The organism is Curtobacterium sp. 179-B 9B NHS (assembly GCF_045370965.1).
In the GTDB taxonomy this organism is placed as follows: Bacteria; Actinomycetota; Actinomycetes; order Actinomycetales; family Microbacteriaceae; genus Curtobacterium.
Genome location: NZ_JBIQDQ010000020.1, coordinates 1 through 50,184, shown reverse-complemented (window position 1 = coordinate 50,184; position 50,184 = coordinate 1). Strand labels below are relative to the sequence as shown.

At 73.0% G+C, this 50,184-nt stretch carries 46 protein-coding genes, 1 tRNA gene and 1 pseudogene; 24 read left to right on the top strand and 24 right to left on the bottom strand.

Annotation, left to right across the window (positions count from 1 at the left end; genetic code table 11):
* Positions 1-484: 484 nt before the first annotated feature.
* From ACH0A8_RS14465 to ACH0A8_RS14445, 5 genes are all read right to left on the bottom strand, one after another.
* Positions 485-2,185 (bottom strand): cell wall metabolism sensor histidine kinase WalK, encoded by a 1,701-nt coding sequence (locus tag ACH0A8_RS14465; protein WP_271826091.1) that lies wholly within the window; start codon positions 2,183-2,185, stop codon positions 485-487.
* 61 nt (positions 2,186-2,246) lie between these two features.
* Complete coding sequence (locus ACH0A8_RS14460) at positions 2,247-2,942, bottom strand: response regulator transcription factor (RefSeq protein ID WP_056120555.1); 696 nt, start codon at positions 2,940-2,942, stop codon at positions 2,247-2,249.
* A 55-nt stretch (positions 2,943-2,997) separates the two neighbouring features.
* Positions 2,998-4,692: a DNA repair helicase XPB gene (locus ACH0A8_RS14455; protein WP_066656535.1), complete on the bottom strand. Its 1,695-nt coding sequence runs from the start codon at positions 4,690-4,692 to the stop codon at positions 2,998-3,000.
* A 98-nt stretch (positions 4,693-4,790) separates the two neighbouring features.
* The gene (locus ACH0A8_RS14450; RefSeq protein WP_251155743.1) at positions 4,791-6,557 is read right to left on the bottom strand and encodes a helicase-associated domain-containing protein; all 1,767 of its coding nucleotides are present in this window, start codon (positions 6,555-6,557) and stop codon (positions 4,791-4,793) included.
* Positions 6,558-6,585: 28 nt separating this feature from the next.
* On the bottom strand, positions 6,586-6,885 hold the full coding sequence (locus tag ACH0A8_RS14445; RefSeq protein WP_066656531.1) for a hypothetical protein: 300 nt from the start codon (positions 6,883-6,885) through the stop codon (positions 6,586-6,588).
* 55 nt (positions 6,886-6,940) lie between these two features.
* On the opposite strand from ACH0A8_RS14445, the gene ACH0A8_RS14440 reads away from it, so the two are divergent.
* Together ACH0A8_RS14440 and ACH0A8_RS14435 are read left to right on the top strand one after the other, a co-directional pair.
* Entirely contained in the window at positions 6,941-7,318 is a 378-nt protein-coding gene (locus ACH0A8_RS14440) for a cold-shock protein (RefSeq protein WP_066656529.1), read from the top strand.
* Positions 7,318-7,632: pseudogene (locus ACH0A8_RS14435) on the top strand (DUF3027 domain-containing protein); the annotation flags it as partial. The gene ACH0A8_RS14440 and the pseudogene ACH0A8_RS14435, both read left to right, overlap by 1 nt.
* Positions 7,633-7,974: 342 nt before the next feature.
* Here ACH0A8_RS14435 and serC read toward each other — a convergent pair.
* The gene (gene serC, locus ACH0A8_RS14430; RefSeq protein ID WP_066656526.1) at positions 7,975-9,093 is read right to left on the bottom strand and encodes a phosphoserine transaminase; all 1,119 of its coding nucleotides are present in this window, start codon (positions 9,091-9,093) and stop codon (positions 7,975-7,977) included.
* Positions 9,094-9,258: 165 nt separating this feature from the next.
* Between serC and ACH0A8_RS14425 the strand changes: the two genes are divergently transcribed.
* The 7 genes from ACH0A8_RS14425 to argG all read left to right on the top strand — a co-directional run bounded on the left by ACH0A8_RS14425 (position 9,259) and on the right by argG (position 15,919).
* Positions 9,259-9,954 carry a metal-dependent transcriptional regulator gene (locus tag ACH0A8_RS14425; protein ID WP_066656523.1) on the top strand — a complete coding sequence of 232 codons (696 nt, stop codon included), beginning with the start codon at positions 9,259-9,261 and terminating at the stop codon, positions 9,952-9,954.
* Between the two features lie 290 nt (positions 9,955-10,244).
* On the top strand, positions 10,245-11,192 hold the full coding sequence (locus ACH0A8_RS14420; RefSeq protein WP_066656519.1) for a C40 family peptidase: 948 nt from the start codon (positions 10,245-10,247) through the stop codon (positions 11,190-11,192).
* A 377-nt stretch (positions 11,193-11,569) separates the two neighbouring features.
* Positions 11,570-12,064, top strand: coding sequence for an HNH endonuclease (locus ACH0A8_RS14415; protein ID WP_066656516.1), 495 nt, complete (start codon positions 11,570-11,572; stop codon positions 12,062-12,064).
* A gap of 216 nt (positions 12,065-12,280) precedes the next feature.
* Positions 12,281-13,117, top strand: coding sequence for a pentapeptide repeat-containing protein (locus ACH0A8_RS14410; protein WP_406907425.1), 837 nt, complete (start codon positions 12,281-12,283; stop codon positions 13,115-13,117).
* A 10-nt stretch (positions 13,118-13,127) separates the two neighbouring features.
* A complete protein-coding gene (locus ACH0A8_RS14405; RefSeq protein WP_406907424.1) occupies positions 13,128-14,231 on the top strand; it encodes an epoxide hydrolase family protein in 1,104 nt (367 codons plus the stop codon).
* 13 nt (positions 14,232-14,244) lie between these two features.
* Positions 14,245-14,319 (top strand) — tRNA-Arg (locus ACH0A8_RS14400).
* A gap of 160 nt (positions 14,320-14,479) precedes the next feature.
* Positions 14,480-15,919: an argininosuccinate synthase gene (gene argG, locus ACH0A8_RS14395; RefSeq protein WP_209685453.1), complete on the top strand. Its 1,440-nt coding sequence runs from the start codon at positions 14,480-14,482 to the stop codon at positions 15,917-15,919.
* Positions 15,920-16,399: 480 nt separating this feature from the next.
* On the opposite strand, the gene ACH0A8_RS14390 is transcribed toward argG, so the two are convergent.
* Positions 16,400-17,536, bottom strand: coding sequence for an AI-2E family transporter (locus ACH0A8_RS14390; RefSeq protein WP_209685455.1), 1,137 nt, complete (start codon positions 17,534-17,536; stop codon positions 16,400-16,402).
* Positions 17,537-17,990: 454 nt separating this feature from the next.
* Between ACH0A8_RS14390 and ACH0A8_RS14385 the strand changes: the two genes are divergently transcribed.
* The 3 genes from ACH0A8_RS14385 to nadE all read left to right on the top strand — a co-directional run bounded on the left by ACH0A8_RS14385 (position 17,991) and on the right by nadE (position 19,305).
* Positions 17,991-18,119, top strand: coding sequence for a hypothetical protein (locus ACH0A8_RS14385; RefSeq protein ID WP_268746754.1), 129 nt, complete (start codon positions 17,991-17,993; stop codon positions 18,117-18,119).
* 114 nt (positions 18,120-18,233) lie between these two features.
* Positions 18,234-18,401, top strand: coding sequence for a hypothetical protein (locus tag ACH0A8_RS14380; RefSeq protein WP_158407773.1), 168 nt, complete (start codon positions 18,234-18,236; stop codon positions 18,399-18,401).
* A 76-nt stretch (positions 18,402-18,477) separates the two neighbouring features.
* The gene (nadE, locus tag ACH0A8_RS14375) at positions 18,478-19,305 is read left to right on the top strand and encodes an ammonia-dependent NAD(+) synthetase (RefSeq protein WP_406907423.1); all 828 of its coding nucleotides are present in this window, start codon (positions 18,478-18,480) and stop codon (positions 19,303-19,305) included.
* Positions 19,306-19,397: 92 nt separating this feature from the next.
* Here nadE and ACH0A8_RS14370 read toward each other — a convergent pair whose 3' ends face one another.
* Positions 19,398-20,273 (bottom strand): LysE/ArgO family amino acid transporter, encoded by an 876-nt coding sequence (locus tag ACH0A8_RS14370; protein ID WP_406907422.1) that lies wholly within the window; start codon positions 20,271-20,273, stop codon positions 19,398-19,400.
* A gap of 70 nt (positions 20,274-20,343) precedes the next feature.
* On the opposite strand from ACH0A8_RS14370, the gene ACH0A8_RS14365 reads away from it, so the two are divergent.
* Positions 20,344-21,264 (top strand): LysR family transcriptional regulator ArgP, encoded by a 921-nt coding sequence (locus ACH0A8_RS14365; protein WP_406907421.1) that lies wholly within the window; start codon positions 20,344-20,346, stop codon positions 21,262-21,264.
* Positions 21,265-21,320: 56 nt separating this feature from the next.
* Here ACH0A8_RS14365 and ACH0A8_RS14360 read toward each other — a convergent pair whose 3' ends face one another.
* A complete protein-coding gene (locus ACH0A8_RS14360; protein ID WP_406907420.1) occupies positions 21,321-21,866 on the bottom strand; it encodes a TetR/AcrR family transcriptional regulator in 546 nt (181 codons plus the stop codon).
* Between the two features lie 133 nt (positions 21,867-21,999).
* Between ACH0A8_RS14360 and ACH0A8_RS14355 the strand changes: the two genes are divergently transcribed.
* The 5 genes from ACH0A8_RS14355 to ACH0A8_RS14335 all read left to right on the top strand — a co-directional run bounded on the left by ACH0A8_RS14355 (position 22,000) and on the right by ACH0A8_RS14335 (position 28,928).
* Positions 22,000-23,034, top strand: coding sequence for an aldo/keto reductase (locus tag ACH0A8_RS14355; protein WP_251155178.1), 1,035 nt, complete (start codon positions 22,000-22,002; stop codon positions 23,032-23,034).
* A 490-nt stretch (positions 23,035-23,524) separates the two neighbouring features.
* Entirely contained in the window at positions 23,525-25,495 is a 1,971-nt protein-coding gene (locus tag ACH0A8_RS14350; protein WP_406907419.1) for a glycosyltransferase family 2 protein, read from the top strand.
* Complete coding sequence (locus ACH0A8_RS14345) at positions 25,492-26,232, top strand: HlyD family efflux transporter periplasmic adaptor subunit (RefSeq protein ID WP_066657136.1); 741 nt, start codon at positions 25,492-25,494, stop codon at positions 26,230-26,232. The genes ACH0A8_RS14350 and ACH0A8_RS14345 overlap by 4 nt, the downstream gene beginning before the upstream one ends.
* 84 nt (positions 26,233-26,316) lie before the next feature.
* A complete protein-coding gene (locus tag ACH0A8_RS14340) occupies positions 26,317-28,308 on the top strand; it encodes a glycosyl hydrolase (RefSeq protein WP_400428734.1) in 1,992 nt (663 codons plus the stop codon).
* Between the two features lie 122 nt (positions 28,309-28,430).
* Positions 28,431-28,928 (top strand): hypothetical protein, encoded by a 498-nt coding sequence (locus tag ACH0A8_RS14335; protein ID WP_066657132.1) that lies wholly within the window; start codon positions 28,431-28,433, stop codon positions 28,926-28,928.
* 13 nt (positions 28,929-28,941) lie between these two features.
* Here ACH0A8_RS14335 and ACH0A8_RS14330 read toward each other — a convergent pair whose 3' ends face one another.
* Together ACH0A8_RS14330 and ACH0A8_RS14325 are read right to left on the bottom strand one after the other, a co-directional pair.
* Complete coding sequence (locus ACH0A8_RS14330) at positions 28,942-29,721, bottom strand: Fpg/Nei family DNA glycosylase (protein ID WP_209684886.1); 780 nt, start codon at positions 29,719-29,721, stop codon at positions 28,942-28,944.
* Positions 29,722-29,801: 80 nt separating this feature from the next.
* Positions 29,802-34,613: an ATP-dependent helicase gene (locus ACH0A8_RS14325; protein ID WP_251155182.1), complete on the bottom strand. Its 4,812-nt coding sequence runs from the start codon at positions 34,611-34,613 to the stop codon at positions 29,802-29,804.
* Between the two features lie 151 nt (positions 34,614-34,764).
* Between ACH0A8_RS14325 and ACH0A8_RS14320 the strand changes: the two genes are divergently transcribed.
* The gene (locus ACH0A8_RS14320) at positions 34,765-35,445 is read left to right on the top strand and encodes a PadR family transcriptional regulator (RefSeq protein ID WP_066657116.1); all 681 of its coding nucleotides are present in this window, start codon (positions 34,765-34,767) and stop codon (positions 35,443-35,445) included.
* 100 nt (positions 35,446-35,545) lie between these two features.
* Here the strand turns inward: ACH0A8_RS14320 and ACH0A8_RS14315 are convergent, their stop codons facing one another.
* A complete protein-coding gene (locus tag ACH0A8_RS14315; RefSeq protein ID WP_251155183.1) occupies positions 35,546-36,166 on the bottom strand; it encodes a prolyl oligopeptidase family serine peptidase in 621 nt (206 codons plus the stop codon).
* Between the two features lie 73 nt (positions 36,167-36,239).
* Here ACH0A8_RS14315 and ACH0A8_RS14310 point away from each other — a divergent pair, with 73 nt between their 5' ends.
* Positions 36,240-36,782 (top strand): NUDIX hydrolase family protein, encoded by a 543-nt coding sequence (locus tag ACH0A8_RS14310; protein ID WP_066657112.1) that lies wholly within the window; start codon positions 36,240-36,242, stop codon positions 36,780-36,782.
* A gap of 214 nt (positions 36,783-36,996) precedes the next feature.
* On the opposite strand, the gene ACH0A8_RS14305 is transcribed toward ACH0A8_RS14310, so the two are convergent.
* Both ACH0A8_RS14305 and ACH0A8_RS14300 read right to left on the bottom strand, forming a co-directional pair.
* Positions 36,997-37,197, bottom strand: coding sequence for a CsbD family protein (locus ACH0A8_RS14305; protein WP_066657109.1), 201 nt, complete (start codon positions 37,195-37,197; stop codon positions 36,997-36,999).
* A gap of 142 nt (positions 37,198-37,339) precedes the next feature.
* Positions 37,340-39,019: a DEAD/DEAH box helicase gene (locus tag ACH0A8_RS14300; protein WP_326495863.1), complete on the bottom strand. Its 1,680-nt coding sequence runs from the start codon at positions 39,017-39,019 to the stop codon at positions 37,340-37,342.
* A gap of 294 nt (positions 39,020-39,313) precedes the next feature.
* Between ACH0A8_RS14300 and ACH0A8_RS14295 the strand changes: the two genes are divergently transcribed.
* A complete protein-coding gene (locus tag ACH0A8_RS14295; protein ID WP_209684890.1) occupies positions 39,314-40,153 on the top strand; it encodes an endo alpha-1,4 polygalactosaminidase in 840 nt (279 codons plus the stop codon).
* 174 nt (positions 40,154-40,327) lie between these two features.
* On the opposite strand, the gene ACH0A8_RS14290 is transcribed toward ACH0A8_RS14295, so the two are convergent.
* Together ACH0A8_RS14290 and ACH0A8_RS14285 are read right to left on the bottom strand one after the other, a co-directional pair.
* Positions 40,328-40,687: a GntR family transcriptional regulator gene (locus ACH0A8_RS14290; RefSeq protein ID WP_066657105.1), complete on the bottom strand. Its 360-nt coding sequence runs from the start codon at positions 40,685-40,687 to the stop codon at positions 40,328-40,330.
* A 46-nt stretch (positions 40,688-40,733) separates the two neighbouring features.
* Positions 40,734-41,303 (bottom strand): DUF1684 domain-containing protein, encoded by a 570-nt coding sequence (locus tag ACH0A8_RS14285; RefSeq protein ID WP_066658792.1) that lies wholly within the window; start codon positions 41,301-41,303, stop codon positions 40,734-40,736.
* Positions 41,304-41,575: 272 nt separating this feature from the next.
* Here ACH0A8_RS14285 and ACH0A8_RS14280 point away from each other — a divergent pair, with 272 nt between their 5' ends.
* Positions 41,576-41,902: a hypothetical protein gene (locus ACH0A8_RS14280; RefSeq protein WP_251155185.1), complete on the top strand. Its 327-nt coding sequence runs from the start codon at positions 41,576-41,578 to the stop codon at positions 41,900-41,902.
* Between the two features lie 13 nt (positions 41,903-41,915).
* On the opposite strand, the gene ACH0A8_RS14275 is transcribed toward ACH0A8_RS14280, so the two are convergent.
* Complete coding sequence (locus ACH0A8_RS14275; RefSeq protein ID WP_251155186.1) at positions 41,916-42,398, bottom strand: hypothetical protein; 483 nt, start codon at positions 42,396-42,398, stop codon at positions 41,916-41,918.
* Between the two features lie 74 nt (positions 42,399-42,472).
* Positions 42,473-43,105, bottom strand: coding sequence for a GNAT family N-acetyltransferase (locus ACH0A8_RS14270; protein WP_066657099.1), 633 nt, complete (start codon positions 43,103-43,105; stop codon positions 42,473-42,475).
* 139 nt (positions 43,106-43,244) lie between these two features.
* Between ACH0A8_RS14270 and ACH0A8_RS14265 the strand changes: the two genes are divergently transcribed.
* Positions 43,245-43,850, top strand: a complete 606-nt coding sequence (locus tag ACH0A8_RS14265) for a hypothetical protein (RefSeq protein WP_406907418.1) — start codon at positions 43,245-43,247, stop codon at positions 43,848-43,850.
* Between the two features lie 55 nt (positions 43,851-43,905).
* A complete protein-coding gene (locus ACH0A8_RS14260; RefSeq protein WP_066657097.1) occupies positions 43,906-44,208 on the top strand; it encodes a DUF427 domain-containing protein in 303 nt (100 codons plus the stop codon).
* A gap of 35 nt (positions 44,209-44,243) precedes the next feature.
* Here ACH0A8_RS14260 and ACH0A8_RS14255 read toward each other — a convergent pair whose 3' ends face one another.
* From ACH0A8_RS14255 to ACH0A8_RS14230, 6 genes are all read right to left on the bottom strand, one after another.
* On the bottom strand, positions 44,244-45,545 hold the full coding sequence (locus ACH0A8_RS14255) for an Nramp family divalent metal transporter (RefSeq protein WP_406907417.1): 1,302 nt from the start codon (positions 45,543-45,545) through the stop codon (positions 44,244-44,246).
* Between the two features lie 74 nt (positions 45,546-45,619).
* The gene (locus ACH0A8_RS14250) at positions 45,620-46,321 is read right to left on the bottom strand and encodes a CGNR zinc finger domain-containing protein (protein WP_400428743.1); all 702 of its coding nucleotides are present in this window, start codon (positions 46,319-46,321) and stop codon (positions 45,620-45,622) included.
* Positions 46,322-46,368: 47 nt separating this feature from the next.
* Positions 46,369-46,863, bottom strand: a complete 495-nt coding sequence (locus tag ACH0A8_RS14245) for a SprT-like domain-containing protein (RefSeq protein ID WP_400428745.1) — start codon at positions 46,861-46,863, stop codon at positions 46,369-46,371.
* Positions 46,860-47,726 carry a hypothetical protein gene (locus ACH0A8_RS14240; RefSeq protein WP_406907416.1) on the bottom strand — a complete coding sequence of 289 codons (867 nt, stop codon included), beginning with the start codon at positions 47,724-47,726 and terminating at the stop codon, positions 46,860-46,862. Before ACH0A8_RS14240 ends, ACH0A8_RS14245 begins: the two co-directional genes overlap by 4 nt.
* 135 nt (positions 47,727-47,861) lie before the next feature.
* Positions 47,862-48,695 carry a DUF4064 domain-containing protein gene (locus ACH0A8_RS14235; protein ID WP_406907415.1) on the bottom strand — a complete coding sequence of 278 codons (834 nt, stop codon included), beginning with the start codon at positions 48,693-48,695 and terminating at the stop codon, positions 47,862-47,864.
* Positions 48,696-48,875: 180 nt separating this feature from the next.
* On the bottom strand, positions 48,876-49,718 hold the full coding sequence (locus ACH0A8_RS14230; RefSeq protein WP_066657081.1) for a spermidine synthase: 843 nt from the start codon (positions 49,716-49,718) through the stop codon (positions 48,876-48,878).
* Positions 49,719-50,184 lie beyond the last annotated feature (466 nt).

Here is a 50,184-nt window from a genome sequence, read left to right as displayed (position 1 = left end):
ATGTCGCTCGCTCCCACAGGTCCGCGCCGTGCTCCGGTCGCACGCCCTGCCGCCTGCGACCGTTCGAGTCGCACGACATGCCGCGTCGGCCGGAGTTGAGCGGCAAGCCGTGCGACCGCGAGCGCGACGTCTTCCGACACGATCAGCGCCGAGGCAACGGGTTCGCTGTCAACGGGTGGATCGTGGTGCACGCGACGGCTGCCGACGCGGCTCGACCTGCGGTGCTGTTCGAGCGACTCCGTCAAGCGTTCGCCGCCCGTTCCTGAGCCGGTCCGGCAGCTCTGATGTCGCTCGCTCCCACAGGTCCGCGCCGTGCTCCGGTCGCACGCCCTGCCGCCTGCGACCGTTCGAGTCGCACGACCTGCCGCCTGCGACCGTTCGAGTCGCACGACATGCCGCGTCGGCCGGAGTTGAGCGGCAAGCCGTGCGACCAGAACGGGCGGCGACGGCGGGCCGCCGGGCGGCGACGGCCGGGGCCGGCGCGTCAGGCGGCGGGGGACTTCGGGGTGGGGGTGTAGTCGCGGGGGAGCAGGGGGAGCCAGACGCGGAAGGTCGCGCCGCCGCCCTCGGTGTCGAACACCTCGACGGAGCCGTTGTGCGCGTGCACGATGCCCGACACGATCGCGAGACCGAGGCCGGAGCCGCCGGTGTCCCGCGCGCGCGAGGTGTCCGCCCGCCAGAAGCGCTGGAAGATCTTCTCGCGCAGCTGCGGCGGGATGCCCTCGCCGTGGTCGATGACGTCGATGTGGGCCATGCCGAGGTCGTCGTCCACGCCGATGCCGATCTCGATCGGGTCGTCGTGCTCGGTGAACCGCATGGCGTTGCCCATCAGGTTCGTCACGACCTGGCGGATCTTGTTCTCCTCGGCCAGGACGATCGGCGGACGGGCCGGCAGCACGACGGTCGGCAGGGGCGTGGTCTCGTCGGTCGGTACACCGCCCTCGACGCCCATGGCGCGGTTGCGGCGGGCACGGAGGCGCGCGATCGTCTGCCGCGAGAACGCGATCGGGCCGGTCGAGTTCGCCGACGGCGGGGAGACGGGCGTCTCGCCGGTGTCGATCTGGCCGAACGCACCCGGACGGACGGCCTGCGGCACGCTGACGCCCGTCACGGCGTCCTCGACGAGGACCTGGATCTCGCGGTCGGGGTTCGATGCCATGGTGTCGAGCGCCGAGTCGCGCGCGATGGCGACGAGGTCGACCGGGCCGAGCTCGAGCGGCTTCGACTCGTCGATGCGGGCGAGCTGGAGCAGGTCCTGCACGAGCAGGCCCATCCGCTGCGCTTCCTTCTCGATGCGGTCCATCGCCTGGGCGACGTCCTCCTCCTTGCGGAGCGCCCCCATCCGGTAGAGCTCGGCGTAGCCGCGGAGCGACACCAGCGGCGTGCGGAGCTCGTGGGAGGCGTCACCGACGAAGCGGCGCATCTGATCGATCGTCCGCTCGCGGTCCTCGAACGCGGAGTCGATCCGCTCGAGCATCGCGTTGAGCGAGCGGTTGAGACGACCGACCTCGGTGTTCGGGGTGTCGGCCTCGAGCCGCTGGTTGAAGTCACCGGCGGCGAACCGGGCGGCCGTGTCCTCCACGTCGCGCAGCGGGTCGAACGTGGCCGTCACGAGGAGCCGTGTCAGCATCGCGCCGAGCAGGATCACCGAGATGCCGAAGCCCAGGAAGATGATCGTGAAGCGGCCGATGGTCTTGTCGGTGTCGGCGCTCGACACGGCGACGAGCACGTACCCGGTCTCCGATGTGCCGCTCGACTGGTTCTGCAGCGACGCCGGGATGATCTGCGCGCGCCACTCGTGGTCGTGCTGGCTGTCGTACAGCGAGAACCGCTGCGAGCTCTGCGCCGCGGCGGAGAAGTCGAGCGAGCGGATGTCCGGCCGGCTGGAGGCACGGGTCTGGCAGATCTTGTCCCCGCGGGAGTCGTAGGCCGCGACGTAGGCGCTCTGCGACAGGACGATCGACAGCGTGCAGTACTGCTGGCCGTCGCTGATGTTCTGGCCCTCGAGCTGCTCGGACGTCTGCTTGACCGTGTTGTCGAGCTGCTGCATGAGGTACGTCGAGAGCACCGTCATGGTGCCGAGCCCCGCGACGAGCAGCCCGAGCGCGACGAGCAGCACCGTGATGCCGGTGATCTTGGTGCGGAGGGAGATCCCGTCCCACCAGTGGCTCATTCGCGTGTGCATGCTGCCCCAACGATAAGCGGCGACCGCCCGGTGAAACCGGACGGTCGCCGTGTGCCCGGCGTCAGGACGCCTTGGACGCCTTCAGCATGTAGCCGAACCCGCGCTTCGTCTGGATGATCGGCTCGGTCGAGTACTGGTCGAGCTTGCGGCGGAGGTACGAGATGTACGACTCGACGATGCCCGCGTCGCCGTTGAAGTCGTACTCCCACACGTGGTCGAGGATCTGCGCCTTCGACAGCACGCGGTTCGGGTTGAGCATCAGGTAGCGCAGGAGCTTGAACTCGGTCGGGGACAGCTCGATCTGCGCGTCGCCGATCGTGACCTCGTGCGTGTCCTGGTCCATCGTGAGCTCGCCGGCGCGGATGATCGCGTCCTCTTCGTCGTTCATGGTGCGACGGAGGATCGCCTTGATGCGCGCCACGATCTCGTCGAGCGAGAACGGCTTGGTGACGTAGTCGTCGCCGCCGACGGTGAGCCCGGTGATCTTGTCCTCGGTGTCGTCCTTCGCGGTGAGGAAGAGGATCGGCGACGTGTACCCGGACGAGCGGAGGCGCTTGGTGACGCCGAAGCCGTTCATGTCCGGGAGCATCACGTCGAGGATGATCAGGTCGGGCTCCTCCTCGAGCACGGCGGAGATCGCCTGGGCCCCGTTGCCGACCGCACGGACGGCGAACCCGGCGAAGCGCAACGAGGTCGTGAGGAGGTCGCGGATGTTCGGCTCGTCGTCGACGATCAGGATCTTGGGGCCATCGGTCATGGTCCCATCCTCTGACCGTTCCCTAGAGGTTTCCTGGGAGCGGGTCGTGTGGTGGCTACGCGGCCGCCAGCACCTGGTCGGCGTCGAGGATCGTGTACGCGTACCCCTGCTCGGCGAGGAAGCGCTGCCGGTTCTGCGCGAAGTCCTGGTCGACCGTGTCCCGCGTCACGAGCGTGTAGAACGACGCCGGCAGGCCGTCCTTGTTCGGGCGGAGCAACCGGCCGAGACGCTGCGCTTCCTCCTGTCGGGAGCCGAACGACCCGGACACCTGGATCGCCACGGTGGCGTCGGGGAGGTCCACCGAGAAGTTCGCGACCTTCGACACCACGAGCACGTCGATCGAGCCCTCGCGGAACGCCTGGAACAGCCGCTCTCGCTCGTCGACCGGTGTCGACCCGGTGATCTCGGCGGCGTCGAGTGACGCGGCGAGGTCGTCGAGCTGGTCGATGTACTGCCCGATCACCAGGATCTGCTCGCCGTGGTGCTTCTCGATGAGCTCGCGCACCACCGGGGTCTTCGCCGGCGAGGTCGCCGCCATGCGGTAGCGCTCGTCGTCACCCGACGCCGCGTACTCCAGGCGGTCCTGGTGGGGGAGGTCGATCCGCACCTCGTAGCAGGCCGCCGGGGAGATGTAGCCCTGCGCTTCGATCTCCTTCCACGGGGCGTCGTAGCGCTTCGGCCCGATGAGCGAGAACACGTCGCTCTCGCGGCCGTCTTCGCGCACCAGGGTGGCCGTGAGCCCGAGCCGCCGCCGTGCCTGCAGGTCGGCGGTGAGCTTGAACACCGGCGCGGGGAGCAGGTGGACCTCGTCGTAGACGATCAGGCCCCAGTCGAGGGCGTCGAGGAGCGACAGGTGCGTGTACTCGCCCTTCCGCCGAGCGGTCAGGATCTGGTACGTCGCGATCGTGACGGGACGGATCTCCTTCGTGGTGCCGGAGTACTCGCCGATGTCCTCGGGGGACAGGGTCGTCCGGCGCAGGAGTTCGTCACGCCACTGCCGAGCGGACACGGTGTTCGTCACGAGGATGAGCGTCGTCGCCTTGACGGTCGCCATCGCCCCGGCGCCGACGAGCGTCTTGCCGGCACCACACGGCAGCACGACCACGCCGGAGCCCTGCGCGAAGAAGGTGTCGACGGCCTGCTCCTGGTACGGCCGCATGTGCCAGGACGCCGTGTCGAGGTCGATCGGGTGCGGCTGTCCCGGCGTGTAGCCCGCGAGGTCCTCCGCCGGCCACCCGAGCTTGACGAGCTCCTGCTTGACCTGCCCGCGTGCCCAGGGCTGCAGCTCGATCTCCGAGGGGGAGCGCTGGTCGCCGAGCAGGGGCTTGATGCGCTTCGACCGGGTGACCTCGGCCAGGACCGACGGGTCCTCGGCGGTGAGGAGCAGGAGCGGCTGGCGCTCGAGCTCCTCGCTCGGGGAGTTCGCGATCGCCGGGGCGTCCTCGCGCTCCTCGCGCCGGATGACGAGCCGCCCGTACCGCGAGACGGTGTCGCGGATGTCGACCGTGACGCTCTGCGGGACCGGGAACTTCGCGAACCGCTCGAGCGTGCCGATCATCGACTCGGCGTCGTGCCCGGCCGCGCGGGCGTTCCAGAGCCCGAGGCGCGTGATCCGGTAGGTGTGCACGTGCTCCGGGGCGCGTTCGAGCTCGGCGAAGGCCGCGAGCTCGTGCCGGGCGTCCTCGGCCTGGGGGTGGGCGACCTCGAGGAGCACGGTGCGGTCACTCTGCACGATCAGCGGTCCGTTCATGACGGATCAGCCTAGGCGGCGCGGCTGCGAGCCGCCGCCCCCGGTGCGCAACGGTGGAGAAACGGCTCGCGGGGCGCGGCTGTGCAGGGACGCGCGGCTCAGGCCTCGCTCTCGACCGCGACGACGAGCGACAGCGGCAGCGTCCGCTCCACGTCGACCGCGGTGTCACGGCCGCGGACCCGCCCGGCGGCGACCGACGTCGGCACGATCGAGATCGGTCGCTCCGACCCGTCCGGCATGCGGACGGTCAGCCGGATCGGCGTCTTCCCGCGCACCGCCAGGTCGATCTGCCGCCCGAGCCACTCCTGCTCCGGCTCCGCGTCGCCGCGCTCCGTCGTCAGGCGCAGGCGTTCCACGAGCGCGTGGGCGGCCTGTTCCGGCGTCCGACCGGCGCCACCACGCCGACGGCCGGGAGGCGCGTCCGAGGCCACGGGACGGGCGGCGGCCGTCAGCACGGCCGGGTACCGCTGCTCCTCGAGCGCCGCGTGGACCACGTGCGGCGGGTGCGGGGCGGTGAGCGTCGTCAGGTCGGCGCGTTCCCAGGTGAGCTGGCGCAGCTCGGCGTCGACCCCGACCAGGTCGAGCTGGTCCGGCGTCCCGTGCACGACCGCCCCGCGACCGTCCGGCGCGACGTCGACCACGAGGCCGCCGTCCCGCGACGCCACCTGGTCGACGAGGTAGGTGAGGGGCTGCGGCACGTCGGTCGCCGAGAGTCGGTCCAGCAGCGCGAGCAGGTCCTCACGCGTGCTGCCGGCCCGGACCGCCCGCCGCACGGAGTCCTCGGAGACGCGGTACCGGGCGGCCAACCCCGGTGCCTCGAGGTCGGCGACGCTCCGGAGTGCGTCGTCGTCGGCGGGAGTGAGCGGCCCCGGGGCGATGACCGTCAGGTCGTGCTGCAGGTAGACGCCGTCGACGGTCGGCGGCAGGTCGTCGGCTGCGGCGTCGGCATCGCCGTCGAGGACCGCTCGGCCCGTCGCCGTCACCGTGCCGTCGACCGCGAGCCCGAGGACCTCGGCGGTGCCGGCGACGTCGAGCAGGACGGCGTCGAGCCACCGGGCGCCCGCCGGGAAGGCCCAGCGTCCGACGGCGACCAGGTCGTGCAGGTCGTCGTCGGCCGCCCGGAGCACGTCGTGCACGGCCGGGTCGAGCGAGCGCCACCACCGTCCGGCCAGGTCCACCCAGCGGTCCGGCCAGGCCGCGACGAGCCAGGTGCGCCCCTCGGACGACACGGCCCAGCGCCCCTCGCCGGGGTGCGCGAGGCCGGTGCGGTCCAGCAGCGTGAGCCGGTCCGGCACGACGTCCGGGTCGGTGCCGACGCGCTCGCCGAGGGTCCGGGCGAGCGGCGTGCCGATGCCGCCCTTGACGAGTTCGCGGACCTCGCCGGCGTCGACCGCGCGGAGCAGCTCGGCGAGCACCGTCATCGTCGTGAACGCACGCTCCGCGCCGGTCGCGCGGGCGCGCTCCTGGTCGGCCACCTGCTCGTCGGGCGCGGCGGGGCGGACCGGCGCCGTGCCTCCCGGCCGGAGGTCGGCGACCTCGGCGTGGGCAGCCAGTCGTCCGGCGACGGCGTCGTCCACCGAGCCCGCGTCGTCGGCGAGGCCCAGCGCGACCGCCGGGGCGAGCGCGTCGGCGTCAGCCGACCCGTCGCGGAGGGCGAGGAGGGTCGCCCGGGGCAGGTGCTCGAGCGCTGCGTCGACGGCGTCGTCGGTGCGCAGCGCCTCGGCGAGGTCGAAGAAGTCGGCCGCGTGCTGCGGGCCGGACTCGGCGAGGACGGCCGCGGGCAGACGGCGGGCGACCACGAGCCGTTCCAGCTCGTCGTCGGACATCCCCCGCAGCCGGGCGGCGAGGTCGGCGGTGGTCGTCATCGTCCGCCGCTCCGGTCCGCGCGGGTCCTCAGCGGTCCGACCGGTTCTCGCGGGCGCGCTTGGTCCAGGTCAGTCCGAGCAGGACGAGGACCAGCACCATGCCGATGGGCAGACCGATCAGCGGGACCGCCATGATCACCGGCCAGGGCATCGATCCGTTGGCGCTCGGGACGGTCAGCCACATCACGACCATCGCGATGATGCAGAGGAGACCGGCGATGAAGATGCCGCCGATCATGAACCCGAGGACGCGTTCGGTACGATTGAACGTCACCGGGGTGTCCGCGGGTTCGCGCGTGTTCCCGGTGGATCGGGTCGGCTTGGCCATCGGCCCAGGATATCCGACGCACCACGGCCGTTCCACGACCACGAGGAGTCCACGCATGCCCACCGGCAAGGTCAAGTTCTACGACGACCAGAAGGGGTTCGGGTTCATCACCGGCGACGACGGTGAGCCGGTCTTCCTGCACGCGTCCTCGCTGCCGGACGGCGTCACCTCGGTCAAGGCCGGCACCCGCCTCGAGTACGGCGTCGTGCAGGGCAAGAAGGGCTCGCAGGCGCTGTCCGTGCGGCTGCTCGAGCCGGCGCCCTCGCTCGCGAAGATGTCCCGCCGCTCCGCCGACGACATGGCGGTGATCGTCGAGGACCTGGTGAAGGAGCTCGACCGGGTCAGCGGCGACCTGCGCCACGGGCGCTACCCGAAGAACGGCGAACGCCTCGCCGCGATCCTGCGCCACGTCGCAGACCAGTTGGACGCCTGATGGTCGACCACACGGAGCTCGCGCGGAAGGCGCTGCTCGAGGTCACGCCGGAGTCGACGGTCGGCCAGCCGGTCGGCACCGTGGACGAGGGTGACGGCGTCGTCTCGGTCCTGTTCTCGAACCGGATGCCCGGTTACCCCGGGTGGCGCTGGACGGTCTCGATCGCGCAGGTCGAGGGCGACGAGCCCACCGTGCTCGAGGTCGAGCTGATGCCCGGCGACGGCTCGCTGGTCGCTCCGGACTGGGTGCCGTGGGCGGACCGGATGGCGGAGTACCGCGCCGGCCAGGCGGACGAGGACGACGACGACGAGTCGGACGACGAGGACGACGACGAGGACGACGACCTCGACGACGCCGAGGAGTCCGACTACGACGACCCGGACGACGACGAGGCAGACGACGACGCCTCGGACGACGACGACGAGTTCGAGGACGACGAGGACGACCTCGCGGAGTCGGACGACGACGAGCTCGACGGCGTCGACGTCGACGCGGCGGACGACGACTCCGATGACGACGCGGCGGACGACGTCGCCGAGGACCCCGCTCCGGTGCGCTCCCGCGGCTCGCGTCGTCGGGCGTCCCGCGTCCGGCCGACCGACCCCGACCAGGACCTCGAGCTCGACCGGCTCGACCCGTCCGTCCGTGCTGGCGTCTCAGCCGCGCAGCTCGCCGATGACGAAGTCGATCGCCCGCACGAGCTTCGCCACGTCGTCCGGGTCGATCGCGGTGAACGTGGCGACACGGAGCTGGTTGCGGCCGAGCTTCCGGTACGGCTCGGTGTCGACGATGCCGTTCGCGCGGAGCGTCGCGGCGACGGCCTTCGCGTCGATCGACTCGTCGAGGTCGATCGTCGCCACGACCTGCGACCGGTGGGCGGGGTCGGTGACGAACGGGGTGGCGTGGTCGGAGGCCTCGGCCCAGTCGTAGATCGTCGACGACGACGTCTTCGTGCGGGTGTCGGCCCACGCCAGACCACCGGACTGGTTGATCCAGTCGACCTGGTCGTCGAGCAGCAGCAGGGTCGCGAGCGCCGGGGTGTTCAGCGTCTGGTCGAGCCGCGAGTTGTCGACGGCGTTCTGCAGGGAGAGGAACTCCGGGATGTAGCGGTCCGAGGCGGCGATGCGCTCGACGCGCTCGATCGCGGCGGGGGAGAACAGGGCGAGCCACAGCCCTCCGTCCGAGGCGAAGTTCTTCTGGGGCGCGAAGTAGTAGACGTCGGTCGCGGCGACGTCGAACGCGGCACCACCGGCGGCGCTCGTGGCGTCGACGACGGTCAGCGCGCCGTCGTCACCCGCAGCGCGGACGACGGGCGCCATGACGCCGGTCGAGGTCTCGTTGTGCGGGTAGGCGTAGACGTCGACGCCCTCGACGGGCTCGAGCGCGGCGAGCGAGCCGCCGGGTGCCTCGACGACGTGCGGGGTCTCGAGCCACGGGGTGTCCGTGGCCTTGGCGAACTTCGAGCCGAACTCGCCGAAGGACAGGTTCTCGGCACGACGTTCGACCAGCCCGAAGGCGGCGGCGTCCCAGAACGCGGTCGAGCCGCCGTTGCCGAGGACGACCTCGTAGCCGTCCGGGAGCTGGAAGAGGTCGGCGAGGCCGCGGCGGACGCTGCCGACGAGGTCCTTCACGGGCTTCTGGCGGTGGGACGTCCCGAGGATCGTCGCCCCGCGGGTCACGAGTGACTCGAGCTGCGCGCCGCGGATCTTGGACGGGCCGCAGCCGAAGCGTCCGTCGGTCGGGAGGAGTTCGGCGGGGATGACGATGTCTGCCATGCGCCGATCCTAGCGAGCGGTATCCCACCGTCACCGACCCTGGACCGGCCGGACGGGGCGGACCCGACCCGCGCCTCCAGGCCGTGGAGCGCGCCCGTCGGTGCGGTCTTGTCGCACTGCTCAAGTAGGGTGGATCGGGCTGGGCCCAGACATGAGAGGCGGACCGTGACCGATCTCGTCGACACCACGGAGATGTACCTGCGGACGATCCTCGACCTCGAGGAAGAGGGGATCGTGCCGCTGCGCGCGCGCATCTCCGAGCGTCTCGGACACTCCGGTCCCACCGTCTCCCAGACGATCGCGCGGATGGAGCGCGACGGTCTGGTCGTCGTCTCCGGTGACCGCCACCTCGAGCTCACGGGCGAGGGTCGCTCGCGGGCGACGCACGTGATGCGCAAGCACCGGCTGGCCGAACGGCTCCTCGCCGACGTGATCGGACTCGACTGGGCCTTCGTGCACGACGAGGCCTGCCGCTGGGAGCACGTGATGAGCGAGCAGGTCGAGGTCCGACTGCTCGAGATGCTCGGCAACCCCACGGAGTCGCCCTACGGCAACCCGATCCCCGGGCTCGCCGAGATCGGTGGACCGACGGCGGGGCAGTTCCTCGACGGTGTGCAGAACATCGTCGCGGCGACCGACGGCACGGACGCCGTCGCGGTCGGCGTCGTGCGTCGCCTGGGCGAACCGGTGCAGTTCGAGCCCGAGCTGCTGCACCAGCTGCGCACCGCCGGCGTCATGCCCGGCCGTGTCGCCCGGGTGCAGCGCGCCGGTGCGTACGTCGCGGTCCGGGTGGACGGCGAGGACGCCGGCATCGAGCTGCCGACCGAGGTCGCGCAGCACGTCTACATCGAGCGGGACTGACCGTCGGTGCTCCGTCCGAGCCTGAGAATCGGCACAAGGTCACGAGGCTCGGTCGCTGCTGATCAGGGGTTCGTGATCGTTCCGTTACCGAACCGTCGTTTCATCTCGACAAGGTAACGGCCCCCACGTACACTCGTCGAGTCCCCGGGCCGCCCACGAGGCCCAGGACCCGTGGCAGGACGTCTCGAACCCGTCTCCTGCCTCGATCGGAAACGATGACGAACGGATGGGGTCCGCCCCTCCGCCCTGACCCAGGCGGAGACGGTGACGAGACGCCGGAGACACCACCCTTGACGCAGACCGGTTCCGCCGCGGACGACCAGACGCCCGCCAACCCGACGAACACCGCGAACGACGCCCCGCTCACCCGGCGGGCCGCGCGCCAGACCGAAGCCCCCGCCCGTCGCATCACCCCCGTCCGCGACGCACCGCTCCCCGGCGGCCGTCGCGCTGCGCAGGCCGCCCGCGCCGCCGAGACCGCCAAGGCGAGCAGCTCGGCCCGCAAGCGCCGGTTCCTCGCCCCCGTCGTGCTGACGGTCGCCGCCGGCATGTTCGGCACCGTGGCCGTCGCCCCGGCCTTCGCCGCGACGCAGCAGACCGGTTCGACCGCCGCCGACGCGCAGCGCCAGGTCCGCACGACCCAGGCACAGCAGTTCTCGGTGTCCGACGCCGTGGCCCTCGCCGGGACGTCGCGTGACGGCTACGGCGCGACCGCGCAGTCCACCCTCGACGCCGAGGCCGCGCAGAAGGCCGCCGCCGAGCAGGCCGCGGCTGCGCAGGCCCAGGCCGCAGCGACCCAGGCGGCGCGCGCGCAGACCGCGAAGCAGTACTCGTCGTACAGCGGCCCGTCCGCGAACGAGATCGCCACCACGGCGGCCGCCGCGAACACCCCGTTCTCGCTGCCGGCCGTCGTCGCCACCGCGAAGCAGTACATCGGCACCCCGTACGTCTTCGGCGGCGCGGACCCGTCCGGCTTCGACTGCTCGGGCTACATCATGTACGTCTACGCGCAGTACGGCATCAGCCTGCCGCACTCGGTCCCGCTGCAGGACGCCGCGGGCACCACGATCCCCGAGTCCCAGGCGCAGCCGGGCGACGTCGTCATCTTCAACGACGGTTCGCACGACGGCTTCTACATGGGCAACGGCATGATCATGGACGCGCCGAAGCCCGGTGGCTCCGTCTCGATCCGCCCGATCTGGACGAGCAGCTACCACATCGTGCGCTTCGGCATCTGACCCGAGCACCCGCACGACGGTGACGACCCTGGTGTCGTTCCCGTGAACACTCCCGGAAACCGGTCCGCACACCCTCGTGTCGGGCCGGTTTCCGACGTACCCTGGTGCTGCACCGGTCCGATCCGGCCCGAACACGGGAGACCTCATGTCAGCGTTCCGCACGACCCGCACCACGGGTCGGCGCGCGCTCGTGGACATACGGTCGACCGCCCCCTGCGTGCACCATCACGCCCCTGTCTGACGAGAGCACTGCCCATCCGGGTGGTGCTCTTCGTGGTTCAGGGCGTGGTCACAGGTCGCGGTCCCCTGTCGACGTCGATCGACCCGACGCACCCGCAGCGCCTGGAAGCCGTCCAGGCACCGTCGGAAGGGAACCCATGCGCACTCTCGTCCTCAACGCCGGTTACGAGCCCCTCGCGGTGATCTCGGACCGACGGGCCCTCGTGCTGGTCATGAACCAGAAGGCCGCCGTCATCGCCGCCGACCTCGACCACCCGGTCTCGGGGTCCTCCGCGAGCTTCGATCGTCCGTCCGTCATCATCCTGACCCGCTACGTGCGGATCCCGCACGCGAGACTCGTGCCGGTCTCGCGACGCGGGGTCCTGCGGCGTGACGCCAATCGCTGTGCCTACTGCGACCGGCACGCCACCACGATCGACCACGTGCAGCCCCGGTCGCGCGGCGGCCAGGACTCGTGGGAGAACCTCGTCGCCTGCTGCCTGGCCTGCAACAACACGAAGGGCGACCGCACCCCGCAGGAGATGGGGTGGCGGCTGCGCTTCCGGCCGAAGGCGCCGCACGGTGCGTCCTGGGTGGTGCGGGGGATCGAGCGCCCGCAGTCGGAGTGGGACGAGTACCTGGTGGCCGCGTAGCGCCGGCCCGGCGTCGCGACGGACGGGAGGCGCGTGGCGGGGCCGCCCCGTGCCTCCCGTCCGTCGCGTAGTCTGGCCGCAGTGATCCGCTCATCGCTGTGACCCAGCTGCTTCGTCGCCTCGTCCAGGAGGCGGTGGTCGCGTGTGCCCTGCGGGTGGACTCCTCGGGAGTCCCCGCCGTCGCCACCTCCACCTCGACACACTGGACGACCACCGATGACCTCTTCCTCGTTCCCCGGACCCGACCGCGCCGACCTGCGCGCCGACTGCGGGTCATGCGCGGCCCTCTGCTGCGCCGCGTTCGGCTTCACGCGGTCCGCTGACTTCCCCGTCGACAAGGCGCCGGGCGACCCGTGCCGGAACCTCGCCGACGACTTCTCGTGCACCGTCCACGAGTCACTCCGGCCACGCGGGTACCGCGGCTGCACCGTCTTCGACTGCGCCGGTGCCGGACAGCGCGTCACCGGACAGCTCTACGGTGGCGTGGACCGGCACCAGCGCCAGGACGTGCGGGTCGAGATGTTCGCCGTCTTCCGTGTCGTCCGACAGCTCCACGACCTCCTCTGGTACCTGGCCGAGGGCGCGGTCCGCAGGTTCCAGCCCGAGGCGTCGGCAGTGTTGGTGGAGCGGATCGAGGACGCGATCGGGCAGGGGCCGACCGCGGTCCTCGGGCTCGACCTGGTCGGGCTGCACGAGGAGGTCCGCGCGGTCCTGGTCGAGGTGAGCGCCGAGGTGCGGGGCGGGTACGCGACGGTCCTGCCCACGGTCCTGTCGCCCGGGGCCGACCTGATTGGTCGGCGCTTCCACGGCGTCAGCCTGTGCGGGGCGGACCTCCGCGGCGCGTACCTGATCGGCGCTGACCTCTCGGGGGCCGACCTCGGCGGAGTCGACCTGCTCGGCGCAGACCTGCGTGGTGCGCGCGTGCACGGGGCGGACCTCTCGGGCTCCCTCTTCCTGACCCAGATGCAGGTCAACGCGGCGCAGGGCGACGAGCGCACGCGGCTCCCAGTTGACGTCGTCCGCCCGTCGCACTGGGGCAGCGGCGGCGCGTAGCGTGCGAGCCATGAGCGAGACGCCCGTGATCGACGACGCCACGATCGGGGACCTCCGTGTCCGACTCCGCGCCACCCGCTGGCCGGACGCGCCCGCCGGCACCGGGTGGTCGCTCGGCGTCGACGTGGACGAGCTCCGGCCGCTGGGCGAGTACTGGGCCGACGGGTTCGACTTCGACGGGCACCGGGAGCAGCTCGCCGCGCTGCCGTCCGAGCGGCACGTCGTCGACGGCGTCCGAGTGCACGTGCTTGATGCGCGATCCGGCCGTCCCGACGCCCTCCCGCTGCTGCTCGCCCACGGGTGGCCGGACTCCGGGTGGCGGTACCGCAAGGTCCTGCCGATGCTCGTCGAGGCCGGGTTCGACGTCGTCGTGCCGGACATGCCCGGGTACGGGTTCTCGGACGCGCCACCGCGCGTGCTCGATGCCCGCGAGGTGGCGGGCATGTGGGCGACACTGATGACGGACCTCGGGTACGACCGGTTCGCTGCGTCCGGCGGGGACATCGGGACGCACGTCGTCCGGTACCTCGCACTCGACCACCCCGACCGTGTGGTCGCCGTGCACCGGATCGACGGCGGGCTGGCGTGGCCCGGGATCGACACCACGGAGCTGTCCCCGGCGGAGCGGGCCTTCGTGCAGGCGACCGAGCGGTGGCGGACCGCCGAGGGCGCCTACGCGATGATGCACCGCACGAAGCCCCAGACCGCCGCCGTCGGGCTGACCGACTCACCCGCGGGTCTCGCTGCGTGGATCGTCGAGAAGCTCCGGTCGTGGAGCGACTGCGGCGGCGACCTGTGGTCGGTGTACACGCGGGACGAGGTCCTGGCGCTGCTGACCGAGTACTGGGCGACGGCGACGATCGGGTCCTCCATGCGGATGTACCACGCGAACGCGGCGATCCCCGCTTCGCAACTGCGTCGACGGGTGGAGGTGCCGTCGGGGTTCTCGGTGTTCCCGGGCGACATCGTGCGGGCTCCGCGGGAGTGGCTCGAGCGCACGACGAACCTCGTGCACCACCACGAACTCGACCGGGGCGGGCACTTCGCGCCGTTCGAGCAGCCGGAGCTGTTCGTGGACGAGGTCTGCGCGTTCCTGGAGCCGTACCGCCGCTAGAGTGGACGGGCCAGCCTCTGTAGCTCAATGGAAGAGCAGTTCCGTCCTAAGGAAACGGTTGGGGGTTCGAGTCCCTCCAGGGGCACCACGTCGTCCGGGGGCACCGCGTCGAGCGCGGGTTCGCGTCCCTGCGGTGCTCGTCCAGGGGCACCGATCGTTGCACCAGCCGTCGTCTGGGCCGGAACGGGTTCTCCACAACCGTCGCCCTGGACGGTAGCCCGGGCCCAGCGCCCCGTACGATTGACCCCGTGTCCAAGGTCCTGAGCAGTCTCCCCGTCGGCGAACGAGTCGGCATCGCGTTCTCCGGAGGTCTCGACACCTCCTGCGCGGTCGCCTGGATGCGCGAGAAGGGAGCGGTGCCCTGCACGTACACGGCCGACATCGGCCAGTACGACGAGCCGGACATCGACGCCGTCCCGGGTCGCGCGAAGGAGTACGGCGCCGAGATCGCCCGCATCGTCGACGCGAAGAGCGCCCTGGTCGAAGAGGGCCTCGTCGCCCTGCAGACCGGTGCCTTCCACATCCGCTCCGGCGGCAAGACCTACTTCAACACGACGCCGCTCGGCCGCGCGGTGACGGGCACGATGCTCGTCCGCGCCATGAAGGAGGACGGGGTCGACATCTGGGGCGACGGCTCCACCTACAAGGGCAACGACATCGAGCGGTTCTACCGCTACGGCCTGATGGCCAACCCGCGGCTGCGCGTCTACAAGCCGTGGCTCGACACCGAGTTCGTCGAGGAGCTCGGCGGTCGCAAGGAGATGAGCGAGTGGCTCGTCGCCCGTGGGTTCCCGTACCGCGACTCCACCGAGAAGGCCTACTCGACCGACGCGAACATCTGGGGAGCAACGCACGAGGCGAAGAGCCTCGAGGAGCTCTCGAGCGGTCTGGACATCGTCGAGCCGATCATGGGCGTCGCCGCCTGGCGTGACGACGTCGAGGTAGCCACCGAAGAGGTCTCGGTCCGCTTCGAGGCCGGCCGCCCGGTCGCCATCAACGGCGTCGAGTACGCCGACGCCGTCGCGCTCGTGTACGAGGCGAACGCCATCGGTGGTCGCCACGGCCTCGGCGCGAGCGACCAGATCGAGAACCGCATCATCGAGGCCAAGAGCCGCGGCATCTACGAGGCGCCGGGCATGGCCCTGCTGCACATCGCCTACGAGCGTCTGCTCAACGCGATCCACAACGAGGACACCGTCGCGGCGTACCACAACGAGGGTCGTCGTCTCGGACGTCTGATGTACGAGGGCCGGTGGCTCGACCCGCAGTCCCTCATGCTGCGCGAGTCGCTGCAGCGCTGGGTCGCCTCCGCCGTCACCGGTGAGGTCACGCTGCGCCTGCGGCGTGGTGACGACTACACGATCCTCGACACCACGGGTCCGGCGCTGTCGTACCACCCGGACAAGCTCTCGATGGAGCGTGTCGGCGACGCAGCGTTCGGTCCGGACGACCGCATCGGGCAGCTCACGATGCGCAACCTCGACATCGCGGACTCGCGCTCGCGCCTCGAGCAGTACGCGGCGGCCGGGCTGATCGGCGGCGCGACGGGCGAACTCGTCGGCGAGCTGCAGTCGGGCGAGGCCGAGGAGATCCTCGGCGGAGCCGTCGTGTCCAGCGAGGACGAGGCACTCGGTCGCGCGACGGACGCCGCGTCCGAGGGCGCCGCCTTCGACTCCGGTACCGACTGACACACACCGCACCGACACGAACGGGAGCCCCTGCCGCGCGCAGGGGCTCCCGTTCGTCGTCCGTGGCGTGCGTCGGGAGAGGGCGTGTGGCTCTTCCGAGCGGCGTGCACACGCGCACTTCGACGTTGCGCGCGTCGAACGACGTGCGCGGTGTCGTCCTGTGCGCCTGCATCGGTCGCGGGTGCATCGGCCGACATTGCGCGGGTCGATCGACAGGTGCTTCGGCGCGGGACGTCCCTCGCGTCGGGAGTGGGGGTCGGGCCGTGCGACATCACCGTCGTCGTGCGACAGCGGCGGTGTCGTTTCGGCCGATCCGGCACGAGCGAGGTCGGTTCGTGCGACATCACCGTCGTCGTGCGACAGCGGCCGCGTCGTACGACAGCGCCGCGCTGCCGCGACCAGCCGCCGACGCGCCCACACGACGGACGGGAGGCGCGGTACCGACCGGCACCGCGCCTCCCGTCCGTCCCGTGGGACCCGCTACCGCCGCTCGGCGGTCTCCGGCCGCTTCTGGCGCCACGGCTCCGCCGGCCGGTCCGGACCGCCCCACACCTGCACGGCGCCCCAGGCCGCCGCGAGGAGCGGCACCGAGATGATCGCGCCGGTGATGCCCGCGAGCACGGTGCCCGCGGTCAGGCCGATCAGGATCACCAGGCCGTGCAGCTTGAGCGTCTTGCCCATCAGCACCGGCTGCAGCAGGTTGCCCTCGAGCTGGTTGACGAGCACCACGATGCCCACGACGATCAGCGCGGCCACGGGGCCGTTCGCGACGAGGGCGACGAGCGCGGCGAGGATGCCCGCGGCGGTGGCGCCGACGATCGGGATGAACGCGGTGATGAACACGACGACGGCGAGGGGGAGCGCGAGCGGCACCCCGACGATCGCCAGCCCGACGCCGATGCCGATCGCGTCGACCGCCGCGACGCTCGCCGTGCCGCGGACGTAGCCGCCGAGGGTCTGCACGACGCGGTCACCGACGCGGCGTGCACGCTCGTACCGGGCGCCGGTGAACGGACGGAGCAGGAACTCCCAGATCGCCGGCCCGTCCTTGAGGAAGAAGAACAGCACGACGATCATCAGCACCAGGCCGGTCAGGAAGTTCGCGGTGGCCGACGCCCCGGCCAGGGCGCCCGACCCGAACTGCGAGCTGGTCAGGAAGTCCTGGACGCCGTTCACCACCTGGTCGACCTGCTGGTCGGAGATCGAGAACGGCAGGTGCGCGACGGTGTCCTGCAGCTGCTGGAAACCGCTGATCGCCGACTTCTGCAGGTCGGGCCACTGCGAGATGACCGCGACGACGATCAGCCAACCGACGAGGCCGAGCACGACGAGGACGCCGAGCAGGACCGCGAGGGTCGCGAGCACCGAGGGCACCTTGTGCCGTCGGAGCCAGGACACGACCGGGTGCATGGCGGACGCGATGATCAGGGCGAGGAGCACCGGGATCGTCACGACGCTCAGGGTCGCGGCGGCGTACACGATGCCGATCGCGATCACGAGCACGACGATCACCTGCAGGCACCGGGTCGCGAGACTGCCGAACCCGTCGGTCCACTTGCGGGCGAGTGGTCCCGGTGTCGCGTCGGACGTGGTGGGGTGGTTGCCGAACAGGGGCATGAGGCTCCTCGGTGGTGGTGCGGAGCCTCCCACGCTACCGACGCAGCCGACCCGCGGTCCCGACGCAGCCGACCCGCGGTCCCGACGCAGCCGACCCGCGGTCCCGACGCAGCCGACCCGCGGCCGGGGACGTCCGGCGACGCCGCTAAGCGCATCGACCTGGACGCGCTCCTGTCCCGCTTCTACGCTGGGGCCACCGGGTTCACTCACAGGGTCCCGTCGTCACGATGCCCTCGCGGTCCGCGGGGTCTGGCACAGCGGGACGGCCCGGTCGGATCCGGGGTGAGCAACACCTCGATGAAGGGCTGGTCCTCATGACCGCCACGTACCCGTGCTGCACGCACCTCGACTTCCCGGCGGGGCACACCCGCACCCCCGTCTCCACCTTCGCCGCCACGACCCTGCAGGTGCTCTCGTGACGCCCCGTCCCGTCGAGGACTGGCACCGTCACGGCATGCGCTCACCCGAGGAGGTCGCCGAGCTGATCGCCGACCGCGTCGGCGGCACCTCGGACGCCTCCGTGCCCGCCGGTCCCGAGCACGACGAACCCTCGTACGCGGACTTCCTCGGCGAGCAGGTCTGACGCGGCCCCCGGACGGGGGCTCGCGCCGTCCTGCCTGCGCGCGGATGATCCTCGGCAGGGGCCGTGTGGCCCGTCCCGTCTCACCAGCGGGACCCGGATCAGGGAGGACCCGACGTGCACGACCACGACACCCATCCGTTCGACCGTCACGTCGGTCCGCCGCACGTCGAACGCTTCCGGCTCACCCGGACCGACGAGATGCTCCGCGTGGTCTGCACGTGCGCGATCGGTGCCGACCACGACAACACCATCCGGCACCCCGCCGCCCCGACGGTCGCCTGAGTCGAACGGGTGAACACCAGCCGCGTGCCTCCGGTGAATCCGGTCGTGCGCGACGGTGCGGCGGGATACTGGTCGGGTGCGTGAACTCCAAGCCACCATCGCTGCGGACCTCGACGTCCAGCCGACCATCGACCCCGAGCAGGAGGTCGCCCGCCGTGTCGCGTTCCTGCGTGACTACCTGACCACGACCGGCGCGAAGGGATTCGTCCTCGCCGTCAGCGGCGGGCAGGACTCCACGCTCGCGGGGCGGCTCACCCAGCTCGCCGTCGAGTCCCTCCGCGCCGAGGGACGCGAGGCCGAGTTCGTCACCGTCCGCATGCCGTACCGGGTGCAGGCCGACGAGGACGACGCGCAGCTCGCGCTGCAGTTCATCGCCGCCGACCCCGGCATCGTGGTGAACATCGAGCACGGCGTCGACGGCGTGGTGCAGGACACCGCGGCGTCCGGCGTCGCGCTCAGCGACTTCGTGAAGGGCAACGTCAAGGCGCGCATGCGCATGGTCGCCCAGTACGCCGTGGCCGGGCAGCGCGGACTGCTGGTCGTCGGCACGGACCACGCGGCCGAGGCCGTGACGGGCTTCTTCACGAAGTACGGCGACGGCGGCGTCGACCTCACCCCGCTGACCGGGCTGACGAAGAGCCAGGGGCGGCAGCTCCTCGAGCACCTGGGGGCGCCGGCTCGCCTGTACGAGAAGGCGCCGACCGCGGACCTGCTCGACGACCTGCCCGGGCAGACCGACGAGGCCAACCTCGGCCTGACCTACGTCGAGATCGACGCGTACCTGCAGGGGCACGACGTCCCCGAGGAGGTCGCCGAGGCGATCGAGTCGCGCTACCGAGCGACCGAGCACAAGCGTCGCGTGCCCGCGACGCCCTTCGACAGCTGGTGGCAGCAGGGCGCGTAGCGCCACAGCGCTGGACCGGACGGGAGGCGGGGGGGGGGGGCGGCCCCCCCCCCGCCCCCCGGCCCCGCGCCGCGCGCCCCGCGCCGCCGCGGCTACGCCCCGACGGCGAGCGCGACGCCGAACGACAGCATCACGACGGCGACGAGCCCGTCGAAGACCCGCCAGGTGAGCGGCTTCGCGAACAGCGGTCGGAGCAGTCGTCCCCCGAACCCGAGTGCGCCGAACCAGAGGCAGCTCGCGGCGACCGCGCCGACGGTCCACCACCAGCGGTCGTCGACACCCTGCTGGTTCGCCACCGAACCGAGGAACACGAGGGTGTCGAGGTACACGTGCGGGTTCGCCCACGTGAACACGAGCATCGTCGCGACCGCCGCACCGAGGGTCGGGACGGCGCGTGCTGCGGAGGCGGTCCGCGTCGCGACCGCGGGTGTCGTGGTCCGGCCGGGAGGCTCCTCCGCACTCCGTCCCGCAGCCCCGCCCCCGCCGTCGGGAACGACGGTGTCGGCGGCCCGCCGCGCGGCTCGGCCCGCGGCCGGTCCGGGGTCACCAGCCGCCTGCGCGGCCGTCTCGGACGAGGCCGTCGCAGGCGCCGCGACCGCCGTGGGCGCGACCGTCATCGGCGCCACCACGCCGTCGTCCGCCGCCTCCTGCTCGACGGCCATGGCCTCCCCGGTGGGACGGAACGCCCGGCGGGCCGCGAACACCCCGTACACCACGAGGAACGCCGCGCCCACGAACCGCACCCCCACGAGCGCGACGGGGAACCGCTCGACGACGACCCCGACGCCGAGCACCCCGGCGACGATGAGCACCGCGTCGGACACCGCACAGACGGCGACCGCGGCGGCGACGACCCGCGCCGGGGCGCTGACCGCGAGCCGGAGCAGGTACGCGTTCTGCACCCCGATCGCGACGATCAGGGCGAGGCCGGTGCCGAGGCCGGCGAACAGGGGGAGGAGGACGGTCACGGTCTCGACGGTAGGAGCGACCCCCGGTGCAGTCCAGCTCACGTTCCTGAAGGTCCGTAAGCTCTGCTGCATGCTCCGTCTGCAGCGGGACCACCTCGAGACGCTCCTCGCCGCCGTCGACCACGGCACGCTCGACGCTGCGGCCCGTGCCCTCGCGATCACCCCGTCCGCGGTGTCGCAGCGCATCAAGGCGATGGAGCAGCAGCTCGGCCGGGTGCTGCTCCAGCGGACGACGCCGGTCGCGCCCACCGCCGACGGTGCGGTCGTGCTCCGGCACGCACGGCAGGCCCGGCTCCTCGAGGACGAGACCGCCCGGGCGCTCGGCGCGGTCGGGGATGCGGACGCGCCCGTCGTGCCGTCGATCCCGCTCGCCGTGAACGCGGACACGCTCGGCACGTGGTTCCTCGACGCACTCGCGCTCGTCCGAGCCGACACCGAGGTCGTGTTCGACCTGCACCGCGAGGACCAGGACCGCACCGCCGAGCTCCTCCGTGCGGGTACCGTGATGGCCGCGGTCACCGCCGAGGCCCACCCGGTGCAGGGCTGCTCGTCGGTGGCACTCGGGGTCGACCGCTACCGGGCCGTCGCCGCGCCTGCCTTCGTCGACCGGTACCTCGCCGGTGCGGTGTCCGAGCGGCAGATGACCGCACGGCTCGACGCGGTCCCGCTCGTCGACTACGACCGCGACGACGACCTGCAGCAGGGGTACCTCCGCCGGGTCCTCGGGCACGCCCCTCGCGGGCCGCGGCACTTCGTCCCGACGTCGGCAGACTTCGCGCGCGCGGTGTCGCTCGGCTTCGGGTGGGGGATGCTGCCGGAGGCTCAGTGCCTCGACGGCCTGCGCAGCGGAGCACTCGTCGAGCTCACGCCGGGGCGTCGGGCGGACGTGGCGCTGTGGTGGCAGCGGTGGAACCTGGCGTCACCGCTGCTCGAACGGGTGACCGAGGCCGTGCGGGCGACCGCGCACGAGCGACTGCACCAGCCCGGCTGACCGCGGACGCTCTCCGCCCCGCCCAGCGGGTTGCGGACCCCGCCGGCGGTGCCGGATCAGACGGTCGCCCGCCAGCGCAGCCCGTCGACGAGCAGTCCGACCAGCTGCTGGCTCTGCTCGGTCGTCGGCGCCCCGTGGCAGAGGTCGGCGACCGCGCGGAGCAGCTGCGTGGCGTCGATGTCGTTGCGGATGGTCCCCGCTGCCGAGGCCGCGTCGAGCAGTCCGGTCAGCGCCCCGCCGAGTCGACCGATGAACCAGGGGTGCAGTCCCTCGAACGCCGGGTCACCGGACTGGAGCGCCGCAGCGAGCCCGCGCTTCGTCGCGACGAACCCGGTGAACCGCTGGAGCCAGAGCGCGAGGGCGTCGTCCGGCTCGTGGTGCTCGGCGAGGTCCGCGGCGGCGTCGGCGCACTCCTCGACGGCCTGCTGGAACACCGCGACCACCAGGTCGGAGCGCTGCGGGAAGTGGCGGTACAGCGTGCCGACACCGACGCCGGCGAGGTCGGCGATCACCCTGGCGGGAGCGTCGACGCCCTGGTCGGCGAACACCTGACGGGCAGCGTCGACGAGGGCGTCGAGATTGCGGCGGGCATCGGCGCGCACGGTTCCTCCGAACGGGGTCGCGGTGAGGGCTTGCGGAAACGGAACAGCTTTCCGTATCGTTGCGGAAGAGCGTTCCGCTTCGAGCCAGCCTACGACGACCGGCCTCGGGACGCCACCGACAGGAGGCACCACCATGCAGTACCGCACCCTCGGCCGCACCGGCATCCAGGTCAGCCCCTTCGCGCTCGGCGCCATGATGCTCGGCACCGACGGTCGCATCGGCAACGGCGACGAGCAGGACTCCATCCGCATCGTGCACCGCGCGCTCGACGCCGGCATCAACATCATCGACACCGCCGACCGCTACTCGCAGGGCGGGTCCGAGGTGCTCGTCGGCAAGGCGATCAAGGGCCGGCGCGACGACGTCGTCCTCGCCACGAAGTTCAACGGCCCGATGGGAGACGACCCGAACCGGCGCGGCAACTCCCGCCGCTGGATCACCACGGCGGTCGAGGACTCGCTCCGACGCCTGCAGACCGACCACATCGACCTCTACCAGGCACACCGCCCCGACGACACCGTGGACCTCGAGGAGACCCTGTCCGCACTCACCGACCTCGTCCGGAGCGGCAAGGTGCGTGCGATCGGCTCGTCGGACTTCCCCGCATCGATGCAGGTCGAGGCGCAGTGGACCTCCGAGCGTCGCGGTCTCGAGCGCTTCCGGTCCGAGCAGCCGACCTACTCGATCCTCAGCCGGGGCATCGAGCGCGAGGTCCTGCCGGTCGCCCAGCGCTACGGCATGGGAGCGCTGGTGTGGAGTCCGCTCGCCGGCGGCATGCTGACCGGGCGCTTCCGTCGGGGACAGCAGAACGACCTGTCGCGGGCGGGCATGTTCCGCCACGACCAGGACGACCGGCGGATCGACGCCGTGGAGCAGGTCGTCGCCCTCGCCGAGGAGACCGGCATCCCCACCACCCACCTCGCCCTCGCGTTCGCGATCGCCCACCCCGGCGTGACGAGCGCGCTGATCGGGCCGCGGTCGGTGGAACAACTCGACGACCTGCTGGCGGCGGCGGACGTCGCGCTCTCCGACGAGGTGCTCGACCGCATCGACGCGATCGTCCCGCCGGGCACCGACGTCACGCGGCTCGACCAGCAGTACCAGCCGCCCGCGCTCCTGCGACCCGAGCTCCGCCGTCGTCCGGCCGCCGAGCGCTCCGCCGCCTGACGCCCCCTCGCCCTCCGCAGGACGCAACCCCGGCGGTTGCTCGCAGCGCTGTACCGCTGCGAGCAGCCGCCCTCGTTGCGTCTCGCGAAAGAGCGAGAGAGCGAGAGAGCGGGGGAGCGGCGGGGCGGGGGAGCAGGGGAGTGGTGGCGCCCCCACCCGATCCCGCAACGCGGTGATGCGGGAAACCGCAAGAAGCAGCGGGGTCCTGCGGGATTCACACGACGGACACCCGAGCGCGTCGAGCGGGTCGTAGTGTCGCACTCGACCGACGGCACGGGCCGTCGTCGCACGACCGCTCTCGACACACCGAACACCGCGACCGCACCCTCGGTCGCGACCTCCCCGGCGCAGGATCCCTGGTCCCTCGCCGAGCCGGACCCATCCCGACGGTCCGGGCCCATGTCGCCACAGTCGCCGACGCCCGTCTCGCGACCCGTCGGCGTCCCTGCCTGCGGGCCGCGAGCTTCTCCCGACCCGACAGGAGATCCTCATGTCCGCACCAACGGACGTCCGTCGCGCACGCCCGGACGCCAGCACCCCGCAGTACCGCCGGAGCGCCCAGCCGCAGTCCCCGGACGCGGCCCAGCCCGTCCCGCCGCAGCAGACGGGACAGCTCCAGCAGCCCCGACTGCTCCAGCAGCAGGCGCTCCCGCCGCAGCCGCTCCCCCAGCCGCTCACCCCGCGTGACCGCGAGCGCGCCCGTCGACGCCGGCAGGCCGAGCAGGTCGGGCACGTGCGACCCCGCTCCGAGAGCCGCGCGCACAGCCCCGTCATGGTGCTCATCGTGCTCGTCGCGACCCTCGGCGTGATGGCCTACGCGGTGTTCCTCCTCGACCCCGCGAACCGCGGCGACTTCCTGCCGTACGGCCTGGTGATCGTGGCGGAGAGCGTGCTGGTCGGCCAGGCGCTGCTGTCGATGTGGACGATCCTGTCCGGCGGTGCCGACCCGCGGGACTTCGCGTTCCACCACACGCAGGACACCCTGTTCGACCGGGACACGATCGAGCGCGACGGGCTCACCGACCAGCCCCACCGCTGGCCGATGCACGTGCGGGGCCGTCAGGTCGAGGTCGACGTCTTCATCACCGTCTACGGCGAGGAACTGTCCAAGATCGCCGCCACCGTGCGGGCAGCGGTCGCGATGCGCGGCGAGCACCGCACGTGGGTGCTCGACGACGGCCGGAGCGACGAGGTCCAGGCGCTCGCCGCCCGGCTCGGCGCGCGGTACGTCCGCCGGCTGTCGTCGCACGGTGCCAAGGCCGGCAACATCAACCACGCCCTGACCCTCGCCAAGGGCGACTACTACGCCGTGTTCGACGCCGACTTCGTCCCGGAGCCGGAGTTCCTGTTCGAGACCGTGCCGTTCTTCGCGGACGACACCATCGCGTTCGTGCAGACGCCCCAGACCTACGGCAACCTGCACAACCTGGTGTCCCGCGGCGCCGGGTACATGCAGACCGTCTTCTACAAGTTCATCCAGCCCGGCCGGAACCGCTTCAACGCGGCGTTCTGCGTCGGCACGAACGTCATCTTCCGCCGCAGCGCGATCGACGACATCGGCGGCATGCACACCGACTCGAAGTCCGAGGACGTCTGGACCAGCCTGATGCTGCACGAGCGCGGGTGGAAGTCGGTCTTCATCCCGATGACCCTCGCCGTCGGCGACGCTCCCGAGACCATCGAGGGCTTCACGAAGCAGCAGCTGCGCTGGGCGACCGGCGGGTTCGAGATCCTGCTGACGCACTTCCCGTTCAACCCGAAGCACCGCCTGACGATGGACCAGCGCCTGCAGTACCTGGTGACGGCGAGCTTCTACCTGACGGGCATCGTCCCCGGGCTCCTGCTCCTCGTGCCGCCGCTCGAGATCTTCTTCGACCTCCGCCCGATGAACCTGTCGATCGGTGCGGGCGAGTGGGTGCTGTTCTACCTCGGGTTCTACCTCATGCAGGTGGTGCTGGCCTTCTACGCGCTCGGCTCGTTCCGCTACGAGACGCTCCTGCTCGCGGCGGTGTCCTTCCCGATCTACGCGAGCGCGCTCTGGAACGTGCTGTGCGGCAAGGAGCAGGCCTGGCACGTCACCGGTGCCGACCGCGGACGGACACCCTCACCGTTCAACTTCATCGTGCCGCAGGTGCTCGTCTTCGTGTTCCTCACCCTGACCAGCGTGGTCGCGGTCTGGCGGGACACCGGCAACGGGCAGTTCACGCTCGCCACCGCGTGGAACATCACGAACACGCTGGTCTTCGCCGCGTTCATCGTCGCGGCGTTCCGTGAGCAGGCCCGCAACCGCGTGGCCGACCGGCAGCGCGCTCGCGGCGAGGCCGTCCGACCGGCCGCACCGCTGGTGCAGGCCCCGGTCAGCCCCGTGCGGACGACCGTCGTCCGCCCCGACACCCTCGAACCCCAGCGCGCCGCGATCGCCGGCGTCGCGATGCAGATGCAGGACGGACCCCGCGCATGACCTGGACCAACCGACTCCGACTCTTCGGCGGCCTCGTCGTCGTCCTGGTGATCGTCGCCGCGTGCACCCTCGTGTTCAACCAGCGTCAGAGCGCCGTGGCGAGCACCTCGGCGGCCATCGCCGCGCAGGAGTACGCCGTCGGCACCGACTACGGCGGGACCGTCACCGAGGAGTACGTCCAGGAGGGCGACTCCGTCACCAAGGGCGAGAAGCTCCTGCAGGTGCAGAGCCTGCAGCTGGCGCAGGACATCCGGAAGGGCGTCGTCGGCGCGGACACGCAGACGAGCGCGTACGACATCGGCGAGGACGGCTTCATCACGTTCAAGGCCGAGGTCTCGGGCACCGTGGCGAAGATCGACGTGAAGACCGGCGGGTACGTGCAGGCCGGTTCCGAGCTCGGCACCATCCACAAGGAGGACAGCCTCTTCGTCACCTCGGAGTTCACCGTCACCGCACGCGACTACGGGCGCATCCGGAACGGTGCCGAGGTCGAGCTCCGCCTGCCGGACGACCGCACCATCACCGGCACCGTGAAGAGCGTCAGCGTGGAGACGAACGACGACGGCCGGGCGAAGACCACCGTCGACGTCGAGAGCCCCGAGCTGTCGGCCTCGCCGTCGTCGGGCATCACGAGCCCGGGCACGCCCGTCGACGCGACCCTGCACCTGCGCGACGACGGCACGCTGGCGGGCGTCACCGACGCCGTCCGCGACTTCTCGCGCCAGATCGGGCTGTAGCCGGTGCGGCACCACCTGCACCCCGGCCGCCGCCCTGCGGGCGCACGCCGGGCCTCCCGGTCGACGCTCCTGGTCGTCCCCCTGGTGACGTCCGTCGCCCTGCTGCTCGCTGCGTGCACCGGGACGGGAGGCACGGACCACCCGACCCCGTCGGCCACCCCGACCGACGCGGCGGCCCAGGCACGCGCGGTCGCCGCCCTGGGCGACGTCGCGTCGTCGACGGTGGGCACGATGCGCCTGGCCGAGGGACTGACCCCGCCGACGAACCGGTGGTTCTCCGGCCTGGTGTTCGGCGACGCACCCCAGCCGGTGTTCCCGACGCCGATCTCGTGGCAGGTCACCGACCACGGCTTCGCAGCCGGACTGCCCGACGTGACCGCGACCGAGAAGACCATCGCCGGCGGCGCCGTACCGCAGGTCGGCTTCGACCTCGGCGCGACGAGCACGCTCGTGTCGGCGTACGACGCGGTGTCGGTGACCGTCGAGCACCGTGACGGCGACACCGTGCTCGGGCACTCGGTCGTCGCCGAGGGGTCGCCCCTCGTGACCTACACCGCCGACCGCGACCAGACGCTGACCGGCACCTCGCCACTCGACCCGACCGGCGACGGCACGGCGACGATGTCCGGCGGCGGCCGCACCTGGCAGGTCGTCGTGCGCGACGGCTCGGTCGCCGCGTCCGGCGTGCGCCTGCGCAGCGGCGGGTCGGTCGTGCTCCTGCCGACACCGGACGGCGCGTCGTCGTCCGAGGTCTCCCGGCTCGTCGCGGCCGCACGGCCGCTCTCCGGCTCGTCGCTGGAGCGCAGCGCGTCCGGTGGGTCCCAGCGCACCACGCTGTCGTACGACTTCGACGGCGGTGCCGGGGTGCTCGTGCCGCAGCCTGGCCAGGGCACCCACGGGCTGACGTGCACCGACCTGCGGGTCGCGACCCTGACGGGTCCCGCGCCGGTCTGCACCGGGACGGCGCTGCGCTTCGACGCCGACACCGTCGAGCCGTCCGACCGGCTCGACCTGTCCGGCCTGTCCGACGGTCAGCGGGACACCCTGGCCGCACAGGTCCGGCAGGACGCCGCCGGGGTCGACGCCTCGTCGTACGCGGCCGACTCGTACGGCGGCGGCAAGGACCTGTACCGCGTCGCCACGCTCTACCGGCTCGCCGTCGCGCTCGGGCTCGACGACCAGGCCGCGGCGCTGAAGACGTCCGTCGTCGCGGAGCTCGACCAGTGGTTCGACCCGGCGGGCTGCGGCGGGAGGACCGCGCGGTGCTTCGCCTACGACCCCGAGGTCCACGGGCTCGTCGGCCAGGAGGCGTCGTTCGGCTCGGACGAGTTCAACGACCACCACTTCCACTACGGGTACGTGCTGTCCGCCGCTGCGATGGTGGCCGACGGTGACGCGTCCCTCGTGCGGAAGTGGCGCACCGTCGCGGACCTCGTCGCCGCGGACATCGCCTCGCCGACCGCGACGGAGTCGTTCCCCGCGCTCCGCGTCTACGACCCGTACGCGCAGCACTCCTGGGCGTCCGGCTACGCGCCCTTCGCCGACGGCAACAACCAGGAGTCGTCGTCCGAGGCGGTGTCCGCGTGGAACGGCCTGGCCCGCTGGGGTGCCGTGTCCGGGTCGGCCTCGCTCGAGTCCACCGGCACCTGGCTGCTGTCGAACGAGGCCGCCTCGGCGCAGCGCGACGTGCTCGACCCGGACCTGTCGGCGTTCCCGGGCTTCACGCACCGGGTCGTCTCGCTGACCTGGGGCGGCAAGCGCGACCACGCGACGTGGTTCAGCGCGGCGGCCGCGGCGCCGGCGGGGATCGAGCTCATCCCGATGCCCGCGATGGCGGCGGAGTACGTCGACGCGGGCGGCCGGCAGCAGATCGGGCGGGTGCTCGACGAGGCCGTGCCGGACGGTCGCTACGGCGTCCAGTTCGGCGACTACCTGCTCATGTACCGGGCGCTCGGCGGGAAGGCCGACGCGGCGGCAGCCCTGCGCGACGCGGAACGGCTGCCGGACGCGGTGATCGACTCGGCGAACACGCGGTCGTACCTGCTCGCATGGATCATGACCCAGGGTCGGGCGTAGCGGCCCGTCCCCCGCGCGAGCCCGACGGGCGGCACGACGGTCCACCGACCGCGTGCCGCCCGTCGTTCGCTTCCCGGACGCCCTGGGGTCCTGCACGGGGACCGCGGCCTACCGTCCACCACATGACCACGCGAGCCAAGACCGCCACCGCGCTGCTCGGCGCTGCCACCCTCGCCCTGCTCCTGACGGCGTGCGACCCGGGCGGTGCCCAGAACATCGACCCGGTCGGCAAGGTCCCCGGGGACGAGCAGAAGTCGCAGTCGACCGAGTGCGCCGTCGCCGCGAGCAACGCCGTGGACGCGATCGGCACCGCGGTCGGTCCGCACGACACGACGGACTTCGCGAACGTGGCGGAGGGCGACGGTGGCTGGTACCTGGCTGCGTCGATCGTGCCGTCGGACAGCAAGGACGCCAACGACGACGAGCTGACCATCTGGGCGACGGAGACCGACCCGACGGCCGACGACTGGGACGGCACGATCTACGCCGTGAACCAGACCGCGAAGGACGCCACCTCGGACGAGTCACGCTCGGCGTCGCCGGCACCGAGCGCGTTCAGCGCGGACTCCGACGCCGCGAAGCGCGCCGAGAGCTGCGCCGTCGAGGCCGCCGACCGCTGACCCCCGGCCCGGCTCAGGTCTGACAGCGCGGGCACCAGTAGGTGTCCCGCAGCGTGAGCTCCGAGTCGCCGAGCTCGCCCCGACGCACCGGGGTCCCGCACCGCAGGCAGGGCTTGCCGGCGCGGCCGTAGACCCAGAAGCGGCGCCCGGGCCGGTCGACGCCCGTCGTGACGCGGTTGCTGCGGTCACGATTCATCGTGATGAGCCGGTGGGACAGCGCGATCGCCCGCGCCGGGTCCGGCACCTGTCCGACGGGTCGCGTCGGCAGCACCCCCCGCAGGAAGCACAGCTCGTTCCGGTACACGTTGCCGAGTCCGGCCAGCACGCGCTGGTCGAGCAGCGCGAGCCCGATCGGGCGCTCCGGGTCCGCCGTCAGGTTCTCGAGCGCCCGGTCGGCGTCCCAGTCGGGACCGAGCAGGTCGGGGCCGAGGTGCCCGACGACCTCGGACTCCTGGTCGCGCGGGACGACCTCGAGCACCCCGAGGGTGAACCCGACGGTGGAGACGTCCTCGGCGTCGAGCACGACCCGGGCCTGGTGCGCGGGCCGTCGCCACCGCTCCCCGGGCGCGTAGACGTCCCAGCGGCCCTCCATCTTCAGGTGCGAGTGCACGGTCACGTCGCCGATGCGGTGCAGCAGGTGCTTGCCGCGGGGCACGACCTCGTCGACCGTCCGTCCGACCAGGTCGAGGGTCGCGAACGCGGGGACGCGGAAGTCCGAGCGGGTCAGGACCTTGCCCGCGAGCGCGGTGTGCAGGCGCCGGGCAGCGCGGAAGACGGTGTCACCCTCGGGCACGGCACACCTCCGCTGCGGCTCGTCCGGTCGGCCGTGTCACGTCCCGTGCACCGGCGCACGCCCGGGAGGCCCTGGTCGCGTCAGACACGCAGCCGCAGTCCCTGCGGGGTCGCCGTGAACCCCGCCTCGCGCAGTGCCGACCCGAGCGGCGTCTCCAGCACGAAGTCGCCGTCCACCCGCTCCACCGAGAGCTTCCGCAGCCCGCTCCGCACGGTGGCGGCGATCGAACGCGCCGCGACCGCGAGGTCCGCCGGGTCGTCGGTGAAGGTCAGGACGGACTTCCCGCCGCGCTCGACGTAGACCGCGAGGCGGCCGTCGACCGTGGTCACGAGGGCCCCGGCCTTCCGCCCCGGTCGGTGTCCGCGACCGCTCGTCGACGTCGACCGGCTGGCGGGGACGGCCGCACCGCGGGCGCCCGTCGGAGCGGCGTCGGCCGCGGGACCGGGAGCAGCGGGGTCGGCGTCCGGGTCGGCGGGGGCGTCGTCCGACGGCCACGGCAGCGCCGCACCGTACGGGTTCGCCGGGTCCGTCGCCGCGAGCGTGAGTGCCTGGCGTTCGCGGTCCGGGTCGGCGCGCTCGTCGTCGTCGAGGTCGCGTGCGTAGGTCCGGAGCCGGTCCACGGTCGGGCTCGTCGCGAACTGTGCCGCCCCGAGCCCCTCGACGAAGTACCCGCGGCGTGCCCGGCCGGACTCCTCGAACCGGCTGAGCACCCGGTAGACACCGGCGAACCCGCCACGGACGCCCTCGACCTGCACGGCACCGCGGGTCACGACGCCGTAGCGCTCGAGCAGCTGCTCGGCGGTCGCTGCCGCACGCAGCGTCGAGTCGGACTCGGCGAGCGGCAGGATCGACCACCGACCACCCACGGACGGCGGACCGGACTGCGACGGCAGCGTCGGCCGACGCCGCCCGCGGTACGCCCGGGCCCGCGGCGCGCTCGTCGACCTCGCCTTGCCGCCGAGCATCGACCGCAGCGGCGCGAACGTGTCGTTCGTGACCTGTCCGGCCCAGACCAGGTCCCACAGCGCGGTCGTCAGGGCCTGGTCGTCCGTGCTGCCGACCGCCTGGCCGAGCTGCCGGAAGAAGTAGGCACCACCGCCGGCCAGCGCTCCGAGGACGTCGCGCTGCAGCTCGGTGGTCTCGCCGCCGTCGGGCTCCGCCAGGGTCGTCGACGCGGTCTCGGCGAGGTGCAGGCGCACCCAGCCGTCGTTCCCGGGCAGCGTGCCGCCGCCCGACCACAGGACCTCGCCGGTGGCGGTCAGCTCGTCGAGCATGCTCGTGGAGTAGTCGCTCACGCGGGACGGCAGCACGAGGGTCTCCCACGAGCTCGCGGGCAGGGCGACGCCGGCCAGCTGGTCGATGACCTGCAGCACCCCGTCGACCCCGCGCAGCCCGCCGCGGGTGCCGGGCGCCTGGACGTGCTGCCACGCCGGCAGGAACCGGGCGAGGGTGTCCGGCGACACCGGCTCGACCTCGTGCCGGAGCGCGGCGAGGGACTTCGTCCGGATGCGGCGGAGCACCTCGGCGTCGCACCACTCCGCGCCCTGGCGGTCCGGGCGGAACTCGCCCTCGACCACGCGGCGGTCGGCGACCAGGCGGCGCAGGGTGTCCTGCACGACGGCGATGCCGAGGCCGAGCCGGCTCGCGGCCTCCTGCGCGGCGAACGGTCCGTGCGACCGGGCGTACCGGCCGACCAGGTCGCCGAGCGGGTCCGCGACGGGTTCGACGAAGGCGGTCGGCACGCCGATCGGCAGCGGGACGCCGAGGGCGTCGCGGAGGCGGGAAGCGTCCTCGATCACCGACCAGCGCGTCGCACCGCCCTGCGTGAACGACAGCACACGGCGGTCGCGCTCGAGGGCCTCCAGCGCCGACCGGACGGTCGCACGCGCGGCGTCGGGGTCAGCGGCGTCGGCCACCCAGCTGCGGGCGACGAGCTCGTCCAGCTCGAGGGCGCCGACGAGTCGCAGCACGTCGACGAGTCCCTCGGTGTCGCGCGCTCGACGGTCGGGGGAGAGCCGCTGCAGGTCGCGCTCGACGGAGGCGATGACCGCCGGGTCGAGGAGCTCGCGGAGCTCGGCCCGTCCGAGCAGCTCTCCGAGCAGCGTCGAGTCGAGCGACAGTGCCGCCGCCCGGCGCTCGGCCAGCGGCGAGTCGCCCTCGTACATGAAGGCCGCGACGTACCCGAACAGGATCGACCGGGCGAACGGCGACGGCTGCTCGGTCTCGCGCTCGACCAGGCGGATGCGGCGCTCGGCGATCTGGTCCGAGATGCCGAGCAGCGCCGGCACGTCGTAGACGTCCTGCAGGACCTCGCGCACGGTCTCGAGCACGATCGGGAACGTCGGGTACTTCCGCGCGACCTCGAGCAGCTGCGACGCCCGCTGGCGCTGCTGCCAGAGCGGCGACCGCTGCCCGGGGTTCCGCCGCGGCAGGAGCAGGGCCCGGGCCGCGCACTCGCGGAAGCGGGCGGCGAAGAGCGCCGAGCCGCCGACCTCGTCGGTGACGAGCGCCTCGAGGTCGTCGCGCTCGAACACGAACAGGTCGGCGCCGGGCGGTTCCGCGTCGGTCTCCGGGATCCGCACCACGATGCCGTCGTCGGCCGCCATCGCGTCGCCGTCGATGCCGTGCCGTTCGCGCAGCCGGGCGCCGACCGCCAGGGCCCACGGCGCGTGCACCTGCATGCCGTACGGCGAGTGCAGGATGAGCCGCCAGTCGCCGAGCTCGTCGCGGAACCGCTCGACCACGAGCGTGGTGTCGTTCGGCACGTGACCGGTCGCCGCACGCTGGTCGCGCAGGAAGGTCAGCAGGTTCGTCACGGCCCGCTCGTCCAGCCCGCCGGAGGCGACCCGGGCACGCGCGTCGTCGTCGGAGGCCGCGTCGACCTCGCGCACGAACGCACCGGTCGCCCGTCCCAGCTCGGCGGGACGACCGATGCCGTCGCCCTTCCAGAACGGGACCCGCCCGGGTTGCCCGAACGCCGGGCTGACGATGACCCGGTCGTGCGTGATCTCCTCGATGCGCCAGCTCGTCGCGCCGAGGGCGAAGACGTCGCCGACGCGGGACTCGTAGACCATCTCCTCGTCGAGCTCGCCGACGCGCGATGCCTTCTCGCCGACCATGAAGACGCCGAACATGCCGCGGTCCGGGATCGTGCCGCCGCTCGTCACCGCGAGTCGCTGGGCGCCCGGACGCCCGGTCAGGGTCCCGTGCACGCGGTCCCACACCAGGCGCGGCCGGAGTTCGGCGAACTCGTCGCTCGGGTACCGCCCGGTCACCAGGTCGAGCGTCGCCTCGAACGCCGACCGCGGCAGCGAGCTGAACGGGGCGCTCCGCCGGACGAGCTCGAACCAGTGCTCCACCTCGACGGTGTCGATCGACCCGGCGGCCACGGTGTGCTGCGCGAGGACGTCGAGCGGGTTCGCGGGCACCGAGATCGACTCGATCTGCCCGGAGACCATGCGCTCGACGGTGACCGCGCTGTTCACGAGGTCGGCGCGGTGCTTGGGGAACAGCACGCCGCGCGAGATCTCGCCGACCTGGTGTCCGGCGCGACCGACGCGCTGCAGGCCGCTGGCGACCGACGGCGGGGCCTCGACCTGGACCACGAGGTCGACCTCGCCCATGTCGATGCCGAGCTCGAGCGAGCTGGTCGCGACGACGCAGCGCAGACGTCCGGACTTCAGGTCGTCCTCGATGATCGCGCGCTGGTCCTTCGACACGGAGCCGTGGTGGGCGCGGGCGAGCACCGGGACCGACGGGTCGGAGCCGCCGCCCTCGGTCTGTCCGGACTGCCCGACGAGCTGCGCCGGCGGTCGCTTCGGCTGTGCGACGGGTGCGTGCGCGGACGCCCGACCGGGGGACTGTGTGACGGGAGCCGACCCGGCCACCGCGCCCACCGCCTCCGCGCCCACGACCTCCGGCGCGCCGAGCGCAGCCGTGCCGACACCCGCCGCGTCGACGGCCCCGAGCACGCGTTCCTCGTGGATCTCGTTGAGCCGTGCCGTCAGGCGTTCCGCGAGTCGGCGCGAGTTGGCGAACACGATCGTCGAGCGGTGCTCCTCGATGAGGTCGACGACGCGTTCCTCGACGTGGGGCCAGATCGAGCCGTTCGTCGGTGACTCGGTCGCGTCGGCACCGACCGGCGGGGCGCCGAGCTCGGTCATGTCGTCGACCGGCACGACCACGCGCAGGTCGAAGGTCTTCTGCGCCGGCGGGGCGATGATCGACACGGGCGCGCGGCCGCCGAGGAACCGGGCGACCTCCTCCGCGGGGCGCACGGTCGCGGACAGGCCGATCCGCTGCACGGGCTTCTCGAGCAGGTCGTCGAGGCGCTCGAGCGAGACCGCCAGGTGTGCGCCGCGCTTGGTCGAGGCGACCGCGTGGACCTCGTCCACGATGACGGTGTCGACGTTCACCAGGGTCTCGCGCGCCCGCGACGTGAGCATGAGGTAGAGCGACTCGGGCGTCGTGATGAGGATGTCCGGCGGCTGCCGCAGGAGCCGCTGCCGGTCGGACGACGGGGTGTCACCGCTCCGGACGCCCACCGTGACCTCGGGCGGTTCCGTCCCGAGCCGACGCGCGGTCTGCGTGATGCCGACGAGCGGGCTGCGGAGGTTCCGCTCGACGTCGACACCGAGGGCCTTGAGCGGAGAGACGTAGAGCACCCTCGTGCGCTGCTTCGCCGGCGGACGGTCGCTCGCGCTGATGAGCCGGTCGATCGACCAGAGGAACGACGCCAGCGTCTTGCCGGAGCCGGTCGGGGCGACCACGAGCGCGTGCTGCCCGGTGGAGATCGCGTCCCACGCGCCGGCCTGCGCCGCGGTCGGGCCGGGGAACGCGCCACGGAACCACTCCGCGGTCGCGGGGGAGAAGCGCTCGAGGACGTCCGTCATGGTCCGTCCCATCCTGCCCGTCGCCACCGACAGCGGTCCGGGGGAGGACGGGTGCTTGACAGGCCGATCCGTAGCGATCTATCGTTGACCCATCGCGATAGGAACACAACGCATCGCGAGCTCACGTCACCACCGACAGGAAGGAGTCATCATGCGCCCCTCGTACGATGACCTCGACAGCACCACGCCCCGCCGCGGCCCCCGCGGCACCGGTCCGCGCGGCCCCCGCTTCGGCGGCGCGCGACAGCACCACGGCCACGGCTTCCCCGGCCGCGACCGCGGCGACCACGACCACGGCGGACGCGGCGGCTTCGGCCCCGGGTTCGGCGGACGCGGCGGCTTCGGCCCGGGCTTCGGTCCCGGCTTCGGCGGCGGCCCCGGCTTCGGGCGCGAGCGCCGCCGTCGCGGCGACGTCCGCCTCGCGATCCTCGGGCTGCTCGCCGAGGGCCCGCAGAACGGCTACGCCGTGATCAAGACCATCGCCGAGCGCACCGGCGGTGCCTGGAAGCCGAGCCCCGGCTCGGTCTACCCGACGTTCCAGCAGCTCGTCGACGAGGACCTCGTCGTCTCGAACGGCGACGGCCGCAAGACGCTCTTCGAGCTCACCGACGCCGGCCGCGCCGAGGCCGAGGCGAAGGCGGACGAGATCGCCGCCGCGTTCGACGCCGCGCCGGGCATGCCCGACACGCAGCGCGAGTTCGTCGAGGCCCTCCGCAAGGCGATGGGGGTGCTGCACATGTACCGCACCAGCGCCTCCGACGAGCAGACCAGGGCCGCGACGGCGAAGGTCGACCAGCTCCGCAAGGACCTGCTGCAGATCCTCGCCGAGTAGCGCCGTGCCGGACGGGAGGCACGTGGCGACCCCGCCACGCGCCTCCTGGCCGTCAGTCGGTCACCCGGTCACCTTCGCGGACCCGTCGCGGGAGCGGCCGTCAGGACGCGTCGACGAACGCGGCCACGTCGGCGAGCTCCTCGGCGGACACCGCGTGCGGCAGGCCGACGTACGTCCGGTCGGTCACGTCCGTGTGCGTCGCGGCCCACGCCTGCGTCCGCGCGGTGGCCTCGGCCGGGATCACCGGGTCGAGGTCGCCGTGTCCCAGGAAGACCCGGGGACGGACGGCCGCGACCGCCTCGTCGCGGGAGTCGGTCACCCCGGGCACCACGAACCCGGACAACGACACCGCGAAGGCGAACGCGGCCGGTCGGGCACGCAGGAGCTGCAGCGCCATCGACCCGCCCTGCGAGAACCCGAGCAGACCGATGCGCGGGTGGTCGGCGGACACGGCGTCGATCCATTCGAGGACACCGGCGACCGCGGCGTCGACCGGCTCGAGCGCGGGCGACCCCGGCGTCCCGAGCGGGTACCAGGAGAACCCGGGCCCCCACGGCATCGGTGCGCGGAGCGATGCGACGGTCCAGACGGACGGCAGCGCGGGCGCGAGCCCGAGCAGGTCGCGCTCGTGCGACCCCACCCCGTGCATGGCCACGAGCAGGGGCGTGCCCGCGCGTTCCCCGGTCGGACGGGTCCACTGCACGATGTCCGCATCGATCACGGGGACCACGCTAGCCGTCCACGGCGACCGCGCCTCCCGCCGAACTCGCCGGGGCGACTGGTAGACACGGTGCATGGCCTCGCTGCGCACCCCCGACCCCGACTCCGGCTGGCTGTCCGACGAGGAGCTCGCCGACGTCCGTCGTCGACTGCCCATCTGCTACGTCGAGGCCCTGCCCGTCCGGACCGACGGGCTCGGTGTCGTGACCGAGGTCGGCGTGCTGCTCCGTGTCGCCCCGAGCGGCTCGATCGCGCGCACGCTCGTCTCCGGCCGCGTGATGTTCGGCGAGTCGATCCGCACGGCGCTCTTCCGGCACCTCGAGAAGGACCTCGGTCCGATGGCGTTCCCGCAGCTCCCCGCGAGCCCCACGCCCTTCACGGTGGCCGAGTACTTCCCGCTCCCCGGCGCCTCGGTGTTCACCGACGAGCGGCAGCACGCGATCTCCCTCGCGTACGTCGTCCCGGTCACCGGCACCTGCGAGCCCCGGCAGGACGCCCTCGAGCTCACGTGGATGAGCCCGATGGAGGCAGCCTCCGACGCCGTCGCCGAGGAGATGGAGGGCGGCCGCGGTGCACTCCTGCGCGCCGGCCTCGCCTCGGTCGGCGCCCTGCACTAGCCATCACATCACCGCGGCGCTCCCGGGCCGCGCCCGCGACGATGCCGACCTGCTCCGAACCACGGAAGCGACATCGAACCACCGGCACGGTCTGGTTCCACGTCGTTTCCGTGGTTCGATCCGCGGGCGACCGAACCGACGCGGTGCCCGCACACGACGAAGCCCCCGGAACCATGCGGTTCCGGGGGCTTCGCAGCTCGGTCGTGGACCGGCTTCAGTGCTTCTCGTCGCGGAGGGAGTCCGCAACGCCGTGCGCTGCGCCCTTGACGTCGTCGACACCCTGCTTGGCCGACGCCTTGGCCTGGTCGGTCTGACCCTCGGCCTTCAGCTTGTCGTTGCCGGTGAGGTTGCCAACGCCCTCCTTGACCTTGCCGACGAGCTTCTCGCCGGTGTGGTTCTCTTCGCTGCCAGCCATACGGTCTCCTTCCAACGACGGACGATTCCCCGTCGGCCACTCGCGCGGCCGTCGGTGAAGGAGAACCTACGCGTGGGGACGCCCGGTGCTCCCACCGGGCGTCCAGGTTCCGGACACCGTCGCTCCGGCCCGAGCGGACCGCTCAGTGGCGGTCGGCAGCCCCCGCCGGACGCGATGCGCGACGCGATCCGCCGCGGCGACGACCGCCGCCGGACTCACCCGCACCGGAACGACCCGCTGCGTAGCCGCCCTCGGACGACCACACCGGGGCGGACCCGCCACGGACGACGTCACTCGACGCCCGACGGCTCCCGCCCGAACGACGCTGCCCACCGGCGGCCGCACCGCCCGACGCTGCAGCACCCGAGCCCGAGCCGTTGCCGCGACCGGCACCACCGGCGCGCCCGGTGCCACCAGCGGAGGCCGGAGCCCCCGCGGTGACGGGACGACCACCGCGACCACCGGCGGCGCGACCCGAGCCGCGACCGGCCGAGGCGGTCTCGGGAGCCTGCGTCGAGCCTCCCGACCGACCGCCGCGACCACGGCGACGACCGCCGCCCGCGGACTCGGCGAGACCCGTCTCGGTCGCACGCGGCTGCCGCTGGCGCTGCTGCTGTGCGGGCTGCTCCGGAGCGAGGTGGCGGATCGGCGCGACCTCGCCGACGAGCGACGCGACGGCCGGCGAGGTCGCGGTGACCTGCTGCGGGGTGACCTTGATCGCGGCGGCACGCATCATCTGTGCGACGTCGCGGCGCTCGGCCGGCAGCGTCACGGTGACGACGTCACCCGAGGACCCGGCACGCGCGGTGCGGCCCGAACGGTGCAGGTACGCCTTGTGCTCGGTCGGCGGGTCGACGTGCACGACGAGCTCCACGTGGTCGACGTGCACACCACGGGCGGCGACGTCGGTGGCGACGAGCACGAGGGCCTCGCCGGAGGAGAACTTCGCGAGGTTCCGCTCCCGCGCACCCTGCGACAGGTTGCCCTGCAGGTCGACGGCCGGGATACCCTGGCTCGTGAGCTGCTTCGCCAGGCGCTTCGCGTGGTGCTTGGTGCGCATGAAGAGGATGCGGCGGCCGGTGCCCGAGGCGAGCGCGCGGACGAGGTCCTTCTTCGCGTCGGCGTCGGCGACCTCGAACAGGTGGTGGGTCATCGCCTCGACCGGGCTGGTCTCGTCGTCGACCGAGTGCATCACCGGGCTGTGCAGGAACTTCTTGACGAGCTTGTCCACGCCGTTGTCGAGCGTGGCCGAGAACAGCAGGCGCTGCCCCTGCTCCGGGGTCGCCTGCATGATCTTCGTCACGCCGGGCAGGAAGCCCATGTCGGCCATGTGGTCGGCCTCGTCGAGGACGGTGACCTCGATGTCGCCGAGGCTCACGTGCCCCTGCTGCATGAGGTCGGCGAGGCGGCCCGGGCAGGCGACGACCACGTCGACACCGGCGCGGAGCGCGTCGACCTGACGGCCCTGGCCCACGCCGCCGAAGATCGTCGTCGTGTTGAGGCCCATCGACTTCGCGAGCGGGGCGAGGGTCGCGTCGATCTGCGTCGCGAGCTCACGGGTCGGGGCGAGCACGAGCGCACGGGGGCGGCCGGCGCGGCGCGGGCGACGGCTCGCGGCCAGACGGGCGGCCAGGGGGATCGCGAAGGCGATCGTCTTGCCGGAGCCGGTGCGCCCGCGGCCGAGCACGTCCTTGCCCTGCAGGGAGTCGGGGAGCGTGTCGGCCTGGATCGGGAACGCGGTCTCCTTGCCCTGCTGGGCGAGGGACTGGACCATCGGCGCGGGGACGCCGAGGTCGGAGAAACGGATGTCCTGGTTGGTCATGGTGACCTTTCGGGCCGGCTCGTGCCGGCCGTGGGCGCGCTGGCATGTGGCGCGCGGGCGGGAACCCCGCGTCAGCAGAGGCTGACGCGGTCGCCGCAGCAGAGAGCCTGGCACCGGGATGTCGGTGCGCGATCATCGACCGGATGAGGGTCGGGAGTCGGGGGCGTCCGTACGACGCACGAGGCGATCGGCGCCTCGAGTACCACCAGCATAGCGGGTGCTCGTCGAACGAGCCGGGGCCGTTCGCGTCGGGCGTGCGACGTGGCGTGCGACGGGGCGTGCGATGATCCCGTGGTGCGCACGCGATCCGTCCTCCTGACCACCGCGATCGCGCTGGTCGCCGTCCTCGGCAGCGCAGGCTGTGCCGAGGCCGCGACACCCGCCGGGTCGACGGCCTCCTCGTACCGGAACCTGCCGACCTCCGGGCGCCCCGACTACCAGCTCGGCGGTGGGTACACGCCGCCGTCCGGGGTGACGATCGTCGAGCGGGACAGCACCGACCGCCCGGCCGCCGGGAAGTACTCCGTCTGCTACGTCAACGGCTTCCAGACCCAGCCGGGAGCGCTCGCCGGGTGGGAGCGCCGGGCGCCGTCGGCACTGCTGCGCGACGGTTCCGGCGAGCTCGTCGCCGACCCGGGCTGGCCGGACGAGGTGCTCCTCGACACCCGGACCGCCGCGAAGCGCGCCGCGATCACGAAGGAGCTCACGAAGTCGGTCGCGCGGTGCGCCGACCGCGGGTTCGCCGCCGTCGAGTTCGACAACCTCGACTCGTGGACACGGTCGGGGAAGCGACTGACCCGCGCGGGGAACCTCGCGCTGGCGGCGACGCTCGTCCGGCTCGGGCACGACCGCGGTCTGGCCGTCGGGCAGAAGAACACGCCGCAGCTCGGGAAGGCCGGGCGGCAGTCGACGGGCTTCGACTTCGTCGTCGCCGAGGAGTGCGTGCAGTACGACGAGTGCTCGGCCTACACGGCCGCGTACGGGAAGCGCGTGGTCGACGTCGAGTACGCGGACACGCTCGACCGCTCGTGGGCATCGGTGTGCCGCCTGCGCGACCGCCCGGCCATGACGATCCTGCGGGACCGCGACCTGGTCACCCCGGCGTCGGACGAGTACGTCTTCGAGCACTGCTGAGGACCCCGTCCGGTCCCGTCGCGCCCGGCGCGACGCAACGTCGGCGGCAGTGCGCAGGAGCACAGCGCTGCGAGACCTCGCCGACGTTGCGTGTCGCGGAGGGCGCGCACGGCGGTCGGCCGGGAGGCACGGTGTGCCTTCCGCCCCGCGCGTCGCGGACGGCGGGCGGTCGCCTCAGGCGGGCCAGGCGTCGCGCAGTGCCGCTGCGGCCTGGTCGGCGGACAACCCGGCCGCTCGCGCGGCGGCGGCCAGGGCATGCGCTGCCCCGGCGACGGCGTCGGGCACCTCGGCCGGCCGCACCACCCGCGTGCCGGCGCCCCGGGCGGTGTGCACGAGCCCGGCCTCCTCGAGCAGCTGGTAGGCCTTCGCGACCGTGCCCGCGGCGAGCGAGAGCTCCTCGGCCAGGGCCCGCACGCTCGGCAGGCGCTCCCCGTCGACCAGGTACCCGGCGGCGATCTGCGCCGCGATCTGCGAACGGACCTGCTCGAAGGGCGGCACCCGGCCGCCCGCGTCGAGTGCCACGAGTCCCGTCATGCGATCCACCCTTGCGTCCTGTCCGTGTGCTCGTGCGTGCGTCGTGTCAGAAGTCGTACTGCTCGCCGACCGGGATCGGCACGGCGACGGTGTTGCCCGGGGGCGCGAGGGGGCACGCCCACGCCGGGTCGTACGCGCACGAGGGGTTGTACGCGAAGTTGAAGTCGAGGACGAGCTCGCCGTCGTCGCCGCCGAGGTCCGCACCCTTGATCGTGTCGAGCAGGTACCGCCCGCCGCCGTAGGTGCCGCGGGCACGACCGGCGCTGGCGTCCTTCACGGGCACGAAGACCCCGCCCGCGTAGCCGCCGTGCGACCAGACGTCGAGCGTGCCGATGCCCGGCAGCCGCACGACACCGAGCCGGTCGAAGTGCACGACGCCGTCGGTGCCCGTCTCCACGTCCATCGCACGGGGCTCGGCGGACTCGATGCGCGCGCGGAACCGCCACTCGGGGTCGTAGTCGGGCACGGGCAGCGCCTCGAAGTCGCGGGCGTCCTCGTCGAGCAGCGGACTGGCCGGGTGCTCGGCGAACATCGCGTCGCGGGTCTCGCGCCACATCGCGTGCGCGGTCTCGGGGTCGGCCGTCGCCCGCACCCGTCGGTACAGGTCGAACGTCATCCGCCGCCAGTCCACGGTGGCGAGGGTGCTGTGCACGCGGTCCTGGGCCCTCGGCTCCTGCGTCTGGCTCACGAGGACGAGCGTACGCCCGGGTGCTCCGGACCCGCCAGCGACGGGCCGGGGCTGTGGACGGTCCCCTGCGGGTGCTCCCGTGACGGCCCTGGCACACTGGTCGGACAGCGACCGACGAGGGGACGGGCGACGTGACCAGGGGAACGACGACCAGACGGACCGCCGCCGCGCGGACCACGGCGGGACGGGCGGCACCACGCGTGCACCGCTCGATCGCCCCGATCGTGGCGGGACTGACCCTCGTCGCGGTCCTGAGCGGGTGCACGGTGTCCGCCTCCGCGAACCGGACGGTGTCGCCGTCGGGGTTCGAGGACGTGGTGGCCGACGCACTCGAACGCGAGGTCGGTCAGCGTCCGCTGGTCGACTGCGGTACGGACCCGATCGACCTGGTCGAGGGGAACACCGTGCACTGCGAGATCGGTGCCGAGGGTGACACGACCGTGTACGACTCCGTCGTCGAGGTGCGTGACGTCGACGGCACGGACTACGCCGTCCACGTGCAGGTGGACGAGCAGCCGAAGTCCTGACGGACGTCGCGCGTCAGTGCCCGGGACGGCCCCACGACGGGGCGAGCTGCCGCATCCGGAGCGCACGCCACTGCCAGATGACCCACATGCCCGGCCAGAGTAGGGCCCCGAGGAGCGTGGGGCGCATCCGGTAGGTGAGCCGGTCGAGCAGCAGGGTCCGCCCGTCACCGAGGTCGACGGTGGCCATCCGGTGCCGCATGGTCATCCGCCCGAAGAGCCCCGAGGTGCCACCTCCGTTGTCGCGTTGCACCGGCACCCCGTCGACCTCGTACAGGTCGATGTCGACGTGCGTGTCGCCGCTCGGCACGACCCCGAGGGCGTCGGCGGTGATCGGGTGCGGGACGCCGGGGGTCCAGCGCTCCGGGAGTCCCTCCGGTGACCGTGAGCGGTAGACGAGGAACGGCTTCGTGACGGCGACCATCACCGAGGGCGACAGCAGGGCGTCGCGGACGGCGTCGACCGGGGCGTCGAGGACGATGCGGAGACCGACGTGCATGCTGCGGACGCTACGCCGTGGCGCTGGGCGGGCGACGTCCCCGCGGGGGACGGTGCACCCGTGCGTCCGACGGGTCAGGCGTGCCGGGCGGCCCGACGCCGTGCGCCCTCGGCACGGTCCCGCGTGCGCAGGCGCTCGGTGAGCGACAGGCGCACGGTCGGCCACTCGGTGGCGGTGATCGAGAAGACCACGGTGTCGCGCAGCGTGCCGTCCCGGCCGATCGAGTGGCTGCGCAGGACGCCGTCCTGCTTCGCGCCGAGCGAGGCGATCGCCGCCCGCGACTGCTGGTTGTGCCAGTGCGTCCGGAACTCGACGGCGATGCAGTCCCAGGTGTCGAACGCGTGCGAGAGCAGGAGCAGCTTCGCCTCGGTGTTGATCCCGCTCCGCTGTGCCGCCCGCGCCAGGAAGGTGTAGCCGATCTCGACGCGACGGTTGGCGGTGTCGATGTTCGCGAAGGTGGTCGCCCCGACGACGCGACCGGTCGGGCGGTCACGGATCGCGAAGGGCACCATCCGCCCCGCCGCGTGCTCGCCGAGCCGCCGGTCGATCTCGGCCTCGACCCGGTCGGGGGCCGGCACCGAGGTGTACCAGGTGCGCCAGAGGTCGCCGTCCGCCACCGCCGCCCGCAGGTCGTCCGCGTGCTCGGCCGCCAGGGGCTCGAGGGTGACGCGGTCGCCGGTCAGCGTGGGGACGGTGGCGATCTCCATGGTCACCGATCCTACGGTCGCGGCACCGACAGCGGGGTCGAGCGGGCACAGGCTGTGGACCGGGCTCCTGTGGGGACGGACAGGGACCGCCGGGGACGGACCGGGACGGACGGGGACGGCCCGCGGCTATCGTGGACCGGTGGCAGCACGCACCCAGGAGCAGTACCAGGTCCGGTTCGCGTGGGGGAGCGCCGGTGCCGACCGGATCGCGCACGGCACGCACCTCGTGGTGTGGGTGGACGTCCTGCCGGAACCGTCCGGGGGCGGGGCCGACCCCGCGGCACGGGCGCGGGCCGCGGCAGCCCTGCTGCCCGACGGCCCGGAGGTCGTGCTCGGCCACCTCGCCAACGCGGCGGCGGTCGCGGAACGCGTGACGAGCCTCCAGGCCGAGCGCGGGGACCGGTGCGTCGTCGCGGTCGTCGCCGCGGGCCGCACCACCGACCTCGGCGTCACCGTCGCGGACGCCGCCGGGGAGCCGACGGACGGCGCGGAGACGCCGGAGCCCGCGGTCGAGGACCTGCTCGCCGCCGGGGCCGTCGTCGACGCCCTCGTCACGGTCGGCATCGACCACACCTCGCCCGAGGCGGCCACCGCCTGCGCCGCGTACACGGGACTCCGTCGCGCGGTGCGGCACCTCGTGAGCGCCGCGGAGGGTGCGGCTGACCTGGACCGGGAGACGGTGCACGCGGCGCTCGCCGCGGGGCCCGAGCTCGTCGTCCTGCGGGAATCCGGCACCCGGGCGTAGCGTTCCCGATCGGGACCGGCGTCGCCAGGACGCCGCTGATCGCAAGGAGCACGTCATGAAGGCAGTCGTCGGCGACACCGTGATCGCGGAGGCTCCGCAGGAGGACCTCATCCAGATCGAGGGGAACTGGTACTTCCCGCCGTCGAGCGTGGCGCCGGAGTTCTTCTCGGAGAGCGACACCCAGTACCACTGCCCGTGGAAGGGCGACACGCAGTACTACACCGTCACGGTCGACGGTCAGGCGCTGCCGGACCGCGCCTGGACCTACCCCACGCCGATCCCGTCGTCGTTCGACCGGGTCGGCAAGGACTACTCGGGCTACTACGCCTTCTGGAAGGAAGTCCGCGTCGTCGACTGACACGGGGACGACCCGGTCGTCGCCGTCCGGCGGGTTCAGCCGGCCAGCGTCAGCACCACGAGCGCCACGTTGAGGGCGACGATCACCAGCGCGATGACACCCGCGACCACGCGGGTGGTCATCGCGTTGGCGTCGGCGCCCATGATGCTCCGCCGTGACGTGTAGACCACGAGCGGCACGATCGCGAAGGCGATGCCGAAGCTCAGCACCACCTGGCTGAGCACGAGGAGCATCGTCGGGTCCGCGCCGACGGCCAGGAGCACCACGGCGGGCAGCAGCGTGACGAGCCGGCGCACCGCGACCGGGATGCGGACGTGCAGCAGCCCGTGCATGATCTCCGCGCCGGCCATGCAGCCCACCGAGGTCGACGCCAGACCGGACGCGAGCAGGCCGACCGCGAACAGCACGCCCACGACGGGGCCGACGTTCGCCGCGATCGCGGCCTGCGCGCCGGGGATGGTGTCGGTGCCCGCGACCCCGGGCAGCGTGGCGGCGGCGAGCACGAGCATGCAGACGTTGACACCGCCCGCGACGACGAGGGCCAGCCCGACGTCCCACCGCGTCGCGACGAGCACCCGGCGGCGCTCCGGCCCGGCGGGGACGTCGCCGTGCCGGTCCCGTGCCAGGGCCGAGTGCAGGTAGACCGCGTGCGGCATCACCGTCGCACCGAGCATCGAGGCGGCGAGGAGCACCGACTGCGCGCCCTCGAACCGGGGGACCAGGCCGCTGACGAGCTCGCCGGGGGAGACCTGCGCGGACAGCAGGCCCGCGCAGAAGCCGACGGTGAGGACCGCGAGCATCGTCGTCACCACGGCCTCGAACGTGCGGGTGCCCCGGCGGCTGTGCAGGAGCAGGATCGCCATCGAGACCACGCCGGTGAGCACGCCGCCGACGACGAGCGGCAGGCCGAACAGCAGGTGCAGCGCGAGCGCCCCGCCGATGACCTCGGCGACGTCGGTCGCGGCGGCGACGACCTCGGCCTGGGCCCAGAAGAGCAGCCGCGGGGTGCGACGCATCCGCAGGCCCAGGTGTTCCGGCAGCGACCTCCCGGTGACGACCCCGAGCTTCGCCGACAGGTACTGGACCACGACGGCACTGGCGTTCGCGGCGACGAGCACCCAGAGCAGCAGGTACCCGTACTGCGCACCGGCGGTCAGGTTCGCCGCGACGTTGCCCGGGTCGACGTAGGCGATCGCGGCGACGAAGGCGGGCCCGAGCAGCGTGAGGCCGGCGGCACGGCGACGCGGCCGACCGGGACCTGGTCCGGGGCCGGATCCGCCGGTGCCGTCGTCGAGACGTCCAGAGGGGGCACGGCGGGCGGCGGCGGTGTCGGACATGCCGACAGCCTGCCAGGTTTCGGCGGACCGAATCCTCAGATTCGGCGTGTCACGAGTCGTCCGGGCAGGGCGCCCTAGGCGGCCGCACGTCGCGCCCGGTGCGCGCGGACCTTCGCGCGGTTGCCGCACCGCTGCATCGAGCACCACCGGCGGGTGCCGCCACGCGACGAGTCGTAGAAGACGAGCCCGCAGTCGTCCGCCGAGCACCGGCTGAGGCGGGTCGCCTGTCCGTCCGCGGCGACGTCGTCGAAGCCCACCTCGGTGAAGAGCGCCACCGCGTCGCGGGCCACGCTCGACAGCGCCTGGGCCAGACGGACCCGGTTCGCACCCGCGCGGCGTCGGCCCCCGGGCAGGCTCGGGGGCACGTCCGGCAGCGCCGCGAACAGGTTCACCGTGTCGATGTCGTCCGGTGCCGGCCGGGTCCGACCGGTACCGGCGCGGAGCCCGGCCGCGACCGCGGTCCGTTCGGCGGGGCCCGACGAGCGGACGGGGGCCGGGGCAGCGGCGACGGCCAGTCGTCCGATCGCGGCGCGGAGGGCTCGGGCGTCCTGCAGCTCCCGCGCCGTCGCGCCGACGTCGATCGGCTCGGTGTGGTCGCCGAGCCACTCGTCCAGGTCGGCCGGCGTCACGAGGAGCTCACCGAGCCGGGCGCGGGGGCGACGGCCGTCGGCATCGTCGGCGAACCCACCGGTGTGGGCGAAGTCCAGGGCGATCCGGCCGGCGTCGAAGAACCACGACGACCCGCTGTCCGTCCGGATGTGCTGCCCCGTGTGCATCCGCCCAGGCTAACGGCTCCCCGGCGCGCCTCCACGTGCCGGATCGATCATGCGGTAGCCGCGCGCCGCTCCCAGGTGATGAGGTTCCGGCCGTCGAAGCGTCGCGCGCACCGGGCGCAGGCGAGGGGGCGCGTCGGTGTCCGGTAGCGGAAGTGCTCGTGGCCCGCGGGGCAGGTGCCGACCCACGGCGCGAGCTCCGACGCGACGGGCCCGTCGTACAGGCGGGAGCCGGTGTACCCGATGTCCGCCGCGGTGCGTCGCCAGACGGGCCCGTGACCGGCACGGGGGCCGGCGAGCGCGTGGGCGACCTCGTGCAGCAGGACCTGGTCCACGTCGTCGTCCGACACCCGGGTGACGATGTGCCGGCTCACCGTGATGCGTCGGCGGCCGAAGTCGCACTGCCCCGCGCGGGTCCTGGCGTGGTCGAACGCGAACGTCCACCCGCCCGGGCCGAGGTACACCGCCAGCAGGTGCTCGGCTCGTGCACGGACCCGCTCGAGCGTCGCCGCGGGCTGCGTCGCCGCTGCGGGCTGCGTCGTCACCGTGCGCCGGGGTCCCGCAGGTCGTCGGTGGGCTCGTCGCGCGGCGCCTGACCCTTCTGCGCCGCCTTCGCCGCGATCCGACCCCAGATGTCGTCGGCGTCGGTGCGTGCGGCGTCGGGTGCGCCGAGCACACGGCGACGGACCGGCGGGACCTGCTTGACCGGTTCGGCGACGCGGGTCGTCTGCGGCTCGTCGTCCTCGGCCCGGCGCGCGGCGACCTCGCGGGCCGTGCGGGGCTTGTCCTCGGGGGCCTTCGGCTGCGCCACCGAGGCCCGGAGCGCGGCCTCGACCGCGGTGCGGAGTGCCTCGGTGCGCTCCGACGGAGCCCCCGCCTGCCGGAAGGCCTGGTAGGCACGCGAGAGCGCCGACCGGGCCTCGTCGAACCGTGACAGCTCGAACAGCGACCAGCCCTCGAGCTCGGCGGCGGCGCCCTCGAGCTCCGGCCACTCCTCGGTCCGGGCGGTGTCGCGCGCCATCGCGGCCTCGGTCGCGGCACGCTCGTGGCGGCCCAGGTCGTGCAGCACGTGCGCACGACGGATGCGCGCGGCGACCTTGTCCGACCGCTCACCGGTGAACATCGTCAACCGGAAGACCTCCTCCGCGACGACGAGCGACTCGTCGAGCCGGCCGAGCAGGCGGAGGAGCTCGGCCCGCTCCGCCAGGGCCTCGGTGCTCCGGCTCTGCCCGAGGTCGCGCAGCCGCTGCTCCACGGCGTCGGCGTCGACGGCCGGCCGCAGGCTGATCGGCGCGAAGGTGCTCCCCGGGCTCACACCCGCGGTGACCGGGGCGGAGTCGCCCGGCGCGGCGTGACGGGGTTCCCGAGCGCGGTCGGGTTGCTGGCTGTCGTCAGGCGGGAGGGACATCGGTTCGAGGGTAACCGCGGGCTCCCGTGAGCGGGCGGTGCCACGCGCACGGGGGGTCCGAGAACGCGGACCGGTCCGGGACGCGGAACGGCCCGCCCCGCTGCAGCGGGACGGGCCGTCGGTGGTACTCGTGGATCAGTTGCCGCCGGTGACCGCGGCAGCCGCGGCGATGCTGACCGCGATGAACGTCGCGAAGGTGGCGACGACGGCGAGGATGATCGCGAGGACACCCCAGACGCGACCCCGGCCCGCGACCGCCGCGATGATGCCCTGCACCAGGGCCCACAGGCCGAGGACGGCTGCGATGAGGATGATGATCGCCCCGCCGCCGAGCTGGCTCATCGCGGACGGGTCGTTCATGAGCTGCTGCTGCAGCTGTTCCTGCTGCTGCACCGATCCGCCGCCGTCGCGTGCGATCTGCTCGAGTGCGGCGTTGCCCGCGAACGCGGCGCCCAGCACGGCACCGCCGACGACGCCGAGCACGAGCGACAGGACCCCGAGCGCGAACGCCACGAGGCCGACGGTCTTCTTCTTCTTCGCCGGCTTCGTCTCCTCGGAGGACTGCCACGCCGGGCTGCCTGCACTCGCCGGCGCCGAGGACGCCGCGTAGGGCTGGTGCGACCCCTGGTGCTCGCCCCACGTCGGGGACTCGTGACGGCCGTCGCGCTGGTCGTACCGACCGTGCTGGTCGTGCTCGCCGTGCTGCGGCTGGCCGTACTGCTGCTGTCCGTGCTGGTCGCGCTCGCCGTACTGCTGCTGCCCGTACTGGTCGCGCTCGCCGTACTGCTGCTGCCCGTACTGCTGCTGGCCCTGGTGCTGCTCGCCGTACTGCGGCGCCGATCCCGGTGCCGGGTCCACGCGCTCGCCGTAGCGGGGTGCGTCGTGCTGGTCGCGCTGCGGCGCACTGCCCCAGACCGGCGCGTCGCCGTCGCCCGTCCGGTCCTCGTTGCTCCGGTCGTCGTTCGTCATCAGGGGACTCCCTCGGTCGGTCGCGCGGTCGCGCGGTCGTTGTCCCCCATCCTGGCAGCCGGATGCCCGACGTGTTCAGGGGGACTCGGCGCTCCTGTACCCGTCCCACGGCCGGGAGGCCCGGCACCGGACCGGCACCGGGCCTCCCGTCCGGCGTGTGGTCGGGACGCGACCGCGGGCTCAGCCGCCGAAGACGCTGCGGTTCGGTTCGGGGGACGCGACCGCGGTCGCGTCGGTGACGATGGGCGCGCCCGCCGTGAAGGCACGGAGCTCCTGCCCGTGCACCACCTTCGCCGGCATCGGGTCGGACGAGTAGCGCCGGGGCATGTCCGCCACGGGGAGGTCGGTCCGCGACCCGAGCAGCACGATGTTGCCGAACCGCCGCCCCTTGAGCATGCCGGTGTCGGCGACGGCCGCGACCGACGGCAGGACGGCCTGCAGCGTCGATGCCTGCCCGCGTGCGAAGGCCAGGCCGGCCCCGTCCGCGACGTTCACGGCGACGATCCCGGTGGGCGAGAGGAACTCGGCGACGGAGCGGTAGAACTCGACGCTCGTCACGTGCGCGGGGATCTGCGAGCCGCCGAACACGTCGACGACCGCCAGGTCCACCGTGCCGCGGAGGCCGGCCGGCAGCTTGCCGAGCACCTCGCGGGCGTCGCCGTAGCGGACCCGGATCGAGGCGCCGCGGGGGAACGGGAGCACCTCGCGCACGTGCTCGACGAGGTCCCGCTCCAGCTCCACGACCTGCTGCCGCGAGCCCGGGCGGGTGACGGCGACGTACCGGGGCAGGGTCAGTGCACCCGCACCGAGGTGCAGCGCCGTGATCGGTCCCTCCGGCAGGAGGTCGATCGCGTGTCCGATGCGCCGGATGTACTCGAACGCCAGGTGCGTGGGGTCCTCGAGGTCGACGTGCGACTGCGGCGTGCCGTCCACCACGAGCGTGAAGGACCCGGGGCGGTGCCGGTCCGGCTCCACCGACGCCCAGCCCGCACCGATCCGGAACCCGTCGAACGCATCAGCCATGCCTCCCATGGAACACCACCGCGGAGCCTCCGCTCTCCGCACGACCAGCCGACGTCAAGGGACACGACGTACCGTTCTCGTCGTCGTCACCCGACAGGTGTCGAGCACCGTGCGGCCGAGGCCGTGGTGTTCCGCCGGTCCGGGTGACCGCGACGTGGACCGGTACGACCCCGCGCGACCCCCACCGCGCCCGGGTGCCCCGCACGTCGTCGGCGCGCCCCGCACCCCCACCAGAGGCTCGCCGCCCTCCCGCGTGCGACGGCGCACGGCACCACGCGTGCGCCGTCCGACGACCCGGGCGCCCGCGGCAGGAACACGACTCCCGCAGGAGACCCGCGATGACCGACACCCTGAGCATCCCCACCCTCCGTCCCGCCCGGCGCCCGGCCGGCGTGCCACGCAGCCGGACCGGCTCCGCCGCGGCGGACGGTCGCCGGTCCGCCCGGCCGCACCGCGCCTCCCGGCC

Coding starts and splice junctions, on each gene's coding strand:
- ACH0A8_RS14465 (WP_271826091.1), bottom strand. CDS start 2,185: ATGCACACGCGAATGAGCCACTGGTGGGACGGGATCTCCCTCCGCACC.
- ACH0A8_RS14460 (WP_056120555.1), bottom strand. CDS start 2,942: ATGACCGATGGCCCCAAGATCCTGATCGTCGACGACGAGCCGAACATC.
- ACH0A8_RS14455 (WP_066656535.1), bottom strand. CDS start 4,692: ATGAACGGACCGCTGATCGTGCAGAGTGACCGCACCGTGCTCCTCGAG.
- ACH0A8_RS14450 (WP_251155743.1), bottom strand. CDS start 6,557: ATGACGACCACCGCCGACCTCGCCGCCCGGCTGCGGGGGATGTCCGAC.
- ACH0A8_RS14445 (WP_066656531.1), bottom strand. CDS start 6,885: ATGGCCAAGCCGACCCGATCCACCGGGAACACGCGCGAACCCGCGGAC.
- ACH0A8_RS14440 (WP_066656529.1), top strand. CDS start 6,941: ATGCCCACCGGCAAGGTCAAGTTCTACGACGACCAGAAGGGGTTCGGG.
- serC (WP_066656526.1), bottom strand. CDS start 9,093: ATGGCAGACATCGTCATCCCCGCCGAACTCCTCCCGACCGACGGACGC.
- ACH0A8_RS14415 (WP_066656516.1), top strand. CDS start 11,570: ATGCGCACTCTCGTCCTCAACGCCGGTTACGAGCCCCTCGCGGTGATC.
- ACH0A8_RS14410 (WP_406907425.1), top strand. CDS start 12,281: ATGACCTCTTCCTCGTTCCCCGGACCCGACCGCGCCGACCTGCGCGCC.
- ACH0A8_RS14405 (WP_406907424.1), top strand. CDS start 13,128: ATGAGCGAGACGCCCGTGATCGACGACGCCACGATCGGGGACCTCCGT.
- ACH0A8_RS14390 (WP_209685455.1), bottom strand. CDS start 17,536: ATGCCCCTGTTCGGCAACCACCCCACCACGTCCGACGCGACACCGGGA.
- ACH0A8_RS14385 (WP_268746754.1), top strand. CDS start 17,991: ATGCGCTCACCCGAGGAGGTCGCCGAGCTGATCGCCGACCGCGTCGGC.
- ACH0A8_RS14365 (WP_406907421.1), top strand. CDS start 20,344: ATGCTCCGTCTGCAGCGGGACCACCTCGAGACGCTCCTCGCCGCCGTC.
- ACH0A8_RS14355 (WP_251155178.1), top strand. CDS start 22,000: ATGCAGTACCGCACCCTCGGCCGCACCGGCATCCAGGTCAGCCCCTTC.
- ACH0A8_RS14350 (WP_406907419.1), top strand. CDS start 23,525: ATGTCCGCACCAACGGACGTCCGTCGCGCACGCCCGGACGCCAGCACC.
- ACH0A8_RS14345 (WP_066657136.1), top strand. CDS start 25,492: ATGACCTGGACCAACCGACTCCGACTCTTCGGCGGCCTCGTCGTCGTC.
- ACH0A8_RS14335 (WP_066657132.1), top strand. CDS start 28,431: ATGACCACGCGAGCCAAGACCGCCACCGCGCTGCTCGGCGCTGCCACC.
- ACH0A8_RS14325 (WP_251155182.1), bottom strand. CDS start 34,613: ATGACGGACGTCCTCGAGCGCTTCTCCCCCGCGACCGCGGAGTGGTTC.
- ACH0A8_RS14320 (WP_066657116.1), top strand. CDS start 34,765: ATGCGCCCCTCGTACGATGACCTCGACAGCACCACGCCCCGCCGCGGC.
- ACH0A8_RS14310 (WP_066657112.1), top strand. CDS start 36,240: ATGGCCTCGCTGCGCACCCCCGACCCCGACTCCGGCTGGCTGTCCGAC.
- ACH0A8_RS14305 (WP_066657109.1), bottom strand. CDS start 37,197: ATGGCTGGCAGCGAAGAGAACCACACCGGCGAGAAGCTCGTCGGCAAG.
- ACH0A8_RS14300 (WP_326495863.1), bottom strand. CDS start 39,019: ATGACCAACCAGGACATCCGTTTCTCCGACCTCGGCGTCCCCGCGCCG.
- ACH0A8_RS14290 (WP_066657105.1), bottom strand. CDS start 40,687: ATGACGGGACTCGTGGCACTCGACGCGGGCGGCCGGGTGCCGCCCTTC.
- ACH0A8_RS14285 (WP_066658792.1), bottom strand. CDS start 41,303: ATGACGTTCGACCTGTACCGACGGGTGCGGGCGACGGCCGACCCCGAG.
- ACH0A8_RS14275 (WP_251155186.1), bottom strand. CDS start 42,398: ATGCACGTCGGTCTCCGCATCGTCCTCGACGCCCCGGTCGACGCCGTC.
- ACH0A8_RS14270 (WP_066657099.1), bottom strand. CDS start 43,105: ATGGAGATCGCCACCGTCCCCACGCTGACCGGCGACCGCGTCACCCTC.
- ACH0A8_RS14260 (WP_066657097.1), top strand. CDS start 43,906: ATGAAGGCAGTCGTCGGCGACACCGTGATCGCGGAGGCTCCGCAGGAG.
- ACH0A8_RS14255 (WP_406907417.1), bottom strand. CDS start 45,545: ATGTCCGACACCGCCGCCGCCCGCCGTGCCCCCTCTGGACGTCTCGAC.
- ACH0A8_RS14250 (WP_400428743.1), bottom strand. CDS start 46,321: ATGCACACGGGGCAGCACATCCGGACGGACAGCGGGTCGTCGTGGTTC.
- ACH0A8_RS14240 (WP_406907416.1), bottom strand. CDS start 47,726: ATGTCCCTCCCGCCTGACGACAGCCAGCAACCCGACCGCGCTCGGGAA.
- ACH0A8_RS14235 (WP_406907415.1), bottom strand. CDS start 48,695: ATGACGAACGACGACCGGAGCAACGAGGACCGGACGGGCGACGGCGAC.
- ACH0A8_RS14230 (WP_066657081.1), bottom strand. CDS start 49,718: ATGGCTGATGCGTTCGACGGGTTCCGGATCGGTGCGGGCTGGGCGTCG.